This window comes from Streptomyces sp. NPDC002640 (assembly GCF_053592575.1).
The window spans coordinates 1-56298 of sequence record NZ_JBSFVZ010000009.1; the positions used below are offsets into that span (position 1 = coordinate 1).

A 56298-nucleotide genomic window follows, 5' to 3' on the forward strand; every position below is an offset into this window, starting at 1 on the left:
GTCACGCCGGTCTCCCCTCCGCCTCCGTCCAGGTGGCACACCACGTCGTACGCGGGTTCGCCCGACGCCAGGACGGCACGCAGGGCCCCGCCGCGCCCGCGGAGGCCGGTCCTACGCGTACCGCTCCCGGTACTCGCGCAGCACCGTCCGGGTGCGTTCCGTCGAGGCCGCGCGCGCCGTCATGTGGTCCAGCGCCTCCAGGTGGGCGGCGACCTCGTCGCGGGAGTCCAGGTAGAGCGCGCCGGTGAGGTACTCGGTGAAGACCATGTCGGGCAGTTCGGGCTCGGCGAAGCGGAAGAGGGAGAACGGGGCGTACGCCCCGGGGTGCGGACCGGCCGCGAACTCCGCGACCTGCAGCGTGATGTGGTCCCGCTCGGTCGCCGCGAGCAGCCGGTCGATCTGGTCCCGCATCACCCGCGGGTCGGGGCCGACGGGCCGCCGCAGCACCGTCTCCTCCACGATCACCCACAGCCGCGGCGGCGTCGGCCGTTCCAGCAGCCGCTGCCGGGTCATCCGCAGCGCCACGTGGCGTTCGAGCGTGGCCTCGGCCGCGGGTCCGGCGCCGGTGGCCCCGGCCCGCAGCACGGCCCGCGCGTAGTCCTCGGTCTGCAGCAGCCCCGGCACGAAGTGCGGCTCGTAGGACCGCAGCATCTTCGCCGCGCCCTCGAGGCTGACGTACAGCGAGAACCAGTCCGGCAGCACGTCGTGGAAGCGCTGCCACCAGCCGGGCCGGTTGGCGTCCTCGGCGAGGCCGACGAACTCGGCGGCCTCCTGCTCGGGCACCCCGTACGCCGAGAGCAGCATCTGCACGTACGGGATCTTGAGCGCGACCTCCGCGGTCTCCATCCGGCGGACGGTGGCCGGTGCGACGTGCAGGATGCGCGCGGCCTCCTCGCGTTTGAGTCCGGCCGTCTCACGGAGCTCCTGGAGCCGCCTGCCGAGCACCACCTGACCGACGGTGGGCGCGATGCGCCGCTCGCTCACGCCGTCCTCCCCCAGGGCTTCACACCTTCTTCGCGGGGGCAGTCTGCCATGCCGGCCTCCGCACGCCCATCATTCCGGTTATTTCGTGGCCAAGGCTTTCGGGGACTTTCGCCTCCCGGCCGTGTGTGCCCCCCGCGCTCCCCCGCGCCTGTGGCACGCTGGCCGGGAACGAGCACGCGCGGAGAGGAGCGGACCATGGCCGTCGAGCCGCTGACGGACCGGCAGATCGAGGACCGGCTGACCGGGCTGCCCGGCTGGCGGGTGGCGGAGGACCGGCTGACCCGCTCGTACCGCCTGGCCTCGCACGCGGTCGCCGCCGCGCTCGTCGCGGACGTCGCCCGGGTGCAGGACGAGCTGGACCACCACGCGGACCTGACGCTCGGCTACGACACCGTCTCGGTGTCGGTGAACACCCACAGCGTGGGCGGCCGGATCACCGAGCTGGACGTGGAACTCGCCCGCCGCGTCGAGGAACTGGCCGCCCGCCACCACGCGGGCTGACCACCCCCGGCGTACCACCGCCCCCCGCCTACGGGTTGACGAAGGTCCGGAGCAGTTGCCGGCCCTGCCGCTCCGCCGCCCGGGCGTCCTCCAGGGGCCGCACCTTGGCGTCCTTGAAGACGAGGTAGGTGACGCCCGACCGGGCCCCGCCGCCGACGGGGTGCGGGTCGAGCCCGAGTTCCTCGGCGGCGGCGTAGGAGGCCTCGCCGATGATGCCGGTGGGGCCGACGTCCCCCACCACCGCGTAGGCGATCCGGTCGCCGTGCAGCAGCACCACCGGGTCCCCCGGGCCCACCCCGGCGTCGATGTGGTCCCAGATCCTGCTGGGCCTGGGCACGACCACGTAGGGCAGCCGGTCGGCGCGCAGCGGCATGCCGTCGGACTGGTGGTAGGCGGTGTCGGGGCGGAAGAAGGGGTCGGTGCGCTCGTTGCAGAGCTTGGTGCGCAGGCCGTCGCAGTCGACGTCGAGGTCGGCCGTCCAGTGGACCACGTCGCCCCCGCCGCAGACCGGCACGGCGGGCCCGCGGCCGGCGTCGGTGCGGTACACGCCGCGGGAGATCTTCCGGCAGTCCTGCAGCCGCTGGCGGACGGTCCACGCGGTGACCGGGAGGTCGGCGACCCGTACCTTCCCGTCCGGCGCGGCGCGTCCGGGGCCGGGCCGGGGCCCGGCCTGCTCGGGCGGGGGGTCGGGGGCGGCGCCGGCGAGGCCCGCGGGGAGCAGCGCGGCGCACAGGAGGGTGGCGCCGAGGACCGCCGTTCGGGTGAGGCTGGTGATGCGCACTGCTGCGGAACCCTCTTTCTCCGGGCCGTGGTGGACGGCCGTGTGGGATCAGTGGGAAGGCAGTCGGGTGGCCGGCCCGGGGCCGGCGGGCGGCCCCGGGCGGCGTGCCGTCAGGTGAAGTCGGCGGTGGCGGGGTCGGCGCCGGTGCGGCGGCCCTCGTCGAGGGCGCGGATCGCGGCGAGGTCCTCGTCGTCCAGGGTGAAGCCGAAGACGTCGAAGTTCTCCTCGATCCGCGACGGCGTGGCCGACTTGGGGATCACGACGTTGCCGGTCTGGAGGTGCCAGCGCAGCACCACCTGGGCCGGGGTGCGGCCGTGCTTCTGGGCGACGGCGGCGATGGCCGGGACCTCGAGGAGGCCCTTGCCGGCGCCCAGCGGGGACCACGCCTCGGTGGCGATGCCGTGGTCGGCGTGGAAGGCGCGGGCCTCGCCCTGCTGCAGGTGGGGGTGGAGTTCGATCTGGTTCACCGCCGGGACCACCGAGGTGGCGTCCATCAGGGTCCGCAGGTGCTCCGGGAGGAAGTTGGAGACGCCGATGGCCCGGATCACGCCGTCGGCGTACAGCTTCTCGAACGCCTTGTAGGTCTCGACGAAGGTGCCCCGCATCGGCATCGGCCAGTGGATGAGGTAGAGGTCCACGTAGTCGAGGCCGAGCTTCTTCAGGGAGGTGTCGAAGGCGCGCAGGGTGGAGTCGTAGCCCTGGTCGCTGTTCCAGAGCTTGGTGGTGACGAAGACCTCCTCACGGGGGATTCCGGAGGCGGCGACGGCCTTCCCGGTTCCGCGCTCGTTGCCGTACGCGGCCGCCGTGTCGATGCTGCGGTAGCCCGCCTCCAGGGCGGTGGCCACCGCGCGTTCGGCCTCGTCGTCCGGGATCTGCCAGACACCGAAGCCCAGCTGGGGCATCTCCACGCCGTTGTTCAGGACGATCGGGGGGACCTTGCTGCTCACGCGCTATCGATCCTTCGTTGGACGGACATTGCCTCCCATCATCGACGATCGGCGGGCGTGCCGCATTCCGGGAGGGGCCGTTCCGGTCGGCGCGGGTTGCGGCCGTCGGTCCGTCAGCTCCGGTACAGGGCCTCGACCTCGGCCTCGTAGGCCTTCTCGATCGCCTTGCGCTTGAGCTTCAGCGAGGGGGTGAGCAGCCCCTGTTCCTCGGTGAACGGCTGGGCCAGGATGCGGAAGGTACGGATCGACTCGGCCTGCGAGACCATGCTGTTGGCGGCCTGCACGGCGCGCCGGACCTCCATCTCCAGCGCGGGGTCGCGCACCAGTTCGGAGGCGGTCAGGGGTGGCTTGCCGCGCATCTGGAGCCAGTGCTCGACGGCCTCCTGGTCGAGGGTGATCAGCGCCGCGATGTACGGGCGGTCGTCGCCCACCACCAGGCACTGGGCGACCAGGGGATGGTCGCGGACGCGGTCCTCCAGCATCACCGGGGAGACGCTCTTGCCGCCGGAGGTCACCAGGATCTCCTTCTTGCGGCCGGTGATGCTCAGGTAGCCGTCCTCGTCCAGCCGGCCGATGTCGCCGGTGGCGAACCAGCCGCCGCGCAGTACCTCCTCCGTGGCCCGGGGGTCGTTGAGGTAGCCGTGGAAGAGGCCGTCGCCGGCGAGCCAGATCTCGCCGTCGTCGGCGATGTGCACGGTGACGCCGGGGATCGGGGGCCCGACGGTGCCGTGGCGGACCCGGTCGGGCGGGTTGGCGGTGGCCGCCGCGGTGGTCTCGGTGAGGCCGTAGCCCTCGAAGACGCGCACGCCCGCCCCGGCGTAGAACAGCCCCAGCCGGCGGTCCATGCCCGAGCCGCCCGACATGGCGTGCCTGACCCGTCCGCCGAGGGCCTGACGGACCTTGTTGTAGACCAGCTTGTCGAAGAACTGGTGCTGCATCCGCAGCGCGGCCGACGGGCCGGGACCCTGGCCCCACTCCCGTTCCTCCGTCGCCTCCGCGTGACGCACGGCCACCTCGACCGCCTTGTCGAAGGCGGCGGCCTTGCCGAAGCGCTCCGCCTTGCGCCGGGACGCGTGGAAGATCTTCTCGAAGATGTACGGCACGGCCAGCACGAAGGAGGGCCGGAAGGCGGCGAAGTCGGCCATCAGGACGGTGGCGTTGAGTTCGGGCTGGTGGCCCAGCCGCACCCCGTGGCGGACGGCCGCCACCTCCACCATCCGGCCGAACACGTGGGCCAGCGGGAGGAAGAGGAGGGTGGAGGCCTCTTCGCCGGACCGTGAGTGGAACACCGGCTCCCAGCGGCCGACCATGGTGTCGGCCTCGAACATGAAGTTGCCGTGGGTGATGATGCAGCCCTTGGGGCGGCCCGTGGTGCCGGACGTGTAGATGACGGTGGCCACGGTCTCGGGGGTGACGGCGTTGCGGTGCCGGTGCACGACCTCGTCGTCCAGGTGGGCGCCGGCCGCGGAGATCTCCTCGACGGCGCCGGCGTCCATCTGCCACAGGTGGCGGAGGCGGGGAGCGCGGTCGATGACGGTGGCGACCGTCATGGCGTGGTCCTCGTGCTCGACGACGGCGGCGGTGACCTCCGCGTCGTGGAACATCCAGGCGACCTGCTCGGCCGAGGAGGTCGGGTAGACGGGCACCACCTGCGCGCCCACGGTCCACAGGGCGAAGTCGAAGAGGGTCCACTCGTAGCGGGTGCGGGCCATCACGGCGACCCGGTCGCCGAAGCGGACGCCCTCCGCGAGGAGCCCCTTGGCGAGCGCGAGCACCTGGTCGCGGAACTCGGCGGCGGTGACGTCCCGCCAGGCGCCGCCGTCCTTGCGGCAGAGCACCACGCGGCCTGGTTCCGTGCGGGCACGCTGGAAGACGCTGTCGGCCAGTCCGCCGACCGGCGGTGGTCCCGCCAGTGGCGGGTTGAAGAACTCACGCAAGGCCGATCCCCGCTTCCGTGCCCTGGTCCGGCGCTCTGGTCACGCGCTGTGAACCGTTCCCCCCGGCGCGTGAAACTACCTCACCGGGCGGTGCGCCGGGAGGGGGTCCGCAGGCCGAGGTCGGCCGAAAGCCGTCGGCGGGGCGGGGGCGAATGGGGTGAACGGGGGGATGGCGGCCACCTGGACCTACGGTGGCGTAACTTGTGTGACCGGTCCTCCACCGAACCCTCGCCCCCCGGTCACCGGGTCGCGCGTGTCGTGGGGATCACGCACTTCCGCGCACGGCTCAGGGATGACCCCGGCGCAGCCGCTCGCCCCCGGCGAGGAGCGCCGCCGCCAGGGCCTGCGCCGCGCTGCGGGCGGGGCCCGGGCGGTGGCCGTGGAGCAGGACGAAGTCGACGCGCCCGAGCTCCGGCAGCCCCGCCCGGTCCGGGACCCGGACCAGCCCCGGCGGGATCAGGCCCCGGGAGTGCGGCATCACGCCCAGCCCGGCGCGGGCGGCGGCGATCAGGCCGTTGAGGCTGCCGCTGGTGCAGGCGATCCGCCACGGCCGGCCCTGCTTCTCCAGCGCCTCCAGGGCCAGGGCCCGGGTGATGCCCGGCGGAGGATAGACGATCAACGGGACGGGGCGGTCGGGATCCAGCCGCAGCCGCTCGGCGCCGATCCAGACCAGGCGGTCCTGGCGCACCAGTTGCCCGCGCGGGTCGTGCGGTCCGCGCTTGGCCAGCATCAGGTCCAGCTTCCCGGCCGCCATCCGTTCGTGGAGCACGCCGGAGAGTTCGACGGTCAGCTCCAGGTCCACCTCGGGGTGGTCGTAGCGGAAGGCCTCCAGGATCTCCGGGAGGCGGGTCAGCACGAAGTCCTCGGAGGCGCCGAAGCGCAGCCGGCCGCGGGGGCGCTCGCCGGAGAAGAACGCCGTCGCCTGCTCGTGGACCTCCAGGATGCGGCGGGCGAACCCCAGCATGGCCTCGCCGTCGTCGGTGAGCTCGACCGAGTGGGTGTCCCGGGAGAACAGCGGGCGGCCGGTGGCGTCCTCCAGTCGGCGGACGTGCTGACTGACCGTCGACTGCCGGACCCCGAGGCGGTGCGCGGCCCGGGTGAAGCTCAGCGTCTGCGCCACGGCCAGGAAGGTGCGCAGATGGGAGGGGTCGTACATGCGGGGCACCCTAACCGGGCGACCGGCCGCCGGTCATCACGATCGGCGATCACAGTGAGAGTGGTATGCCGGATTCCCGATCACGGGGGAAGGGTGGACGATGGAGAGGGCACGTCCGCGTGCCGTGCTCGCCCCGTGCGACGCACCCTGCCCCCTGTGAGCGATGGAGTACTGGAGCACCGTGAAACGCCTGCAGTGGCCGCGCTGGATGCCGGTCGACCCGTACATCGTGCTGTTGCTGGCGACGATGGGGGTGGCGGCGCTGCTGCCGGCGCGGGGTGTGGCGGCCGAGGGGATCTCCGGGCTCGCCACGGCGGCGGTCGCGTTCCTCTTCTTCCTCTACGGCGCGCGGCTCTCCACCCGCGAGGCGCTGGACGGCCTGCGCCACTGGCGGCTCCACCTGACCATCCTGGGCTGCACCTTCGTCCTCTTCCCGCTGCTCGGGCTGGCCTCGCGGGCGCTGGTGCCGTACCTCCTCGACGAGGCGCTGTTCCAGGGTCTGCTCTTCCTCACCCTGGTGCCGTCGACCATCCAGTCCTCGATCGCCTTCACCTCGATCGCCCGCGGCAACGTGCCGGGGGCGATCTGCGCGGGCTCCTTCTCCTCGCTGGCGGGCATCGTCGTCACCCCCCTGCTCGCGGCGCTGCTGCTCGGCGGGCAGTTCGCCGGCGGGGACGGGTTCTCCGCCGACTCCCTGCTCAAGATCGTCCTGCAGCTGCTGGTGCCGTTCCTGGCGGGGCAGGTGCTGCGGCGGTGGGTCGGCGGGTTCGTCCTGCGGCACGGGAAGCTGCTGTCCCTGGTGGACCGGGGGGCGATCCTGCTGGTCGTCTACTCGGCGTTCAGCCAGGGCATGGTGCGCGGCGTGTGGGGCCAGGTCAGCGTGGTGCGGCTGCTGGAGCTGCTCGCGGTGGAGGCGGTACTGCTGGCGGTGGTGCTGGCGCTCACCTGGTACGGGGCGAAGGCGCTGCGGTTCGACCGGGGGGACCGGGTGGCGATCCAGTTCGCCGGGTCGACGAAGTCGCTGGCGGCGGGGCTGCCGATGGCGAGCGTGCTGTTCGGCGGGGACGCGGCGCTGGCGGTGCTTCCGCTGATGCTGTTCCACCAGATGCAGCTGATGGTCGCCGCCGTCATCGCCCGCCGCCGCGAACGCGACCCCCTGCCCGAGCGGACCCCCCGCTCCTACGCCGCCGCCCGGCACCGCTGACCGCCGGGGCGCCGTACGCGCGGCGGGCCGGGCGGGAGGGTGGCGGGCCGGGCGGGAGGGTGGCGGGGTCCCGGGGGCGCAGGGGGCGCTCCCCGCCCGGGCGGGACCCCGCCGGGTGCACGCGGTGGAGGATCAGGCCCTGGCGGCGGGCGCCGCCAGGGCGATCCGCCCCTCCCCCGCGTACACGTTCATGGAGGCCCCCCGCAGGAAGCCGACCAGCGTGAGCCCCGTCTCCGCGGCGAGGTCCACCGCCAGCGACGACGGCGCGGAGACGGCGGCCAGCACCGGTATCCCCGCCATCACCGCCTTCTGCGCGAGCTCGAACGACGCCCGCCCCGACACCATCAGCACGGTCCGCGAGAGCGGCAGCGCGTCGTTCTGCAGCGCCCGGCCCACCAGCTTGTCGACCGCGTTGTGCCGTCCCACGTCCTCCCGGACGTCGAGCATCTCGCCGTCCTCGGAGAACAGCGCCGCCGCGTGCAGCCCGCCCGTGCGGTCGAACACCTGCTGCGCCGCCCGCAGCCGGTCCGGCAGTTCGGCCAGGAGTGCGGGTTCCAGCGTCATCGGCGGCCCGTCGCCGTCGTCGATCGCCCAGCGGGTCGTGGTGCGCACCGCGTCCAGGCTGGCCTTGCCGCACAGCCCGCAGGAGGAGGTGGTGTAGACGTTGCGCTCCAGGGTGATGTCGGGCATCACGACCCCGGGCGCGGTCCGCACGTCGACCACGTTGTAGGTGTTCGACCCGTCGGCGGTCGCCCCCGCGCAGTAGACGATGTTCCGCAACTCCGCCCCGGAGCCGAGGACGCCCTCGCTCACCAGAAATCCGGCGGCGAGCGCGAAGTCGTCGCCGGGTGTGCGCATGGTGATGGCCAGCGGCTTGCCGTTGAGCCGGATCTCCAGAGGTTCCTCGGCGACGAGCGTGTCCGGCCGCGCGGAGACCACCCCGTCGCGGATCCGGATCACCTTGCGTCGTTCCGTGACTCGTCCCATAGCCCTGTCAGTCCCGGTTCTGTACGTGCTGGTAGCCGAAGCGGCCCTTGATGCAGAGGTTGCCGTGGGTCACCGGATTGTCGTGCGGCGAGGTGACCTTGACGATCTCATTGTCCTGAACGTGCAGGGTGAGGTTGCACCCTACTCCGCAGTAGGCGCAGACCGTGGTGGTCCGCGTCTGCCGGGACTCGTCCCATGTACCCGCCTGCCGCATGTCGAACTCGCTCCTGAACGACAGCGCCCCGGTGGGGCAGACCTCGACGCAGTTGCCGCAGTAGACGCAGGCGGACTCGGTGAGCGGCCCGTCGTGCTCCACGGCGATCCGCGCGTCGAAGCCGCGGCCCGTGACGGAGATGGCGAAGGTGTTCTGCCATTGGTCGCCGCAGGCGTCCACGCACTTGTAGCAGAGGATGCATTTGTCCAGGTCGCGGACGTAGAGGTCGTTGTCGACCCGGGGCTCCTCGCCGAGGCGGGCGGCGTCCGGGCCGAAGCGGCCGGGTTCGGCCTTGTACTCCTTGAGCCATCCGGCCACCTGGGGGGTGGTGGTCAGGTCCACCGAGGAGGCGAGCAGTTCCAGCACCACCTTCCGGCTGTGCCGGGTCCGCTCGGTGTCGGTGCGCACCTCCATGCCCGCCTCGGCCTTGCGGGAGCAGGCCGGGACCAGGGTGCGGGCGCCCTCGACCTCGACCACGCAGACCCGGCAGGCGTTCCGCGGCTCCAGGGTGTCGCCCTGGCAGAGCGTGGGGACGTCCTTGTTGGCGGCGCGGCAGGCGTCGAGGACGGTGGAGCCCTCGGGGACCCGGGCCGGCTCCCCGTCCAGGGTGAACTCCAGGAGCCGGCGCGGCACTCCGAGCGGTATCGCGGTCACGTGTACGCCCCCAGTCGGTCGATGGCGGATTCCACGGCGTTCCAGGCGGTCTGCCCGAGGCCGCAGATCGAGGCGTCCTTCATGGCGCGTCCCACCTCGCGCAGCAGGGTGATGTCGGCGGCGGCGTCCGCGCCGGTGCGTTCGGCGATGCGGTGCAGCGCCTCCTCCTGGCGGACGGTGCCGACCCGGCAGGGCACGCACTGGCCGCAGGACTCGTCGCGGAAGAACTCGGCGATCCGCAGCAGCAGCCGGGGCAGCGGCACGGTGTCGTCGAAGGCCATCACCACGCCGGAGCCGAGCGTGGTGCCGGCCTCGCGGGTGCCTTCGAAGGTGAGCGGGACGTCCAGCTCGTCGGCCCGGACGAAGCCGCCGGCCGCGCCGCCGAGCAGCACGGCCCGCAGCCCGTCCCGTACTCCGGCGAGCTCGAGCAGTTCGCCGAGCGTGGCTCCGAACGGCAGTTCGTAGACGCCGGGCCGCTCGACGCTGCCGGAGACGCAGAAGAGCTTGGGTCCGGTGGACCTGCCGGTGCCGATGGCGGCGTAGGCGGGCGCGCCCAGGGTCAGGATCGGCAGGACGTTGACCAGGGTCTCCACGTTGTTGGCGGCGGTGGGTTTGCCGAACAGGCCCTTCTCGACCGGGAACGGGGGCTTGGCGCGGGGCTCGCCCCGGCGGCCCTCGATGGAGTTGAAGAGCGCGGTCTCCTCGCCGCAGATGTAGGCGCCTGCGCCCCGCCGGATCTCGATGTCGAAGGCGTAGCCCTGGCCGAGCACGTCCTCGCCGAGGAAGCCGCGGGCCCGGGCCTGGTCGATGGCGTGCCGCAGGCGGCGCAGCGCCCGCGGGTACTCGCCGCGCAGGTAGAGGTAGCCCCGGTGGGCGCCGGTGGCGTACCCGGCGATGGTCATGGCCTCCACGAGGGCGTAGGGGTCGCCCTCCATGAGGACCCGGTCCTTGAAGGTGCCGGGCTCCGACTCGTCGGCGTTGCAGACCAGGTGGTGCGGGCGGTCGGGCTGGGAGGCGGTGGCCTGCCACTTGACGCCGGTGGGGAAGGCGGCGCCGCCCCGGCCCAGCAGCCCGGAGTCGGTGACCTCGCGGATCACCCCGGCCGGCCCGAGGTCGAAGGCGCGGCGCAGCGCGGTGTAGCCGCCGTGCGCCCGGTAGTCGTCCAGGGAGGCCGGGTCCACCACGCCGACGCGGCGCAGCAGGGTCAGGCCCGGCTGCCCGGCCTGCGGGACGGCCAGGGCGGCGGGCGGTTCCTCGGGTGCGGACTCGGGGGCGGTGGCGGCGAGGACGGCGGACTCCGCGGTGGCGGGCGCGGCGACGGCGGTGCGCACGGGGTCCCCGGCCCGGATCGCCAGGGTGGCGGGGGCCCGCTCGCACAGGCCGAGGCAGGGGCTCGCCTGGACCTGGACGCCGGAGCCGGGGCCGAGGCGGTCGCGGGCGGCGGCGAGCACCTGGTCGGCGCCGGCCGGGGCGCAGCCGATGTCGGTGCAGACGTGCAGCACCGTGCGCGGCCGCGGTTTCACGGAGAAGAGGGCGTAGAAGGTGGCGACGCCGTAGGCCTCGGCGGGCGGGACGGTCAGGCGGCGGCACAGGTAGTCCAGGGCGCCGTCGCTGATCCAGCCGACCCGGTCGTTGACGGCGTGCAGCCCCGGCAGCAGCAGGTCGCGGCGGTCCCGGGCGGCGCGGCCTCCGCGGGCCCACCGCAGGTCGCCGGCGCGTATCTCGTCGCGGTGGGCGCCCTCCCAGGAGGACGGCGGCGGGCCGAGCAGGGCGTCGACGGCGGCGCGTTCCTCGTCGGTGGGTTTGCTGTCGCCGAAGTGCAGGTCCACTTGCGTCACCTCACGTGGTCAGCGGCGGGGAGTTTCTCGATCCGGATCGCCGACGCCTTGAACTCGGCGGTGCCGGCGATCGGGCAGTTGGCCTCGATGGTCAGCGCGTTGGTGTCCACCTCGTCGGGGAAGTGGAAGGTCATGAAGGCCAGGCCCGGCCGCAGGGAGTCCTCGACCCACACCGGGGCGACGACGGTGCCCCGGCGGGAGAGCACGCGGACCCGCTCGCCGGTGGTGACGCCGAACCGCTCGGCGTCCTCGGGGCTGAGTTCGACGTACTCGCCGCGCCGCAGCGGGGAGGCGAAACCACCGCTCTGCACGCCGGTGTTGTAGGAGTCCAGGCGCCGGCCGGTGGTCAGCCGCACCGGGTAGTCCTCGTCGGTGACGTCGACCGGCGGGTCGTGCTGGACCAGGCCGAAGGGGGCGGGCCTGCCGCGCCGTCCGGGGTCCGGGTCCCACAGCCTGCCGTGCAGCCAGGTCGGTTCGAGGGCGTCGGTGGAGGGGCAGGGCCACTGGATGCCCTGGTGTTCGTCGAGCCGGTCGTAGGTCATGCCGTAGTGGTCCGGGGAGACGGAGCGCAGTTCGTTCCACACGGACTCGGCGTCGGCGTACTTCCAGTCGTGGCCGAGCCGGGCGGCGAGGTCGCAGAGGATGTCGATGTCCTCGCGGGCCTCGCCGGGCGGCTTCACGGCGGCGCGGACCCGCTGGACGCGGCGCTCGCTGTTGGTGAAGGTGCCGTCGGTCTCGGCCCAGCCGGCCGTGGACGGCAGCACGACGTCGGCGAGTTCGGCGGTCTTCGTCAGGAAGATGTCCTGCACGACCAGGAAATCGAGTTCCCTCAGCCGGCGCACCGCCTGCTCGCTGTCGGCCTCGGACTGCGCGGGGTTCTCGCCGATGCAGTAGACGGCGCGCAGCGTGCCCTCCTCCATGGCCTCGAACATCTCGGTGAGGTTGAGGCCGTAGCGGGGCTGGATGGCGGTGCCCCAGGCGTTCTCGAACCTGAGCCGGGCGGCCGGGTCGAGGATGTCCTGGAAGCCGGGCAGCCGGTTGGGGATGGCGCCCATGTCGCCGCCGCCCTGCACGTTGTTCTGGCCGCGCAGCGGCTGGAGTCCGGAGCCGTACCGGCCGACGTGGCCGGTGAGCAGCGACAGGTTGATCAGCGCGCGGACGTTGTCGGTGCCGTTGTGGTGCTCGGTGATGCCGAGGGTCCAGCACAGCTGGGCGCGTTCGGCGCGGGCGTAGGCGTGCGCGAGTTCCCGGATCGCCTCGGCGGGGACGCCGGTCACCCGCTCCGCCAGGGAGAGGGTCCACGGTTCGACGAGCTTGCGGTACTCCTCGAAGCCGCTGGTGGCGCGCTCCACGAACGGCTCGTTGACCAGTCCGGCGGCAATGATCTCCCGGCCGACGGCGTGCGCGAGGGGGATGTCGGTGCCGACGTCGAGGCCCAGCCAGCTCTCCGCCCACTCGGCGGTGGAGGTGCGGCGCGGGTCGACGGCGTACATCCGGGCGCCGTTGCGGATGCCCTTGAGCACGTGCTGGAAGAAGATGGGGTGGGCGAAGCGGGCGTTGGAGCCCCACATGACGATCACGTCGGTGTGCTCGACCTCCTGGTAGGAGGAGGTGCCGCCGCCGGAGCCGAAGGCCGCGGACAGGCCGGCCACGCTGGGCGCGTGGCAGGTGCGGTTGCAGGAGTCGACGTTGTTGGTGCCCATCACGACCCGGGCGAACTTCTGGGCCACGTAATTCATCTCGTTGGTGGCGCGGGCGCAGGAGAACATGCCGAAGGCGCCGCGGTGTTCCACCAGCGCCCGGGCGACCCGGTCGAGCGCCTCGCCCCAGGTGGCGCGCCGGAACGGCTCGTCGCGCGAGTCCCGCACCAGGGGGTGGGTGAGCCGGGTGTAGGTCTTGGGCGTCCTGTCGCGCCTGCGGGCGCGGGACGACGGGGAGTTGCTCGTGCGGCTCATGCGGCTCATGCGGCGCTCCTCGGCGCGAGCAGGTCCGACAGCGCGTGGACCGTGCGTAGGGTGGGCGTCTCGACGCCGGTGATCTCCGCGAGTTCGATCAACGCGGTGAGCAGCACGTCGAGTTCGAGCGGTTTGCCGCGCTCCAGGTCCTGGAGCGTGGAGGTGCGGTGGTCGCCGACGCGCTCGGCGCCCGCGAGCCGGCGTTCGACGGAGACGCCGACCGTGCAGCCGAGGGCCTCGGCGATCGCCAGGGTCTCGGTCATCATGGTTCCGACGACCCGGCGGGTGCCGGGGTGGACGCACATCTCGCGCATGGTGGCGCGGGTCAGGACGCTGATCGGGTTGAAGGTGGCGTTGCCCAGCAGCTTGACCCAGATGTCGTCGCGCAGGTCGCGCTCGACGGGGCACTTGAGGCCGCCGGCGGTCATGGCCTCGCTGAACGCGGTGCAGCGCGCGGAGACGCTGCGGTCGGGCTCGCCGACGGAGAACCGGGTGCCTTCCAGGTGCCGCACCACCCCGGGCGCCGCGAGTTCGGTGGCCGCGTAGACCACGCAGCCGAGGGCCCGTTCGGGGGCGATCACCGCACTGACCGCGCCGTCGGGGTCCACGCTGCGCAGGCGCCGCCCGTCGTGCGGGCCGCCGTGGCGGTGGAAGTACCACCAGGGGATGCCGTTCTGGGCGGCGACGACGGCCGTCCCCGGCTCCAGCAGCGGCTCGAGCAGCGGCCCGCACGCCGCGTAGGCGTTCGCCTTGAGTCCGAGGAACACGTAGTCCACCGGTCCGACCTCGGTGGGGTCGTCGGTGACCGGTGGCCGCGCCGAGAAGTCGCCACGGGGGCTCAGGACGCGCACGCCGTCCCGTCTCATGGCCTCCAGGTGGGGTCCGCGGGCGATCAGGCGCACGTCCACGCCCGCCCGGTGCAGAGCGGCGCCCACATAGGCGCCGATGGCGCCGGCGCCGAGAACTGCGACTTTCACAGGAGAGCTCCGTCCGGTCGAGGGCTACCGAGGAACCGCCGAGACGTCTACTGAATATTGTCTACAGTATGGGAGTTGGGGCAGCAAGGGTCGCGGCAGGCCCGGACATGGGACCGCCGGGCACGGGACCGCCGGGCCGGGGAAGCCGAGCCGGGGAGCGTCCGGAGTCTTCCCAAGCCGCGAAGCGGTTCCTAGGGTTCCGGATCATGAGTCCACCCGTTGCACCGCCGGGATGGAGCCGCTGGCTCGTGCCCCCGGCCGCCCTCTCCGTCCATCTGTCCATAGGCCAGGCCTACGCGTGGAGCGTCTTCAAGGCGCCGCTGGAGTCCTCGCTCGACATCAGCGGCACGCTCAGCGCGCTCCCCTTCCAGCTGGGCATCGTGATGCTCGGGCTCTCCGCGGCCTTCGGCGGGACCCTGGTCGAACGCAACGGTCCACGCTGGGCGATGACGGTCGCCCTGGTCTGCTTCTCCTCCGGCTTCCTGCTGTCCGCGCTGGGCGCCCGCACCGGGCAGTACTGGCTGATCGTGTTCGGCTACGGCTTCGTCGGCGGCATCGGGCTGGGCATCGGCTACATCTCACCGGTCTCCACCCTGATCAAGTGGTTCCCCGACCGTCCGGGCATGGCCACCGGCATCGCCATCATGGGCTTCGGCGGCGGCGCGCTGATCGCCTCGCCCTGGTCCACCCGGATGCTGGAGGCGTTCGGCTCCGACTCCTCCGGGATCGCCACCGCCTTCCTGGTCCACGGCCTGGTGTACGCGGTGTTCATGTCGCTGGGCGTGCTGCTCATCCGGGTGCCGCGGCCGGCCGCCGACCGGGCCGCCGAGGACGCCACGGCCGGTGCCGGCGGGGTGCAGGTGTCGGCGCGGAACGCCGTGCGGACACCGCAGTTCTGGCTGCTGTGGCTGGTGCTCGTCATGAACGTCACCGCGGGCATCGGCATCCTGGAGAAGGCCGCGCCGATGATCACCGACTTCTTCGCCGGCGCCTCCGCACCGGTGTCGGCGTCGGCGGCCGCCGGGTTCGTGGCGCTGCTGTCGGCGGCCAACATGGCGGGCCGGATCGGCTGGTCCTCCACCTCCGACCTGATCGGCCGCAAGAACGTCTACCGCCTCTACCTGGGCGTCGGCGCGCTGATGTACCTGGCGATCGCCCTGTTCGGGGACGTCTCCAAGCCGCTGTTCGTGGTCTGCGCGCTGGTCGTCCTCTCCTTCTACGGCGGCGGCTTCGCCACCATCCCCGCCTATCTGAAGGACCTCTTCGGCACCTACCAGGTGGGCGCCATCCACGGCCGGCTGCTGACCGCCTGGTCGACCGCGGGCGTCCTCGGTCCGCTGATCGTCAACTGGATCGCGGACCGGCAGGAGGAGGCCGGCAAGCAGGGACCGGAACTCTACGGGACCTCGCTGTTCATCATGATCGGGCTGCTGGTGATCGGCTTCGTCGCCAACGAGCTGGTGCGCCCCGTGCACCCCAGGCACCACGTGAAGGAGGCGGCGCATGTCGCAGAACCCGCCTGAGGGATCCGGACGCCGGGGACTGATCGCCTTCGCCTGGCTGTGGGTCGGTGCCCCGCTCGCCTACGGCCTGTACGAACTGGTCCGCAAGGCCACCCAGTTGTTCACGGGCTGAGCCCGACGCCGCCCCGCTCACCCGCCGGAAGGGGTGCGGGGCGGCGCCGTGTCCGATGTCACCCGCGACTCAACTCCCCGTTCCCCGTAGACTGTAGACGATAGACAATCGGGTGCTGCTCAGGAGGGGAACCGATGTTGTCGACCGGTCTGCCGCAGGGCGCGGTGCCCAAGCTGGAACGTCCTGGTCCCCTCCGGGACCGTGTCTACGAGGCGCTGCTGGAGCTCATCACGACCCGCGCGCTGCGGCCCGGGCAGCATCTGGTGGAGAGCGAGCTCGCCGGGCACCTCGGGGTGTCCCGGCAGCCGGTGCGTGAGGCACTGCAGCGGCTCAACACCGAGGGCTGGGTGGACCTGCGGCCCGCCCAGGGCGCCTTCGTGCACGAGCCGACCGAGGAGGAGGCCGACCAGCTCCTCACCGTGCGCACGCTGCTGGAGGCGGAGGCGGCCCGTCTCGCGGCGGCCAACGCGGGCAAGCCGGGCATCGCGCGGCTGGAGGAGCTGTGCGCGGAGGGCGAGGCGCGGGTCGCCGCGGACGACGTCGACGGGGCCGTGGAGGCGAACGCGCGGTTCCACGCCGAGGTGATGGAGCTGGCGGGCAACGCGGTGCTGGCCGAGCTGGCGGCCCAGGTGGACCGGCGGGTGCGCTGGTACTACACGCCGATCGCCCGGCAGCGCGGCCGGCAGTCGTGGACGGAGCACCGGGCGCTGATCGCGGCCATCGCCGACCGCGACGAGGCGCGGGCCACCCGGCTGATGCGCGAGCACACCGAGCACACCCGCCACTCCTACCACGCCCGCACACAGCCCTGACGCCCCGGCCCGGCCCGGTCCTGTCACCCCACCCCGGGCTCCCCGCCCCACGATCCCGAACCCGGGCGCCCCGGGCCCGCAGGCCCGGACCGGGCGGCCCCATCCCGCGGGCCCGAATCGGGCGGCCCCGGCGCAGCACGGTGCGGCCCGGCCCGGTCGCCCCGTCCCAGGCTCCCCGCCCCGCCAGCCCGAACCGGGCGGCCCGCCCCGCCAGCCCGGACCCGGGCGTGCCGGCCCACGGGCCGGCAAACTGGGTGGCGCCGACTGCGGGCGCCGGATCGGGCTTCCCGGACCAGGTGGCCGACGTTTCGGCCCCTCAACCGGGCGGCCCGGGCCAGGCCTCCCGGACCGCGGGCCCGCACCGGTCGTCCTGGACCGGGCGTCCCACCCCGCGGGCCCGGACCGGGCGGCTCAGCCCGGGGGCCCCGGGCCTCGGTGGGCCGACGGGGGCGGGTGTCGGGCCCGGGGCGGGTGTCAGGCCTCGTCGTAGCCGGACTCCTGCCGGTAGCGCCGCAGCAGCCGGTGCACGGCCTCCGCGCCCACCAGCTCGCCCTCCGGCGCCGGCAGCGACACCGGCGTCATCAGGAAGGCCCGGCTCTGCTCGCCGCCGAGGCCGCCGTGCGAGCCGATCTGCTCCTCGAAGGCGTGGATCTCGCCGGTGGCCGGGTCGTACCAGGAGTTGATCATGATGTCGGCGGCCTGCGGGAAGCCGTGGGTGCGCCGGACGGCGGCGACGGCCCCCGGCCCGTAGGGCTTGAGCGGCCCCGGGTTCTCGTCGCTGAGCTCGTCCAGCGGCGCCTCCACGCCGTGCGCCGCCATCACCAGCCCGCCGTGCTCCTCGCTGCGCACCAGCAGGAACCCGATGCCGGGGTGGTTGGCCAGGGTAGGCAGCAGCGCCGGGTGGCGCGCGTCGATCTCCTCGCGGCTCATCCGGTGCCCCACGTCCGGGAAGGACACCAGCCCGAGGTTGCCGGAGGCCAGCACGATCGGCTCGGCCCGGCGGGCGGCGGGCAGATGCTCCTCGCGGTCCTCCTCCACCGGCCGGTGCAGGGCGGCCAGCACCGCGGCCCTGGCCTCGGCGCCGCTGCGGGTGCGGCGGGCCCGGCGGGGCACCGGCAGCCCGCACCCGGCCCGCACCAGGTCGCCGAGCGAGAGGCCGTAGCGGGAGCGGAAGGTCTCCCCGGGGCTCTGCCCGTGGTCGGAGAGGACGACGAACCGGTACGGCCTGGGCGAGTGTTCGGCGACCTTCTCCAGCAGCGCCAGCATCCGGTCCAGCCGCCGCAGCACCTGCGCGGCGTCCCGGCCGCGCGGGCCGGAGTGGTGGGCCACCTCGTCGTAGGCGACCAGGTCGGCGTAGACCGCGGTCCGTCCGGCGAGCATGTCGCCCGCGACGGCGTAGACCACCACGTCCCGCTGGACGACCGTGGCGAAGGCGCGCAGGAACGGGTAGAGCCCGCCGCGGCCGACCCTCGGGCGCCGCTTCTCCAGCCGGGCGCGCAGCGACTGGGTCAGCTCGCGGAACACCTCGGCGGTGAAGGACAGGGCGGTGCGCACGGCGTTGGCCGGGTCGGAGAAGTAGGCGAAGTAGCCGGACCGGGAGCGGAAGCCCTTGCCGCGGCGGCGGGCGGCGATGGACAGCACCAGGGCCTGCTCGCCCGCCCCGCCGCTGAACAGGTTGCCGCGGCTGGCGCCGTCGACGGCGAGCAGGCCGGGGCGGCCGGTGTGCTTGACGGCCCGTCTCTCCAGGACAACGGCGCTCGAGGGCCGGTTGCTGACCATCACCTCGCGGCGCTGCTTGTCGTACCAGCGGAAGGCGGGGAGGTCGTAGTTGGAGCCGTGCAGGATGCCCAGCTGGCTGGCGCCGGTCTGGCTGGACCAGTCGGTGCGCCAGAGGCTGAGCCGGTGGGTGGGCGGGTGGCCGGTGCCGTCCAGGCCGAGGTTCCGGGCGACGGTGGGCATCAGCCCCTTCTCGGCGGCGTCCCGCAGCACGTCGTGCCCGACGCCGTCGAGCTGCACGAAGACGATGCCGGGGGTGACCGGGCCGCCGGGCTGCCGCAGGTGGCGGCGGCGCCGGTCGGAGAGCCGGTACAGGCGCCGGCGGTAGGCGTCGTCGTCGCGGACGGCGAGGGCACCGCCGGTCGCGGAGGCCACCGCGGACATCACCGCGGCGACCACCACCGCCGTCTCGGGAGTGACGTCGCCCCGCTCGACCGGGTTCACCCAGAGCGCCACCAGCAGCAGGCCGCCGTTGAGGAAGAAGACCAGCAGCCCCAGCACCAGCGCCGGGACCAGGAGCAGCAGCCGCACGAGCAGCGGCCAGACGAGGGCGGAGAGCAGGCCGAAGACGCCGGCGCCGAGCGCGGCGGTGACGCCGAGCCGGGTGGCGCTGTTGCCGTCGGGCGACTCCAGCCGGAAGTCGGGGAGGAGTCCGGCGAGGATGAGCATGGTGAGGGTGGACACCGCCCACACCGCGACGCTTCGCCCCAGTTGTGCCACGCCCCGCCGCCAGCGGCCTTCCACACGCACCTCTCGTTCCCTCGCCCCGGCCCGCCGGCCGGCAGGTGGACCGTTCAACCCTGCCATACCGGGCAGACGGCAGGCGGGACGGCCTGTCGTCCGTCCCCTCCGAGCCTGCCGGTACCCCGTAGGCTCGGAGCAGGTCGTACGAAGGAGGACGCCGAGGTGCCGGCGGAGATCACCTGGTGGGGACACGCCACCTGCACGCTGCGGGACTCCGGCGTGCGCGTCCTGACGGACCCTCTGTTCACCCGCCGGCTCGCGCATCTGCGCCGCCGCCGGGGGGCGCCGCCCCCGCCGGACGCCTGGCACGCCGAGGTGGCGCTCGTCTCCCACCTGCACGCCGACCACCTGCATCTGCCCTCGCTGGCCCGGCTGGACCCGGGCACCGTCCTGCTGGTGCCGCGCGGCACGGGCCGGGCGGTGCCGGCGCTGGTGCGGCTGGCCCGCGACCGGTCCCTGGACGTGCGGGAGGTGGAGCCCGGCGACCGGGTGCGGGTCGCGGACCTGACGGTCCGCGCGGTGACCGCCCGCCACGACGGGCGCCGGCTGCCGGTGGGACCGCACCGCTCCCCCGCCCTGGGGTTCGTGGTGGAGGGTGAGCGGCGTGCCTACTTCGCCGGGGACACCGGGATGTTCGACACCATGGCCGAGGAGGTGGGCGAGGTCGACCTGGCGCTGCTGCCGGTGGGCGGCTGGGGCCCGTTCCTCGGCGAGGGCCACCTCGACGCCTCCCGGGCGGCCGAGGTGCTGCGGACGCTGGGCCCGCGCTGCGCGGTGCCGGTGCACTACGGGACGTTCTGGCCGGTGGGGATGGACGCCGTGCGCCCGCACGAGTTCCACTCCCCCGGTGACGAGTTCGCGCGGCTGGCGGCGCGTTCCGCGCCGGGTGTCGAGGTGCGGCTGCTCGGGCACGGCGAGTCGGCGGCGTTCGGAGGGGACCGGTGACGCCGGACGGCATCGCCGTCGGCTATCCGATGCTGTTCCTGCTGGTGCTGCTGGGCTCGCTCGTCCCGGTGGTGCCGACCGGCGCGCTGGTCAGCTCGGCGGCGGTGGTGGCGTTCCACCACGCCGCGCCGGCCGTGTCGCTGGGGGTGGTGCTGCTCATCGCGTCGACGGCCGCGTTCGCCGGGGACGTGGCGCTGTACTGGCTGGGCCGCCGGGGCATGGAATCGCGCGGCGCGACCCGCTGGCTGGAGGGGATCCGGGACCGGGCCCCCCAGGAGCGGCTGGAGCAGGCGCAGGACCGGCTGCACCGGCACGCCGTGTCGGTGCTGGTGCTGTCCCGGCTGATCCCGGCCGGGCGGCTGCCGGTGATACTGGCCTGCCTGGTGGCCCACTGGCCGCTGCGCCGCTTCGTGCGGGGCAACGCCCCGGCCTGCGTGGCCTGGGCGGCGACCTACCAGGTGATCGGCGTGCTGGGCGGCTCGTTGTTCGACGAGCCGTGGAAGGGCGTGGTCGCGGCGGTGGCGCTGACCCTGGCGATCAGCGCCGCCCCGGCCGTGTGGAGCCGCCTCCGGGACCGCTGAGCGGCGACGCGCGGGTGGGGGCGGCCCCGGCGGTTCAGCGGTGACGCGCGGAGGGGCCGCCCCGGCCGTACCAACCCCCTCCGCGCGGCGGCCGTGCGGCCGGCCTCCGCGCGGGGTGTCGGCCGTGTCAGCCCCCGAGCACCCGGGAGCCGCCGATCGGGAGGTCCCAGAGGTCCTCGCGGGGCAGCCCGGCCTCGGCCCAGGCGGCGCGGACCCGGTGCAGGGGCTCCAGCACCGGTTCCGAGGAGAGCAGGAACGTGCCCCAGTGCATGGGGGCCATCCGCCGGGCGCCCAGGTCGCGGGTGGCCCGGACCGCCTCCTCCGGGTCGCAGTGCACGTCGCTCAGCCACCACCGGGGGTCGTAGGCGCCGATCGGCATCAGCGCCAGGTCGATGTCCGGGTAGCGCTCGCCGATCCGCTCGAACCAGTGCCCGTAGCCCGTGTCCCCGGCGAAGTAGACGCGCCGGCGCTCCTGCCCGTGGCCCTCGCCCTCGGCGGTGAGCATCCAACCGCCCCAGAGGCTGCGGCAGGTGTCGGTGAGGGTCCGCTTGGACCAGTGGTGCGAGGGCACGAAGTCCAGCCGCACGCCGCCCAGGCGGGCCGACTCCCACCAGTCCAGCTCGACCACCCGCCGGAAGCCGCGCCGCCGGCACCAGCGGCCCAGGCCGCCGGGCACGAACACGGGGGTGTCCGCGGGGAGCCGCCGCAGGGTGGGCAGGTCGAGGTGGTCGTAATGGTTGTGGCTGATCACCACGGCGTCCACGGGCGGCAGCGCGTCCCAGTCCACGCCCACCGGGGTGATCCGGGCGGGCGTGCCGAGGATGCGGCGGGACCACACCGGGTCGGTGAGCACGGTCATGCCGCCGATCCGGACGATCCAGCTGGCGTGACCCGCCCAGGTGACGGCCACCTGACCGGCGTCGGCCTCGGGCAGCGGGCCGGGCCGGCAGGGGATTCGCGGGATGTCCTTCAGCCCTTCGCGCCGGGGCCGCACCGCGCCCTCGCGGGCGAACCGGGCGAAGGAGCGCAGGCCGGGGAGCGGGGCGGTCAGCCGGTCCTCGAACGACTTCGGCCAGCGGCGCCCCTGTTCGGGCGCCGACGGCTCGGCGCGCGCGGGGGTACGGGCCCGGGGCGGCGCGGTGGTGCGCAGCCGTCCCGGGCTCCCCTCCTGACCGCGGCCGGGCCCGGCGTCGGGCCGCGGACCGCGGCCTGGTTCGGGCAACTGCTCGGCGCGGGACTGCGGTCGCGTCATCGCGGAGTCTCCCCTCGCTCGGCCGCCGTCCCGGCGTCGGACGGGGTGCCGAGCCGGTCGAAGGCCGTTCTCCATCGGGTCAGCGCACCCCGCACGCGGTGCAGTTCGAGCGGGTCGGGGGCGGTCAGGGCGGCGGCCCGTTCGGCGGCGTCGCCGCCGAGGAGGTCGCCGGTGGACAGGCGGACCCGGAGGGCGTCCAGGTCGTCGCCGAACCGGTGGCCGCCGCTCGCGGGCACGCCGTGGAGCGTGTCCAGGCTCTCCTCCAGCTCCTGCGCGTCGCCCACGCCGTGGGTGGCCAGGGCGTCGGCGAGCGGCGACAGGTCGGCGTAGACGCAGCGTCCGGCGCGCGGCGGGAGCGTCAGCCCGCCCACCGACACGACGAGTTCGTGGACGGCGGCGGCCAGGCGGGCGTGCAGGCGGACCGAGGCGTCGCGCCGCGCGGTGACCTCCTCGGGCTCGCTCAGCGCGTAGGCGGCGGCGACGGCGAGGGGCCGGGCGATCTGCGCGCCGAGCGCGGTGAGCACGTCCAGCACCCGTGCGCGCAGCGCGCCGCCGTCACCGGGACCGGTGGGGAAGCGGGCGATCGCTGCGGGCCAGCCGGCCGGCAGCAGCCCGCCGCGCAGGTCGGCGACGACGGCGACCCGGCCGGGGAGCATCTCGGCGGGGCTGAGCAGGACGGTGCCGGGCGGGTCGTGGACCGTGTCCCGCCAGGTCTCGTCGCTGATCACGAAGAGCCCTTCGGCCTCGGCGACCTCCATGGTCTCGTGCAGGTCGTCGGGCGCGGCGACGGCGCCGGTGGTCTCCTCGGCGGGCGAGAGCACGAGCTGGCGCGGGTCGCCGCCCTCCTCGCGGACCCGGCGGACCGTCTCGAGCAGGGCGTAGGCGTCGGGAACGCCGCCCGATCCGGGCGGCGTGGGCACGTGGAAGACGGGGCGGCCGAGCAGCCGGGCGTAGGGCGCCCACCAGGCGGCGCAGGGGCGCGGCACCAGGACGTCGCCGCCGAGGGCCGCGGTCAGGGCGAGCAGCAGGGCGGGGGCGCCGGGGGCGGCCGCGATCCGGTCGGGTCCGGCCGTGAGGCCGCGCCGGGTCCAGTAGCCGGCCGCGGCCTCCAGGAGCGTGCTCCCTCCGCCGGGGGGTTCGTCCTCGGCGCGCCGGGCGGCGGCGGTGAGCACCGCGGCGAGTTCGGGGAGCACCGGCAGTCCGTCGTCGGGCAGGCGCGGCCCGTACCGCACCGGGCCGTGTCCGCCGGCCCCGGGCGCCCGCTCCGGTTCCGTCCGCGCCATCCGCACCTCCGCCGCGGTCGCCGGCATCCGCCGTGGCGGTCCTTCCGCACCGGATGCCGTGTCCGATGGCCCCGAGTACCCCGTGACGGGCCGGACATGACCCGTCGGCCGGGGTCAGCGCAGGCGGCCTCCGCGCTCCGGGGCGAGCCGCTGCCGGATCCGGTGACCGGCGGCCACCGCGGCGCCGGCGATGAGGAGGCCGCCGGCGACCTGGAGCGGGACGGAGTCGGTGAAGGCGCCGCCCGCGCCGGCCTCGACGCCGCGGTGGACCGGCGGCGCGGTCCGGCCGTGCCCGTCCTTGCCGCCGTGGTGGCCGGGGTCGGGGCGGTGGCCGGGCTCCTTGCCGCCGGGTGCGCCCGGGCCGGGACGGTGACCGGGGTCCTTCTCGCCGGGTGCGCCCGGACCGGGGCGGTGGCCGGGTTCCGCGCCGCCTCCGGGAGCGCCGCCCGGCGCCGCCTCGTGGAGCGGTTCGGGCTCCACCGGTTCGACCTCGATGCCGGTCGCGGAGCCGGTCGCCGGGTCGGACAGGTCCTCCTCGACCGCCGGGTCGCCGAACTGCTCCGCCACCGCTGCGCCGCCGGTGTCCTCCCCGGCCGCGGGGGCGCCGAACTCATCGGCGGCGCCTGTGGTGTCCTCCGGGAAGCCTCCCGCGTCGGCCGGTTCCCCGGCCGGCGCCTCCTCAAGTGTCCCGCTCTCCACGGCGGTGTCCTCGGGGGCGGCGCAGGCGGCGGGGTCGGCGCCCTGCTCGCACGGGGCCGCGGCGGCCGCCCCACGCAGCCCCGGCCCGTCCGGGCAGGCGTCGGCCCCCGGTCCGGGTTCGGGTGCGCGGTCCAGCGACGTGGCGATGCCCGCGACCGTCGGCGTCGGCGTCCGCGTCTGCGTCTGCGTCTGCGTCTGCTGCGAGGAGATCCCGGTGGCGCCGGGGTCGCAGGAGACCGGTTCCGCCGAGGCGACGGGCGCGGCGACCGTCACCGCCGCGCCGGCGAGGGCTGCGGCGGACAGGACACGGAGAGTGCGGCGCATGGGGCTGGGCTCCTTCGGGCGGACGACGACTGCCGTCCCCATCCCAGCCCGGCCCGCCCGGCCGCGCCCGTCACGCGGCACCATCCGCGTGACCCCGGCCGCCGAACGGGGGAGCCGGGCCCGTGTTCCGGCCCCGTCTCCCCCACCGGTGTGTTCGGATCGTCCCTCAGGACGTCCGTCCGGGCGGAGCGCCCGCTCCCGGGGTCCCGCCCGGCAGGGCCGGGCGTACCGTCGGCGGCGCGGGCAGCGCCAGGGGTGCCGGCACCGGCGTCACGGCCGGCAGGGCGGCATCCCCCTCCGCGGAGACCGTGTCCTCCTCCGGCGGGGGGAAGACAAGATCCTCGTACCAGTCCATCGCCAGCATCATGCAGAGCATCAGGACCGGGACGATCACTACGAGCACCACCATGGGTCCGTCCTCCCAGGGGTGAACGGGGGTGCCGAAGCACCCCGGGTCGTCTTCAGACTGCCGGACATTCCGGACTCCCGCGCGGCGACGGAACCCCGCCCGGAGCACCCCGGCCCCCGGTGTGTCGCCCGCGCCTCCTCGGGTACGCGGGGGCCACCCGAAGATGTGGAGGGAGCCATGCAGCGTGGCAGCGACCGGTTGAGCGTTCACCGGGACGACGAGATGAAGCACGAGCTGAGGGGGCTGCTGCAGTCCGGACATCCCACCCGGACGGAGGAGTGGCACGACCCCGAGCCGGTCGCCGACGACGACCCGGCGGTGGCGGGCGGCACGGTGAGCGTGCGGGAGGCCCCGCTGGAGACGGTCCGGCTGGAGCTCGCGCGCATCCTGGGCCGCACGTCCTTCCCGGCGAGCCCGCGGGAACTGGCGCGCACCCTGCGCGAGAACCACGCCCCGGACGCCCTGGTGGAGCCACTGGAGCACCTGCCGCACAAGGCCCGCTACGCGAACGTCCAGCAACTCGCCGAGGCGATCACCCGTCCGGAGTAGCGCGCGCACGACCGCGACGACCGGACGGAGACGAAAGGATGGAAGACCGACCATGCGCATCGCATTCCTGACCGCGCCCGAGGGCGTCGAGCAGGTGGAGCTCACCAAGCCCTGGGAGGCGGTGACCGGCGCCGGGCACGAGGCCGTGCTGGTGTCGACCGAGTCGGGCGAGGTCCAGGGCTTCAACCACCTGGACAAGGCCGACACCTTCCCGGTCGACCGGACGGTGGACGAGGTGTCCGCCGGAGACTTCGACGGACTGGTGCTGCCCGGCGGCGTCGCCAACCCGGACGCCCTGCGGATGGACGAGAAGGCCGTCCGGCTGGTGAAGGACTTCTTCGGCCAGGGCCTTCCGGTGGCGGCGATCTGCCACGCGCCGTGGACGCTGGTGGAGGCCGGCGTGGTCTCCGGCCGGGAGCTGACCTCCTGGCCGAGCCTGCGCACCGACATCGCCAACGCCGGCGGCACCTGGGTCGACGAGCAGGTCAAGGTCGACACCAACGGCCCCAACGTGCTGGTGACCAGCCGCAAGCCGGACGACCTCGACGCCTTCGACGAGGCGCTGCTGCGCGAGTTCGCGAAGGCCTCCGGCGGGCACGACTGAACCCCGGTCCGGACAGACGCCGGTCCGGACGGAACGTGAGGAGGGCGGGCCCGGCCGGGCCCGCCCTCCTCACGTTCGGGTGTTGGTGTCCGTCAGTCCCCGGGGCGGCCGGGGTCCCGTTCCCGCGCCCCCTCGCGGGTGCGTCCGGCGGACACCGGCCGCCGCGGATGCCGCCGCAGGTACTCGCCCTCGAGCTGCGCCATCCGCTCGTTGTGGGTGCGCAGCGCGTCGCTGGATCCGTGCAGCAGCGTGTCGTGTCGCGTGCGGTGAATGGTCTCGAGTTCCTTCATCAGCTGCTGGTCGTCCAGCCGGTCGGGTTCGACTCCTGCCATGGCGGCACCCCGTTCGTCGCGGTTCCTCGTGTTCCCTTGTCGGGGCACGGGTACCCGCCTGTGACACGGATCCGACGCAGGAAGACAGACAACCACCCGACCGACATCGGACGCGGAACCATGGATCTCGCATTTCTCCAGCCCCTGTACGAGCGCCGAGGCCCGTGGGCCTCGGTCTACGTGGACACCTCCCGCCACACCCAGGACACGGTGAAGGAACGGCGCCTCATGGCCCAGGCGGCCGCCCGCGAGCTGGCCTCGCAGGGCGCGGACGAGGCCACCTGTGAGGCGGTGCGGACGGCGGTCGACGAACTCAGGCACTCCACCGAGCCGCACGGCCGCGCCTTCTTCGCGCACGACGGCGGGGTCGTCCTCGACCCGTCGCTGACCCGCCCCCCGCAGCGGGAGCTCACCGCGGTGTGGGCGCCGCTCCCGCACGTCTCGCCCCTGCTGAACCTGCTGGGCGAGGACCCGACGTGCCTGGTGGTGTACGTGACCCGGGGCGGGGCCGACCTGGAGCTGCGTACGGCGCTGGGCAGCTCGGAGGCCGGCGAGGTGGTGGGCCGGCAGTGGCCGCTGCACCGCACCGCGTCGTCGGACTGGTCGGAGCGCCACTTCCAGCTCGCGGTGGAGAACACCTGGGCCCAGAACGCGGCCGAGATCGCCCGTGAGGTGACCGCGTGCTGGGAGGAGACCCGGGCCGAGCTGGTGATCCTGGTGGGCGAGCAGCGGGACCGCCGCACCGTGCTGGAGCAGCTCGCGCCGCAGGTGCGCGAGTGCACGGTGGAGGCGTCGCACGGCACCGGGAGCCGGCTGCTGGACGCGGAGGTGGAGGATCTCCGCGCGACCCACCGGCGGCAGCGGGCGGAGACCGACCTGGGCCGGTTCCTCGCGGCGCGCGGGCGGGACCGGCAGGGCGGCGCGGGCGCCGTCGAGGGGGTTCCGGCGCTGGTGGAGGCGGCGCAGGAGCACCGGATCGACGAGCTGCTGATCAACCTGGACGGCCCGGACGCGCACCGGCAGATCTGGATCGGCGAGGAGCCGGACCAGATCGCCGTGCGCCGCTCGGACCTGCGGATCCTCGGCGAGCAGCACTCCTGGGCGGCGCGGGCCGACGACGCGCTGCTGCGGTCGGCGGTGGCGTCCGGAACCCCGGCGATCTCCGTGGAGCCGGCCCTGGAGGACGACTCCCCGGTGGTCCCGGTGGGCGGCCTCGGCGCCCTGCTCCGCTGGGCCTGATCCCGGTGCGGGTCCCGCGGGCGTGACGCGGGACCCGCACGGGGGTCAGCGCGCCCGCTCGACGCGGCGTTCGTCCCAGACCGGTTCCGCGGTCTCCCGCACGCGGCCGTCGCTGCCGAAGACGAGGAAGCGGTCGAAGGCGCGGGCGAACCACCGGTCGTGGGTGACGGCGAGGACGGTGCCCTCGAACGCCTCGAGCCCTTCCTGCAGGGCCTCCGCCGACTCCAGGTCCAGGTTGTCGGTGGGCTCGTCGAGCAGGAGCGCCGTGACGCCCTGCAGTTCGAGCAGCAGGATCTGGAAGCGGGCCTGCTGGCCGCCGGAGAGGCGGTCGAAGGTCTGCTCGGCCTGCTTGGTCAGCTCGTAGCGCCGCAGCCGGGACATCGCGGCGCCCCGGTCCTGGGAGTGCTCGGTCCACAGGATGTCCAGCAGCGTCCGCCCCATCAGCTCGGGGTGCGCGTGGGTCTGCGCGAAGTGCCCGGGCACCACCCGCGCGCCCAGCTTCCAGGCGCCGGTGTGGGCGACGTCCTCCCCGGCGAGCAGCCGCAGGAAGTGGGACTTCCCGGATCCGTTGGAACCGAGGACGGCGACCCGTTCGCCGTAGAAGACCTCCAGGTCGAAGGGCTTCATCAGGCCGCTGAGTTCCAGGCCCTGGCAGGTCAGGGCGCGCACGCCGGTGCGGCCGCCCTTGAGCCGCATGGTGATCTCCTGCTCGCGCGGCGGCTCGGGCGGCGGGCCGGCCTCCTCGAACTTCCGCAGCCGGGTCTGAGCTGCGGCGTACCGGGAGGCCATGTCGGGGCTGACCGAGGCGGCCTGGCGCAGGTTGATCACCAGTTTCTTGAGCTGGGCGTGCTTCTCGTCCCAGCGCCGGCGCAGTTCCTCGAAGCGGGCGAACCGCTCGCGCCGCGCCTCGTGGTAGGTGGCGAAGCCGCCGCCGTGCACCCAGGCGTCGGCCCCGGCCGGTCCCGGCTCCACGCTGACGATCTTCTGCGCGGCGCGGGAGAGCAGTTCGCGGTCGTGGGAGACGAAGAGCACGGTCTTGCGGGTCTCCGCGAGCCGTTCCTCGAGCCACCGCTTGCCCGGCACGTCCAGGTAGTTGTCCGGCTCGTCGAGCAGCAGCACCTCGTCGGTGCCGCGCAGCAGGGCCTCCAGGACGAGCCGCTTCTGCTCGCCGCCGGAGAGGGTGCGCACCTGCCGCCACTGCGCCTTGTCGTAGGGCACGCCGAGGGCGGCGGTGGTGCAGATGTCCCAGAGCGTCTCGGCCTCGTAGCCACCGGCCTCGCCCCAGTCGGCGAGCGCCTGCGCGTACCGCATCTGCGCGGCCTCGTCGTCGTTCGTCATCATCGCCAGCTCGGCCTCGTCGACGGCGCGTGCGGCGGCCTTGACGCGGGGCGTGGAGACGGACGCCAGCAGGTCGCGCACGGTGGTCTCGTCGCGCACGGAGCCGACGAACTGGCGCATCACGCCCAGGCCGCCCTGCACGGTGACCGTGCCGCCGTGCGGCTTGAGCTCGCCGGAGATCAGCCGCAGCAGCGTGGTCTTGCCCGCGCCGTTGGGCCCGACGAGCGCGACGACCGCGCCCTCGCCCACCCGGAAGGAGACGTCACCGAGCAGCGCTCGGCCGTCCGGCAGGTAGTACTCGAGGTGCGCGGCTTCCAGGTATCCCATGGCCAGGCATTGTCCGGGTGCCCCACCGGCCGGGGCAAACCGTTATCGGACACGCGAGCCGTCGTCGGCCCTCACTCCACGGGGTGGCCGGCGGGGCCGCTCTGCGAGCCGGGGCCGGGCGAGGACACCACCGCGCCCGCCCAGGACAGGGCCTTCCAGCCGTCGGCGAGGGAGCCCTCCAGGACGACCACGCCGGTGTTCTCCAGCGGGTGGTCGGCGGCGAAGTCCACGTCGACGTTGTCCGCGCGGGCGGCGGTCCAGGTGCGGATGGCGGCGCCGTGGCTGAAGAAGGCGACGGTGCCGGCGCCGGTGGCCTCGGCCTCCCGGACGACGGCGTCGTACCGACCGAGCATCTCGACGCCGCTCTCGCCGCCGGGCATCCGCCGCCGCGCCCGTCCGGCGGCCCAGGACAGCGCCGTCTCCATGTAGCGCAGGCCGCGCTCGGTGTAGCCGGGCTCCCCTTCGAGCTCGCCCGCGGTGATCTCCCGCAGGCCGTCGCGCACCGGTACCTCCAGGCCCAGTTTGCGGGCCAGCGGCCGGGCGGTGAGCTGGGTCCGCACCATGGTGGAGGCGAACAGGGCGTCGATGTCCTCGCCGTGCAGCGCGTCCGGGAGGGCCTCGGCCTGCCGCTCCCCCAGCTCGGTCAGCGCGGGTCCGGGGACACGGGTGTCCAGCACGTCGCGCGCGTTGGACGGGGTCTGCCCGTGGCGGATGAGCAGCAGACGCATCCGGGTTCCTTCCGCTCGGGGCGCTCCGGGAGCCGTGTACCGCCGGGTTCCCTTCCCGGGGCTCCCGTGCACCTCTTTCCCGGTTTCGCGGTTTCGCGGTTTCGCGGTCTCGCGGTTTCGCGGTCTCGCGGTCTCGCGGTCTCGCGGTCTCGCGGTCTCGCGGTCTCGCGGTCTCGCGGTCTCGCGGTCTCGCGGTCTCGCGGTCTCGCGGTATCCCAGTGTTTCCCGGCGTTTCCCCGGCGCGTGCGGCGTGGCTGCCGCGGGAAGCCTCCGTGGGCGGGTACTCGTCGGGAATGACGCGTGACGTGAACACGGGCGGGGGCGCGGGCGCGCCCGGGAGCTGCGGGACGGCCAGGGGGGTGCTGCAACGCATGCTGGACGCTGACACGGAGGTCTTCGAGGCGGTGGCCAGGAGGCACTGGCCGGGTGTGGGGAAGGTGCTGCCGAGACTGAGCAGGGCCGCGAACCACGGGGTGCTGTGGTTCGCGGTGGCCGGGGCGATAGCCGCCTCGCGCACCCCCCGGGCCCGCCGGGCCGCCCTGCGCGGGGTCGGTTCGCTGGCCCTGGCCTCGGCCACCATCAACACCGTCGGCAAGCGGTCGGTGCGCCGGGCCCGGCCGGTGCTGGACGTGGTGCCGCTGATGCGGCGGCTGGAGAAGCAGCCGCACACCACCTCGTTCCCCTCCGGGCACTCGGCCTCCGCCGCGGCGTTCGCGACCGGCGTGGCCCTGGAGTCCCCCGGCTGGGGCGCCGTGGTGGCCCCGCTGGCGGGCGCGGTGGCCCTCTCCCGGGTCTACACCGGGGTGCACTACCCCAGTGACGTGCTGGTCGGCGCGGCGCTCGGGGTGGGCGCGGCCTGCACGGCGCGGGCCCTGGTGCCCACCCGCGACCAGGGGAAGCCGCCCGCCCGGCCGCGCGCCGAGGCTCCGGCGCTCACCCACGGCGCGGGCCTGATCATGGTGGTGAACAACGCCTCCGGCAGCTCCGACCGGGCGCTCGCCATCCGGGACGCGCTGCCGCTGGCGAAGGTCGTCCAGTGCGAGCCGGAGGCCGTGGAGGAGGAGCTGGAACGGGCCGCCTCGCTGGCCGAGGTGCTGGGCGTCTGCGGCGGCGACGGCACGGTCAACACGGCGGCCCGGATCGCCCTGCGCCACGACCTGCCGCTGGCCGTGCTGCCGGGCGGGACGCTCAACCACTTCGCCTACGACCTCGGGGTGGAGGACGTCCGCGCCCTCGCCCGGGCGCTGGAGCGCGGGGACGCGGTCAAGGTCGACGTGGGCATGTTCAGCACCGAGGGGCAGAGCGGCATCTTCCTGAACACCTGCAGCCTGGGCATCTACCCCGAACTGGTGCGGGAACGGGAGCTGTGGGCGGGCCGGATCGGCGGCTGGCCCGCCGGGCTGGTCGCCGCGGTGCGGGTGCTGCGCGCCGACCGGCACCCGCTGGAGGCGCACTTCCAGGGCCGCACCCACCCGCTGTGGCTGCTGTTCGCGGGCAACGGCACCTACCACCGGCTGGGCGTGATGTCCGGCCGCCGGATGGACCTGGCCGACGGGCAGCTCGACGTCCGGGTGGTGCACGGCGGCCGGCGGCCCGCGCTGCGGCTGCTCTCGGCCGCGCTGGCGGGCCCGCTGACCCGCTCCCCCGCGCACGCCGCCGTCCAGGTGCCGCACCTGCGCATCGACCACGTCTCCCCCGGCACGCTGTTGGCCTACGACGGCGAGGTCACCCCCGTCGAGGGGGCGGTGACGCTGCGCAAGCTGCCGCTCGCCCTGACGGTCTACCGCCCGCTCACCTGACGCGACCCGACCCGGTCCGGCCGACCGGCCGCACGGCCGCACGGCCACATGACCGCACGGCCACATGACCGCACGCCCGCATCATGAGACGGGGGTCTCAGGATGCGGGCGTGCGGGATAGCGTGGCGCCCGTCGGCAGTCGGACGGCTCGAGGGGGCGCCACATGGGCAGGGTTCAGGAGACCGCGGTCTACACGCACGGGCACGGCGAGGCGGTGCTCCGCTCGCACCGCTGGCGCACGGCCGCCAACTCGGCGTCGTACCTGGTGGGTTCGCTCACCCCGGGGATGCGGGTGCTGGACGTCGGGTGCGGTCCCGGCACCATCACGGCGGACCTGGCGGAGCTGGTGCCGCAGGGCGGGGTGGTCGGGCTGGAGCGTGCCGCGGGGGTGCTGGAGGACGCCCGCGCGGAGGCCGCGCGGCGGGGTCTGGAGAACGTCACCTTCGCCGTCGGCGACGTGCACGCGCTGCCCTACCCGGACGGCGTCTTCGACGTGGTCCACGCCCATCAGGTGCTCCAGCACGTGGGCGACCCGGTGGCCGCGCTGCGGGAGATGCGGCGGGTGACCCGGCCCGGCGGCCTGGTGGCGGCCCGGGACTCGGACTACGGCGCGATGAGCTGGACGCCGGCCTCCGCGGAGCTCGACACCTGGCGGACGGTCTACCGGCGGACGGCCCGTGCCAACGGCGGCGAACCCGACGCGGGGCGCCGTCTGGCGGGCTGGGCGGCCGAGGCGGGGTTCGAGGAGGTCACCGCCTCGTCCTCCGCGTGGGTGTACACGAGCCCGGAGGAGCGTGCCTGGTGGGGCTCCCTGTGGGCGGACCGCACCCTGGCGCCGGCCTACGCGGACCGGGTGCGGGAGCTGGGCCTGGCCGACGCGGACGGGCTGTCCGCGGTCTCCGCGGCGTGGCGGGCGTGGGGCGCGGGCCCGGCGGGGCGGTTCACGGTCCCGCACGGGGAGATCCTGTGCCGCCGCACGGCCTGAGCCGCCGCCTGAGCCGCCGCCTGCGCGGCAGCCCGAGCGGCGGGCGTCACCGGCCTCCGCCCCCGTCGATGGAGGCGAAGGAGTACGGCGCCCAGGGGCCGGTGAGGTGCACCCGTACGCCCTCGGGCGGGGTCTCGCGGGCCCGGTCGACCGTCTCGACGAACTCCCCGGACTGCCGTCGCGGGACCAGGTAGGCGGCGTCGAGGAGGTTGCGCCCCCAGGCGTTCTCCTCCTTCTCGGTGACCCGCAGGGTCCGGGGCGGGTGCAGCCGGGACTCCTCGGCGCCGGCCCGCAGTTCGTCGTGCAGGCGGGCGGCGAACCGTCCCGCCGCCTCGGCGGCGCGCCCGTCGCGCCCACCCTGTCCGCCCCGCTCGGCCCGTTCCTCGAGGTAGACCCGGACGCTCCATTCGACGCGGCCGGCCAGCCGGTCCAGGACGGCGCGGATCTCCGCGGCGTGGGTCTCCAGCAGGACGCGCACGGCGCTGTCGTCGGGCAGCACGGTGGCGAACCGCAGCGGCAGCGGGGTGGTGACGGTGGTGAGGGCGTCGATCACCTGCTCGTGGGCCCGCGCCGTGGCGGTGAGCCACGCGGGGTCCTCCATCCGGACCCGCAGCCCGGCCTCGTCGAACGCGTCGGCGGGCACGGTGCTCACCACGGCGACCAGGCCCTGGTGGTGCACGGCCGTCGGCGGGGAGCCGGCCACACCGGCCAGCTGGGCCTGCAGCGCCGCCTCGAACGGGCGGCAGACCGCGTAGACGTACCGCAGTCCGCTCATCTTCTCTCCTGCTCGGCGGGGGTCGGCGGGGCCGGCCGGGAGGCCGGCGAGGGTCCGTACCCCCAGCCTGCCCGAGCCCGGGCCGCCGCTCCAGTTCCCCCGCCCGGGAGGTCACTCCCGGGCGGCGCGTCCGGCGGCGGCCCGCGGGCTCAGGCGGGCTCGATCTCCTGACGGTCCCGGCCGGTGCCGAGGTCCTCGTCGTGGTCCGTCCCGCGGTCCTCGTCGTGGTCCTCGTCCCCGGAGCCGTCGCGGGTGAACATCCTGCGGACCGTCGAGTCCTCCCACCAGGCGGTGGCGGCGCCGGCGGTCCGGACGCCCTCGATCAGCAGCCGCCGTCCCTGGCCGGCGAGGTAGGCGCGGGGCTCGTCCCGGCCGGCCAGCACGATGGCGACGGCGATCACCAGGGGCAGGGTCCGGGTGCGTCCGACGACGTACCCGGCGGTGGCGGCGAGGCCGAGTTCCCAGCGGTTGGCGTTCATGCCGTGCCACCTCCGCCCTGCTGCACGCCGGCCGCGGCCTCCAGCCGGTCGAGCAGTTCGTCCTCGCGCCGGTCGAACTCCTCCTCGTCGATCTCGCCTGCTTCCAACTGCTCCTCCAGACTCGCCAGTTCGGCGCGGATGGTGGCGGGGTCGTAGTAGATGCGCTCGGCCTCGCGCATCACCTGGCGGATCACCCAGGCGCTGCCGCGGACCGGTGCGAGCGGCAGCAGCAGCACCTGGGAGAGGAGTCCCACGGCGTCACTCCACGGCCGTGCCGGCGATCTGACCCGCGCCGTCCGGCGCGTGGTCGGCCGGGCCGGGCTCCACGAAGCTGTAGGGCGGCAGCGGCCCGTTGACGCGGAGCTGCACGTGCGGGTTCTGCTCGCGGAACCGCTCCACCGCGCCGAGGAACTCGTCGGCGGTGGCGGTGTCCACCAGGAGCGACAGGTTGGTGATCCAGCCGGTGGACTCGGCGCCGGTGGCCACCGAGGCGGCCGTCGGCTCCAGGGCCTGCTGGAGAGCCGCGGCGTCCACGCTCTCGCGGGCCTGCACGGCGGCCACCACCCGCTCGCCCAGCCGCAGCTTGTCGTCGTGACTGCCGCCGCCGGCCTGGCGGTTGGCCTCGGCCAGGGCCCGCAGGTCGGCGTCCTCGCCCATCACCACGTGGAGCACGGCCTGCTCGTCGTGGTTGGCCTTGACGTTGTACTCCGCCTTGCCGTCCAGGGCGCGCAGCCGCTCCGCGTAGTGCCCGGCGCGCTCCGCGAGGACGGAGAGGACCGTGTCGTCGTCGGGGGCGACGTTGCCGAAGCGCATCGGCAGGACGCAGCCGCCGGCGCCGGCCTCGGCGAGGATCGTCTGGTGGGCGAGCAGGTCACGGCGCTTGGGGCGCAGGTCCTCGGGCGCGTCGCCGGCGATGGCGACGAGGTCGCCCTCCTTGAGCAGCCGCACCGGGTTCGGCGGGTCGCCGACGCCGCCCATGCCCTCCGGGAGCGACGGGTGGGACGCCGAGGCGATCCCGTAGACGTAGGTGCTCACTCCTTCTCCTCCTTACGGCGGGCGGACGCCGGTTCCTTGCGCTCGTCGCGTCCCTGGCGGAAGGCGTCGGAGATCGACTCGGCGGCGCCGGAGAGCGCGCCCTTGGTCTTGCCACGGGCGCCGGACTCGGTCATGTCGCCGACCAGGTCGGGCAGCCCCGGGTTCTTGCGCGGGCCGGATTCCAGGTCGAGGCGGTTGCACGCCTCGGCGAAACGCAGGTACGTGTCCACGCTCGCGACGACGACACGTACGTCGATCTTCAGGATCTCGATGCCGACCAGGGAGACGCGGACGAACGCGTCGATCACGAGGCCCCGGTCGAGGACGAGTTCGAGAACGTCGTAGAGGCCGCTGCTGCCGCCTCCACCACCACTCTGCTGTGCCGGTACAACCGTCACGGGTGCTCCTCACTGTGTTCGGGCATGCCTGACCCGCTCATGGCGGGCTGCTGCCCTGTCACGGGAAGTCGGGCGGAACGTCCACAGCCGTGGACCGCCGGGTCAGCGGCGGCTGCTGTCCGAACGTCCGCGTTCGTAGCGCCGGATGCGCTTGTAGCCGGTGAGCATGCCCTCCGGGTCGAGTTCGATCCGGTAGGTCGCCAGGAGGCTCATCGTGTCGGGGACGCGCTCGAGTTCGAGCACCTCCACCTCCACCGTCCAGCCGTCCTCCGTTTTTTCGAAGGACGACACCGACTCGGCGGCCATCCCCGTCAGCTCCTCGAGCTGGGCCCGTGCCTCACGCAGTACCTCGGTGGGGCGCGGACGGCGCTGATCCGGTTCCTTCTTCTCGGTGTTGTCGGTTTCCGTCTCTTGCTTCGGTGTGTTCGTCATGGCCACCTCTGTGAGTGCGGATGACCGGTGACCCTGACGGCAAACCTCCCGATGCACACCGGCCGGCCGGGTCTGCGTGACTCCCGTGACGACGCGGGGGACGGCTCTTCACAAGCCGTCCCCCGCGGGCGGGTCGAGGACCCCGGTGGCGAGGACCGGGGGCGGTCTCAGCCGGGGATGCCCTGCTCGGTCAGCAGGCGGGCCGAGGCGACGATCGAGCGCGCGTCGATGCCGGCCTCGCGCAGCTGCTCGTCGGGGCTCGCGGAACCGGGCATGGAGCGCACGCCGAGGCGCACCAGCCGGGGCAGCGGGGAGCCGTCCCCGAAGGCCGAGGCGACCGCGTCGCCGATGCCGCCCTCCTCGTGGTGGTCCTCCACGGTCAGCAGGCACCCCGTCTCGGCGGCGGCCCGGCGCAGGGTCTCCTCGTCCACGGGCTTCACCGAGTACAGGTCGATCACCCGCACGGCGATCCCGGCGGCCGCCAGCTCGTCCGCGGCCCGCAGCGCCTCGTGCACGGTGATGCCGGCCGCGACGACGGTGAGCCGGTCGTCCGGCGAGGACCGCAGCACCTTGCTGCCGCCGACCGGGAACTCCTCGTCGGGCCCGTAGAGCACGGCGCCCTTGCCGCGCGAGGTGCGCAGGTAGCGGATGCCCGTCAGGTCGGCCATGGCGGCGACCAGCCGGGCGGTCTGGTTGGCGTCGCACGGGTACAGCACGGTCGAGTCGTGCACCGCCCGGAACATCGCCAGGTCCTCCACCCCCATCTGGGAGGGTCCGTCCTGGCCGATGGCGACGCCCGCGTGCGAGCCGACCAGGTTGATGCCGGAGCCGCTGACCGCGGCCATCCGCACGAAGTCGTACGCCCGGCTCAGGAAGGCCGCGAACGACGAGGCGTACGGCACCCAGCCGCGCGCGGCGAGGCCGACCGCGGAGGCCACCATCTGCTGCTCGGCGATGTAGCTCTCGAAGAACCGCTCCGGGTGCTCCTTGGCGAACGCCTCGGCCCGGGTGGAGTCGCTGACCTCGCCGTCCAGGGCGACCACGTCGCCCCGGGCGGTGCCGAGGGCGGCGAGGGCCGCTCCGTAGGCGTCCCGGGTGGCCACCTCCTCGCCCTTGTCCCAGCGCGGCAGCTCGGGCGCCGCGGTGTGCGCGGCGGGGCGGGCGGGGGCGTCCCACGGCGCGCCGACGCGGACGGTGAGGTCGCGTTCGCCGCCCAGTTCGGCGACGGCCGCCTCGGCGTCCTTGAGCGGTTTGCCGTGCAGGCCCTCCTTGTCCTCGGCCGCCTGGACGCCGCGGCCCTTGAGGGTGCGGGCCAGCACCACCGCGGGCTGGCCGACGGTGGAGCTCGCCTCGCCCAGCGCCCGCTCGATCGCCTCCACGTCGTGCCCGTCCACCTCGACGGTGTGCCAGCCGAAGGCCTTGAAGCGGCGGGCGTAGGCGTCCAGGTCGTGGCCGTGGCGGGTCTCGCCGCGCTGGCCCAGCCGGTTGACGTCGACGATGGCGGTGAGGTTGTCCAGGTGCTCGAAGGACGCCTGCTCGGCGGCCTCCCAGACGGAGCCCTCGGCGAGCTCGCTGTCCCCGCAGAGCACCCACACCCGGTAGGGGGCCTTCTCCAGCCGCTTGCCGGACAGCGCGATGCCCACGCCGACCGGCAGGCCCTGTCCGAGGGAGCCGGTGGCGGTCTCCACCCAGGGCAGGCGGCGGGGCGTGGGGTGGCCCTCCAGACGGCTGCCCTGCTTGCGGAAGGTCAGCAGTTCCTGGTCGTCGATGGCGCCGGCCGCCTTGTACGCCGCGTAGAGCAGCGGCGAGGCGTGCCCCTTGGATAGCACGAACCGGTCGTTGCCGGGGTGGCCGGGGTTGGCGAAGTCGTAGCGCAGGTGGCGGGCGAGCAGGACGGCCATCAGGTCGGCCGCGGACATCGAGGAGGTCGGGTGGCCCGACCCGGCGGCCGCGGCGGCGCGCACACTGTCCACGCGCAGCTGTTGTCCCAGCTCGGCGAGGCGGGCGAGTTCTGCGGGATCGGGAGCTCGGTCGTCGGTGTGCATGAATCCCCTCGGGTCGGGCGTTCCGCGTGACCCAATCCGCGTCCCCCCGCCCCCGTGACCGAAACGACCGGGCTGCCGACGCCCGGGGTCCCCACGGCCGGGGTTGCCCACGCCCCGGCTGCCGACGCCTGCGGTGCCGGCGGCCGGGGCGTATCCAACGCATGGGGTGCCGAGGCCCGGGGGTGCCACCGACCCGGCTGACCACGACCGGGGTGCCAACGCACGGGCTCCCACGACCTGACTGCCCACGCACAGGGTCCCCACCGCCGGGCTGCCCACGCCCCGGTTGTCCACGGCCGCGGCTGCCCACGGCCCGGTTGCCCACGGCCGGGCTGCGAACGACCCCGGCTGCCCACGACCGGGCGCCCGCGACCTCGGCTGACGACGCCCGGTGTACCCGCGGCTGGGTCTCCACGGCCCGTGCTGACCACGGCCCGGCTGCCGACCGCCCGGGTGTCCACGGCCCGGCTGCCGATGGCCGGGGTGACCGCGGCCGGGGTGACCGCGGTCGGGGCTACTCCGGCGGGCGCATGCGGAAGTCGTAGTGGGCCGGCAGCGGGTCGTCCGTGCAGGCGGACCACAGGAGACTGAGCGTCTCCGAGCCCTCCCGCAGGTCGGCGACCTCGAAGCGCTCCTCGAAGACGGCGCGGGCGGCCTGCCTGCGGCCCTCGGCGAGGAGCAGCTCCACCTCCAGCAGCCGGAACCGTCCGCGCTGCCGCGCCGCGGCGGGGAGCCGCTCCCAGACCGTGCGGGCGGCGTCCGCCCGGCCCACTCCGAGCAGCGCCTCGGCCGCCTCCCGGCCGAGAGCGGCGAGGGTGGTCTCCCACCGGCCCGGCGCCTCGCTCTCCCCGGCCGTGCGGCAGAGCGCGTCGAACGCCTCGGCGTACCGGTCCGCGGCCCGCTCGGGGTGGTCCTCCTCCTGGTCCGCCACCGCCGTGCAGCGCAGGAGCGCCCAGTGCCCCGGCTCCAGCTTCAGGCCCCGCTCCCAGCTGCGGACGGCCTGGGCGCGGTCGCCGGCGTGCCACTGGGCGAGGCCCAGGTGGTACTCGGCGGTGGCGGTGGCGGCCGCGGTCTCCAGCATGTCCCGCCAGTGCGGCGCGACCAGCGTGGTGTGCGGGGGTCCCGCCTGCGGGTCCTCCTCGGGCAGCGCGCCGTGCCGCAGCAGCTCCAGCCAGGGCCGTTGCTCCTCCCCCAGCGTCTCGGACCCGAACGGGGTGCCGGGCAGCGAGAAGCCTCCGCGCGTCACCTCCAGCGCGCCCCACCCGGAGCCGGTGGCCAGCCGCTCGCCCGGCTCGGTGTCGGCGCTCGGCGCCCACGCGGCGTAGGCGGCCTCGACCCGGGCGCGGGGCAGCGCGGTCTCCAGCCGTTCCTCCGCGGCGCCGAGGGCCGCCGCCCAGTCGTCGCCGTGCGCCGCGGCCGGATCGACCTCCAGCGGGCCGTAGGCCTCCAGCCAGGAGACCTCGCTCTCCGCGTCCAGCTTGACGTGCTCCAGCTGGGTGCGGGCGAGCCCGGCCTGGATCTCGCAGTAGCCGCCGGTGCCGGGCTCGGTCAGCCACTCCTGCCAGCGCCGCCCGCCGGGGCCGCTGCCCCAGACGAACAGCTTGCGGCCGCGGAGGCCGTCGGTGGACGTCTGCACCAGGCCCGCTCCCGCCTCGTCGAGGGCGGCGATCCACCGGCGGCGCCCGTCCGGGACGTCGTAGAAGTAGTCGGCGGGGTAGAGGCCGTCCAGCGGCCGGGTCAGGTCGACGCCCTCGTGGGACGGCACGCCCACCCGCCGCAGCCTCCGGTGGTAGCCGAAGTGCCAGGCCGACTCGGCGGGCGCGAGCACCCGGCGCTCCTCGGGGACCGCGATGTTCGACCACCAGTAGGCGGGCACGGGGCGCTCGTGCGGGTTGCGGATCCGCACGCCCACGTACAGGAAGTCGGAGCCGTCCGGCAGCCACAGGTCGACCTGGAACGGCAGGTCCCGCAGCCGTTCCCACTCCCACAGCCGCAGCATGACCCCGCCGTCCGGGGCGGTCACCCGGGCGGCGTGCACCGGTGAGCAGGAGAGCGCGGTGTGCCCCGTCGCGCCGATGTTCCACTCGACGCCGCCGGAGTACCAGGCGCCGTTCAGCGCGAAGCAGGCGGGCTGGAACACGGGGTTCACGTACAGCAGTTCACGCCCGCTCGGCTTGTGCGTCAGCGAGGCGATCCGTCCGCCGAGGCCGGGCAGCACGGTCGCCCGCAGCCGGTCGTTCTCCACCACGATCGCGTCCACCGGCCGGGGCGCGCGGCGCCGGCCGTAGCCGTCGCGGACGCGCTCGGGGAGCAGACCGGTGAGCGGGGCGTACCCCATCTGCCGGGCCATGTCGCGCGGCAGGCCCTCGCGGTCCCGCTCGTCGACCTGGTGGACCTCGTCCAGCGGCTTCAGCGGCGGCAGGGGGTTGTCGGGGCCCAACTCGGCGGCGGGCAGCGTCAGCACCTCACGGCGGATGGTCGTCACCCGACCATGGAAGCGGCCGGACGGCGATCGCGCCAGGGGTCCGTAGGGTCAGGTCCGTCGGGTCAGGTCCGTCGGGTCAGCGCGGGATCATCTCCGCGGTGACCGCCCAGCGTTCGTGGTCGCGCCAGGCGCCGTCGACGAACAGCATGCGCGGGGAGAAGCCCTCCAGGGCGAACCCGGCGCGGCGGGCGAGCGCGACGGAACGGGCGTTGCCGGGCTGGACATTGATCTCCAGCCGGTGCAGGTTCAGCGGCGGCGCGAAGGCGTACCGGACGAGGGCACCCAGCGCCTCGGTCATCAGGCCGCGGCCGGCGGCGTGCGCGAAGGCCCCGTACCCGAGGGCGCCGCTGCGGAAGGCGCCGTGCACGATGTTGTTGATGTTCACGTAGCCGGCGACGGCGCCGCCGTCGGTCAGGTCGCAGATCAGGAACCCCTCCTTGTCGGGGCTCTCGATGAGGCGCTTCGCGTACGCCCGGTACGTGGAGGGGGTGTCCGGCGGGAACAGCCACGGGTGGTGCAGCTCCCGGCTCTCACGCGCCCGGGCGGTGAACTCCGCCTCGTCGGCGAGCGTGAAGTGCCGCAACCCGATCCTGTCCGTCCGGGCCAGGTAGGAGCTCTCATCCATGAAGATCACCCTACCGGCGCGCCCCACCGGAACGGTCCGCCCCGCCGGGCCGGGGCGGCGCGGTCCGGGGCGGGCGGACGCGCCTCCCGGCGGGCCGGGCTACAGGAGGGCGGGGGTGTCGAGGGTGAGGGTGCGGGCGGCGGTGTCGAGTTCCGCGGCGACGCCGAAGGGGATGGTGAGGGCGCCCGCGTCGTGGCCGAAGCCGAACTCCTCGGCGATCGGGACCCCCAGTCCTCCCAGCCGGTCGGTGAAGAGCTCCCGCAGCTCCTCGTAGGGCCCGCACTTGTGCCAGGAGCCGAGCACGACGCCGGCGACCCCGTCGAGCCACCCTGCCCGCAGGAGCTGGGTGAGGATCCGGTCGAGCCGGTACCGCTCCTCGTCGACGTCCTCCAGCATCAGCAGTCCGCCGCGCGCCCCGGGCCGCGCGTGCGGGGTGCCCAGGTCGGCGGCGAGCAGGCTGACGCAGCCGCCGAGGGTGACGCCCCGGGCCCGCCCCGGGACGAGGGCGCCGCCCGAGCCCTGGATCACCCGCGTCGACTCCGGGTCGAACAGCGTGGCGCGCAGGTGTTCCCTGGCCTGATCGTTCTTCAGGAAGTCGATCGCCCCGGCCATCGGTCCGTGCAGGGTGACCAGGCCCATGCGGGTCGCGAACGCCTCGTGGAGCGCGGTGATGTCGCTGAACCCGACGAACACCTTGGGTCCGGCCGCGCGCAGGGCGGACCAGTCGAGGAGGTCGACCATCCGCTGGACGCCGTACCCGCCGCGGGCGCAGATCACCGCGTCCACCGCGGGATCGCACCAGGCGGCCTGCAGATCGGCGGCGCGGTCGGCGTCGGTGGCGGCCAGGTACTCGAACCGCGGGTCGCGGCCGAGCACATGGGGCATCACCACCGGATCGAGGCCCCAGCCGCGCAGCAACGACAGCCCGGCCTCGACCCGTTCCTCCGGCACCGGTCCGCTGGGCGCGACGACGGCCACCCGGGCGCCGGGCGCCAGCCGCTTCGGCCTGGTCAGCTCCCGCACGAACCTCTCCCCTGCTTCCTGAGTCACTTCCTGAGTTCCAGCACCGGGACACCCGGCGCCTCGAAGCCGAACACCTGCGCGTACAGGGAGAGTTCGGCCTCCAGGGCCCTGATCATGGTGTCCGCGCGCCGGAAACCGTGGCCCTCGCCCTCGAAGGCGAGGTAGGCGTGCGGCACACCCCGCCCGGCGGACCGGACGCCCTCGAGGAACCGCTCGCTCGCCGCGGGCGGGCAGATCGGGTCCTCCAGCCCCTGGAGCAGCACGAACGGCACCTCGATCCGCTCCGGGCTCTCGCTCGGCGAGCGTTCCCGGTACCGCTCGGGCACCTCGGCCAGCGGCCCGACCAGCGACTCCAGGTAGCGGGACTCGAAGTCGTGGGTCTCCCCGGAGGCGAAGGCGGTCAGGTCCAGCACCGGGTAGATGATGGTGCCGCAGGCGTAGACGTCGGTGAAGGCCAGCGAGGCCGCGGTCGTCCAGCCGCCCGCGCTGCCGCCGCGCACCGCCAGCCGGCCGCGGTCGGCGATGCCCTCGTCGGCCAGGGCGAGGGCGACGGCCGCGCAGTCCTCGACGTCGACCACGCCCCACTGCTCGCGCAGCCGGTTGCGGTAGGCGCGGCCGTAGCCGGTGGAGCCGCCGTAGTTGACCTCGACGACGCCGATGCCGCGCGAGGTGAAGTAGGCGATCTCCAGGTCGAGGACCATCGGCACCCGGCTGGTGGGCCCGCCGTGCGCCCAGACCACGTAGGGCGGCAGCTCGCCGTCCGGTGCGGTCACCTCGGGGTGGTGCGGCGGGTACACGTGGGCGTGCACCTCCCGGCCGTCGGCGGCGGTGAAGACCCGCGCCTCGGGTTCCGGCAGGTAGGCCGGGTCGACGGTGTCCCGGTGGGCGGAGCCGATCACCCGGGCGCTGCCCAGGCGGGTGTCCAGCTCGACCACCTCCACGGAGCGCCTCGGGCCGGCGCCCACCGAGACGACCCGGTCGCCGTGGACGGCCAGCGCGCCGGCGAACTCGGTCCAGGGCCCGGCGGCGTCCACCACCTCGCAGCTCTCCAGGTCGAGGACGCCGAGCTTCTGGGCGCCGAGCCCGTGCAGGACCGCGACCAGGCCGCAGTCGAGCGGCGCGAACCAGCGGCTGCCGGGCGTCCACAGCGGGCCGCCGAACTCCTCCTCGCGGGGGCAGAGGGGCTCGCCGTCCCGGTAGAGGTTCCACCAGCCGTCGCGGTCGCTGCTCCACATCAGGCGGCCGTCGCCGGTCCACTCGACCTGGGCGACGGACTCCTCCGGGCCGCCGGCCACCGTGCGCGGCGTGCCGAGGACGCCGTCGTCGGTGATGTCGGCGACCAGCAGTTCGGTGCCGTCCCACGGCATCCGCGGGTGGTCCCAGGCCAGCCAGGCGGCCCGGGAGCCGTCCGGGGAGACCCGGGCTCCGGTGACGAAGTCGTGGTCGGGGCGGGAGAGTTCCCGCAGGGCGGCGCGGTCCTCGGCGGCGCTGCCGTCCAGCGGCACGGCCACGTGCAGCCGGCGCAGGTCGGAGGGGCCGTCACCGGTGAACTCCTCCAGCACGCACCAGACCTCGGCCCGGCCGTCCCGGCCCTCGCGGACCTCGGGCTCGGCCCAGCGCAGGCCGCCGCCGACCGCGGAGACCGGCGTGAGCGGCTGCGGCTCGCCGCCGGCCTGCGGCTCGTAGCGGTAGAGCCGCTGGTCGGCGAAGTTCACGAAGACGATCACCGGCCCGCCGTCGCGGACCGTGCCGGTCCAGGGGCGGCCGCCGTACTCCATGACGCGGCTGCGCACGTTCCACGGCGGGGGCAGCACCGATTCCTCGGCGCCGTCGGCGCGGCGGCGCACCAGGGCGCGGCGGCCCTGTTCGGCGGGCCGCGGCTCGGTCCACCAGACCTCGTCACCGACGAAGCCCGGGTACTGCGGGGCGCCGTCGTGGTCGGCGGCGAGCGCCGCCCCGATCGGCGAGGGCCACGTCCCGTAGGCCAGTTTCCGCACCTTGTCCCCCATCTCTGTCAGGCCGTCCGCAGGAAACGGTCCAGCACACGGACGCCGAAGTGAAGCCCCTCGACGGGAACCCGCTCGTCCACTCCGTGGAAGAGCGCCTGGTAGGCGAAGCCCTCGGGCAGCCAGACGGGGGCGAACCCGTAGCCGGTGACGCCGAGCTTGGCGAACTGCTTGGCGTCGGTGCCGCCGGACATGCAGTACGGCACGGTCCGCGCCCCGGGGTCGAACTCCTCGACGGCGGTGCGCAGCTTGGCGAAGGTCGGGGAGTCCACCGGGGCCTGGAGGGCCTGCTCGCGGTGGTAGTACTCCCAGTCGACGTCGGGGCCGGTGAGTTCGTCGAGGGTGCGCTCGAAGTCGTCCTCGCCGCCCGGCAGGAAACGTCCGTCGACGTGGGCGCCGGCCTCGCCGGGGATCACGTTGACCTTGTAGCCGGCGTCCAGCATGGTCGGGTTGGTGCTGTTGCGCAGGGTCGGCTCGACCAGGGCGGCGGCGGGGCCGATCTTCACCAGCAGTTCGTCGACCTGGTCGGAGTCGTCGAGGTCGTACCGGGAGGCGTCGATGCCGTAGAGCCCGGCCAGTTCGGTGACGGCCGCGCGCACGGTCGGGGTGAGGTGCAGCGGCCAGGCGTGCTCGCCGAGCCGGGTGACGGCGGCGGTGAGGCGGGTGACGGCGTTGGAGCGGTTGACCTTGGAGCCGTGGCCGGCGCGCCCGTGGGCGGTCAGCTTCAGCCAGCCGGTGCCGCGTTCGCCGGCGCCGATGGGGTAGATCCGGCCGCCGGAGCCGTCGTGGAAGGTGTAGGCGCCGGACTCGCTGACGCCCTCGGTGCAGCCCTCGAACAGCGCGGCGTGCTGGTCGACGAGGAAGCCGGAGCCGTCGATCGCGCTGTCCTCCTCGTCGGCGGTGAAGGCGATGACGATGTCGCGGCGGGGCCGGACGCCCTCGCGGGCCCAGGAGCGGATCACCGAGAGGATCATCGCGTCCATGTTCTTCATGTCCACGGCGCCGCGGCCCCAGAGCACGCCGTCGTGGATCTCCCCGGAGAAGGGGTGCACGGTCCAGTCGTCGGCCTCGGCGGGCACGACGTCGAGGTGGCCGTGGACCAGGAGCGCGTCGGCCGAGGGGTTGGTGCCCTCGAGGCGCGCGACCACGTTGGTGCGTCCCTCGGTGCGCTCCAGGAGGGTGGGTTCCAGGCCCGCCTCGGCGAGCCGGGCCGCCGCGTACTCGGCGGCGGGGCGCTCGCGGCAGTCGCCGCCGCCCCGGTTGGTGGTGTCGATGCGGATCAGGTCGGACGCGAAGGTCACGACCTCCTCGAGGGCCTGCTGGTCAGCCATACGTTTCCTCCACCGCGGCCGAGACGATCGTGGTGACCGCCTTGAAGGTGCGGATTGCGTCGTACATCGTTGCTTCCGTGTAGGCGACCTTGCGCTCTCCGACACGGCCCACGCCCGGGACGACGGTCGCCGCGTCGGCCAGGTGTTCCGCGTCGAACTCCACCGCGACGGTGTGCGGTCCCGCCTGCACCGGCTCGTGACGGACCGCCAGGGACACCGCGTCCTCGGCGGCGGCCCGGATGTCCGCGTGGGTGCGGCCGGGTGTGCGGCACACCGCCGCGTAGCGCGAGACGTGGTCCTTCACCGCGACCTTCCGCGCCTCGGGCGCGTACCCGAGGGCGTCGTCACAGGCCACGTCGTCGCCGGTCACCAGAATGACCGGTACCCCGTACTCGGCCACCACATGGGCGTTGAGCAGGCCTTCGCTCGCCCGGACGTCGTTCAGCCAGACGCCGGTGAGCTGGTTGGCGAGGTAGGTGTGGGCGAGGACGCCCTCCATGCCGGCCCCGCCGTGGTACCCGATGAAGGCAATGCCGTCGACGTCCCCGTGCTGGACGCCCTCGACCATGGAGAGCGCCTTGTGCCGGCCGGTGAGCATCTCGACGCGGTCGTCGAGCTGCTCGAGCAGCAGGTTGCGCATGCTCCAGTGGGCCTCGTTCACCAGGACCTGGTCGGCGCCGCCGTCGAAGAAGCCGAGCGCCGCGGCCTGCACGTCGGAGGTGAACATGGGCCGGCAGCGTTCCCACTGGGGCGTGCCCGGTAGTACGTCGGCCGGCCAGGTGACACCGGTCGCGCCCTCCATGTCGGCGCTGATGAGGATCTTCACCCGTCGCTCCGTTTCTGCCGGTCACACGCACGCATGGGACGTGAGTGTAGACGCAGGGTCCGGCGGCGCGATCTTCCCCCGGTGCCGGGAGCGGGGCCGGGGGCCGGGGCGGGGTGCGGCGGGGCCGGGGCCGGAGCCGAGCGCGCCCGGGCCGGGGCGGGTCGGCGGCCCCGGTCCCGGCCCGGTCCCGGCCCCGTCCGGGTCAGCCCTGCTCCGGTCCGGGTTCGGTCCGGGTTCGGTCCGGTCCGGTCCGGGTTCAGTCCTGGTGGCCGAGCTGCAGGTCCCGCTCGGTTCGGCCGCCGCCGGCCACCTGGAGCACGGTGGCGACCGGCGGGTAGCCGGCGGCGATCACCGTGTACTCGCCCGAGGACAGGTCGACGAAGCGGAAGGTGCCGTCGGACCCGGTGGTGAGGGTGTCCACGACGTTGCCGGCGGCGTCGAGCAGGGTCACCCGGGCGTCCTCGACGGGCCGCCCGCCGCCGCCCCGGACCACGCCGCGCAGCACCGCGCCGCCCGCGAGCTCGATGTCCTGCCGGGTCTCCCGGGAGGCCTGGACGGTGACCGGCAGGGCGGTGGGCCGGTAGGCGTGGGCGCTGGCGGCCAGCGTGTACTCGCCGGCCACCAGGTCACTGATCACGTAGCCGCCGTCGTAGCCGCTGCGGGAGGCGGAGACCACCTCGCCGTGGACGTTGGTGAGGGTGACGGTGGCGTCCCGCACCGGCGTCCCGTCGGCGGTGGTGACGGTCCCGGCGAGGCGACCGGCGCCGCCGAGGACCACGTCCATCTCGACCGGCCGCTCCCCCACGGTGACCTGCACGGCCTGCGGCTGGTGCCCGCCCGCGGCGGCGATCAGCACGTAGGAGCCGGGGCCCGGGGTGGCCAGGGCGTACCGGCCGTCCTCGCCGCTGGCTCCGCGCCCGACCTGCTGCCCGACGCCGTCGATCAGGGTGAGCGCGGCCCGCGGCACCACCGTCCCGTCGGCGTGCCGGACCGCGCCGCAGACGGCGATGCCGCCGCCGTAGGGGGCCCGGGCGCCGGGCACCGAGGCGGTCACCTCGACGGTGAACGGCGCGGAGGCCGCGTACGGGGCGGCGCCGGCCGGGGCGGTCACCGGCTGAGCTCCGGCGTCCTGGGGGTCTGCGGCGGGGACGTTCTGGGACACCAGGGGTTTCTCCTTGAGGAAGAAGGCGATGATCAGGCCGAGCACGAGGACCGGCACCAGGTAGAGGAAGATCCGCGGCATGGCCTCCGCGTAGGCGGCGATGTACGCGTCGCGCTGCGGCGCGGGCAGCGAGTGCACCAGTTCCGGGCTGACGGACTCGGTGTGCGTGGCGGTGGCGGTGCCGCCGGGGAGGCCGGGCAGCCGGTCGGCGAGGGCGTCGGTGAGGCGGTCGGCGAACAGGGTGCCGAAGACGGCGGCGCCGACGCTGCCGCCGATCTGCCGGAAGTAGTTGTTGGCGCTGGTGGCGGTGCCCAGGTCGGCGGGGCGCACCGAGTTCTGCACGGCGAGCACGAGGACCGGCATCACCAGGCCGATGCCCGTGCCCAGGACGAACATCCAGACGCTGTAGGTGACCCGCCCGGTCCCCGTCTCCAGCAGGGACAGCAGCCACATGCCGACGGCGGAGAGCGCGCCGCCGAGGATGGGGTAGATCCGGTAGCGGCCGGTGCGGCTGATGAGGTGTCCGGAGACGATGGACGCGCCGACCACCCCGCCCATCATGGGCAGCATCAGCAGGCCGGACTCGGTGGCGGTGGCCCCGTCGACCATCTGGAGGTAGCTGGGCAGGTAGCTGGCCGCGCCGAACAGCGCGATGCCGACCACCAGCCCGACCAGCGCGGTGACGTTGAAGACGGAGTCCCGGAAGAGCCGCAGCGGGATGAGCGGTTCGGGCGCGAACCGCTCGGCGACCACGAAGAGGGCGGAGCAGACCGCGGCCCCGGCGGCCAGTCCGAGGATGGTGCGGGAGCCCCAGGCGTACTCGGTGCCGCCCCAGCTCGTCAGCAGCACCAGGCAGGTGGAGGCGGCGGCGAGCAGCAGCGTGCCGAGGACGTCGAGCCGGGGGCGGACGGCGGGCTTGGGCAGCTTGAGCACGGCGGCGACCACGACCAGCGTGACCAGGCCGAACGGGACGTTGAAGTAGAAGCACCAGCGCCACGAATGGTGATCGCTGAAGTATCCGCCGAGCAGCGGTCCGGCCACCGAGGCGAGGCCGAAGGAGGCGCCGATGAGGCCCATGTAGCGGCCGCGCTCGCGGGACGGGACGATGTCCGCGATGATCGCCTGCACACCGATCATCAGGCCGCCCGCGCCGATCCCCTGCACCGCGCGGAAGGCGATCAGCTGGTCCATGGTCTCCGCCCGCCCGCAGGCGGCGGAGCCGATGACGAAGACAACGATCGAGAAGAGGAAGACGCCCTTGCGGCCGAAGAGGTCGCCCAGCTTGCCGTAGACCGGGAGCACCACGGTGGAGGTCAGCAGGTAGGCGGTGATGGCCCAGGACATCTTGTCCATGCCCTGCAGGTCGCCGACGATCTTCGGCAGGGCGGTGGCGACGATCATCTGTTCCAGCGCGGCTAGCAGCAGCGCCAGCATCAGGCCGCCGAAGACCAGCCGGACGCCCCGCGGGGTGAGCCGCGGGGCGTCCTCGGCGGTCGGCCGGGCCGCGGGGAGCGGGACGGTGTCCTCGCCGTCCGGCGCCGTCCCCCCGGCCCCGTCGCGCGGCCCGGCCTCGTCCCGCAGCAGTGCGGTCCCGCCCGTCACGCCCACTTGCCCTCCCGTTCGTCGCACGTCACCAGGCGAACGGCAGTAAAGGATTCCGGTTACGCAAGTCACTCGAACCGGTGAGGCCAACGGGGCTTCGGCAGGCGGCTGTTGACCTTTCGGGGCGCTCGGGTCACTCCACCTCGGAGGCGAGCCGCGCGAGCACGGCGTCGTGGATCCGCGCCAGGCCCTTGGGGGCGAAGGTCTTCTCGAAGAAGCCGCCGATGCCGCCGGCGCCGTTCCAGACGCTGGAGACGACGACCCGCGCGCGGTCCTCGCCGGCCGGGGTGACCCGCCAGGTGGTGACCATGGAGGAGTTGCGGTCCTTCTCGGTCAGCTCGCCGGCGGTCGGCTCGGTCACCTCCAGCAGGCAGTCCCGCACCCGCTTCTTGGTGGCCTGGAGCTTCCAGTGCACCAGGGTGCCCGCGCCCTTGCCGCCCTCCCGCACCTCGTACTCGCTGTACTGCTCGGGCAGCAGCCGCGCCCGGGTGCCCTCGTAGTCCGCGAGAGCGGCGTACACCCGCTGCGCGTTCGCCGCGACGACCCGTTCGGTCGTGGCCTCCACCTGCGCCATGTGCTTCCTCCAGCTCGTGATCCGGCCGATCCGGCGCCAGCAAACCACCCCCGCCCACGGCGGCCAAATCGGCGGACCGGGCGGCCCCGATGTGCGGTCCGCACGATCAAGGGAACACGTGTTCTATTATCGCTGTTCGCAACGACCGACAAGCGAGGCCTGCATGCGCTGGGACAACCTCACGCCGGAGTCCGGGCGGACGGACCCCGCCCTGTTCGGGGCGGACTCGGTGACCACCCGCACCTTCGACACCCCCGAGTTCCGTGGCATCACCTTCCACGAGATCCGGGCGCGCTCCATCGTCAACCGGGTGCCGGGCGCCTCCCGGATGCCGTTCGAATGGACGGTGAACCCCTACCGCGGCTGCACCCACGCCTGCGTCTACTGCTTCGCCCGCAAGACGCACGGCTACCTCGACCTCGACACCGGCATCGGCTTCGACTCGCAGATCGTGGTCAAGCTGAACGCGCCCGAGCTGCTGCGCGCCCGGCTGGCCTCCCGGAGCTGGCACGGTGAGCACATCGCCATGGGCACCAACGTGGACTGCTACCAGCGCGCGGAGGGCCGTTACCGCCTGATGCCGGGGATCATCGCCGCCCTGCGCGACCGCGCGAACCCGTTCTCGATCCTGACCAAGGGCACGCTCGTCCTGCGCGACCTGGAGCTGCTGGAGCAGGCGGCCGAGGTCACCGACGTGGGTGTCAACGTCTCCGTGGGCTTCGTCGACCGCGAGCTGTGGCGCACGGTGGAGCCGGGCACGCCCGCACCGGAACGCCGCCTGGACGTGGTCCGCACCCTCACCGAGCACGGCATCGGCTGCGGGGTGCTGATGGCACCGGTGATCCCCTTCCTCGGCGACCGGCCGGAGCAGCTGCGCGCCACCGTGCGGGCGATCGCGGAGGCGGGCGCCACCTCGGTCACCCCGCTGGTCCTGCACCTGCGTCCGGGGGCCCGCGAGTGGTACATGGCCTGGCTGGCCGAGCACCACCCGGAGCTGGTGGGCCGGTACGAGCGGATGTACGCGGGCGGGGCCTACGCGCCGACCTGGTACCAGCGCCGGATCACCCGGCAGGTGCACGAACTGGCCCGCGAGTACGGCATCGGACCGGAGGGCGGGGCGGCCCGCCGCCGGATCCGGAGCCCGCGTCCCGGCGCGGACTCGGCCCCGGCCTCCGCCTCGGACTCCGTCTCGGACTCCGCCCCGGCCTCCGAAGGCCCGGTGCAGCTGTCGCTGCTCTGACCGCGGACGCCGGGCGCCCGGACGCCGGGGCGCAGGGGCGCCGGGGCGCCGGGGCGCCGCGCGAACTGCCCCGCCCGGCGGCACCGGCGCTACCCGAACGGGTCAACTCCGCCCGAAACATCTCCTTCCTCCCCGTCCCGGACGGCACGATGCGCCCTGGGCCGTGGCACGCACGGCCGCCGACCCCGGGGAGACTGATGAAGAAACGCGCCGCCGCCCTCTGCGGCTCCGCCGTCGCGCTGGCCTCGGCCCTGACCGCCGTACCTCCCGTCCAGGCAGTCCCGGGGCCCGCCCCGCAGGGCGCGGCCGGGCCGGCCTGGAAGAAGTGCGGCACCGAGGAGGCCCCCACGCTGCAGTGCGCCGACGTCCAGGTGCCGCTGAACCACGCCGATCCCGGCGGCCGGAAGATCACCGTGGCCCTCGCGCGCGTTCCGCACACCGCGGGGAAGTCGCTCGGTCCGCTGCTGGTCAACCCCGGCGGTCCCGGCGGCAGCGGGGTGGACCTCGCCGGCTTCGTCGCCTCCGGGCTCCCGAAGTCCGTCGCGTCCCGCTACGACGTCATCGGTTTCGACCCACGGGGCGTCGGGAGGTCCCGGCCCGCCCTGGACTGCCTTCCCGGCTACTTCGACCCGGTCCGCCCGGACCCGGTCCCGTCCACCCCGGCCCTGGAGCGGACCAACCTGGAGCGGGCCCGCGCCTTCGCCGACGCCTGCCGGACGAAGCACGGCGACCTCCTGCCGTACATCGACACGGTCAGCGCCGCGAAGGACCTGGAGTGGATCCGGCGCGCGGTCGGCGCCCGGAAGATCAACTACCTGGGCTACTCGTACGGCACCTACCTGGGCGCGGTCTACGCCAAGCTCCACCCGGACCGGGTGCGGCGGATGGTGCTGGACTCGGTGGTCGACCCCGCCGGCGTCTGGTACGAGAACAACCTCCAGCAGGACATCGCCTTCGAGGAACGGCACCGGGCGTTCACCGCCTGGGTCGCCCGGCACGACAAGGTCTACGGGCTGGGCTCCGACGCCGCCGGGGTCGAGGCCGCCTGGTACCGGATGCGGGCCGCGGTCGCCGCGAAGCCGGCCCGGGGCGTGGTCGGCCCGGCCGAGCTGGAGGACCTGTTCCTCCCCGGCGGCTACCACAACGGCTACTGGCCGCTGCTGGCCCGGGTGTTCTCCGCCTACGCGGTGAAGGGCGAGGAGGCGCCCCTGGCCGAGGCCTACCGGTCGGTGGGCGCGGTGGACGCCGCCGGGCACAACGGCTACAGCGTCTACACGTCCGTGATGTGCCGGGACGCTCCCTGGCCGCGCGACTGGGCGCGGTGGCGTTCGGACAACGACGCGGTGCACAAGAAGGCGCGCTTCATGACCTGGAGCAACGCCTGGTACAACGCGCCGTGCGCCTTCTGGCCGGTGAAGGGCCGGAAGCCGGTGGACGTCGGCAACGACAAGCTGCCGCCGGTGCTCATCCTGCAGTCGACGGGGGACGCCGCGACGCCGTACGCGGGCGCGGTCCGCACCCACCGGCTGCTGCGGAGGTCCTCCCTCGTCGTGGAGGAGGGCGGCGGCAACCACGGCGTCTCGCTGGCGGGCAACGCGTGCCTCGACCGCCACCTCGCCGCGTACCTCGCCGACGGCACGGTCCCCCGGCGCACCGCCGGTGAGGCCGACGCCACCTGCCCGGCCCTGGCCGACCCGAAGCCCGCCGCGGACTCCACCCGCCGGTTCACCCCGCCCCACCCCTGGCCGCTCCCGCGCCGCTGAGCGCCGTCGGCCTCCCGCACGGGCGTCGCGCACACCGCGACGCCCGTGCCGTCGTCCGCCCGTGCCGTCCTCAGCCCCGTCGGCGCCGTGCCCGCCATGGCCCCGCCGCGTCGCCGCCGCGCCGCCGCCGCTCGCCGCCCTGCCGCGCGGAGGGTGCTTGACCCTCACGTGACGTGATGCCGCATCGTCGGGGGCGTGGAGGAGCACATGACCGTGGGACGGGTCGCCGAACTGGCCGGCGTGACCGTCCGCACGCTGCATCACTACGACGAGATCGGCCTCGTACGCCCGTCCGCGCGCACCACGGCCGGGTACCGGGCGTACGCGGCGGCCGACGTGGAGCGGCTGCGGGAGGTGCTCGCCTACCGACGGCTGGGGTTCGGGCTGCGGGAGATCGCGGACCTGGTCGACGACCCGGCCACCGACACGGTCGCGCGCCTGCGCCGGCTGCGCGGCCTGCTGCTGGAGCAGCGGGACCGCGCGGCCGCCATGGTGACGGCCATCGACAGGGAACTGGAGGCACGGGCCATGGGCATCAGGACCACGCCGCAGGAGCAGCTGCAGGTGTTCGGCGCGCAGCTCTACGAGGCCATCGGGTCCGCCTACCCGGCGACCCGGCACACCGAGCCGCGCATCGCCGCGCGGGTCCGGGAGGCCCTGGGGGACGCGCGGACGGTGCTGAACGTCGGCGCGGGCACCGGCTCCTACGAGCCCCTGGACCGCGAGGTGGTCGCGGTGGAGCCGTCGGCGGTGATGCGGGCGCAGCGCCCCGCGGACGCGGCGCCGTGCGTGGCGGCCACCGCCGAGAGGCTGCCGTTCGCGGACGGTTCCTTCGACGCGGCGATGGCCTTCAGCACGGTCCACCACTGGCACGATCCGGTGGCGGGCCTGCGGGAGATGCGGCGGGTGGCCCGCCGGGTGGTGGTGTTCACGCACGACACCAGTGACGCCGGCTGGCTGCACCGGTTCTGGCTGACCCGCGACTACCTGCCCGAGGTGGCCCGTCTCGTCGCCGGCCGACCGGCGGTGGACGAGCTGGCGGACGCCGTCTGGGCCCGGATCGAGCCGGTGCTGGTCCCGTGGGACTGCGCCGACGGCTTCTTCGAGGCGTACTGGCGGCGGCCGGAGGCCTACCTGGAGGAGCACGTCCGCCGCGCGGTGTCGGTGTGGACGCGGGTCGGGCCGGAGGCCGAGCGGCGGGCGGTGGAGCGCCTGGGCGAGGACCTGGCCTCGGGCCGGTGGGCCGAGCGCAACCGCGACCTCGTCGGCCTCGACGCGGCGGAGCTCGGTCTCCGTCTGCTGGTGGCCTGAGCCGCCCCGAAATCCCTGGTGGCCGTGCGCGCCGGAGCGTGCATGATGGCCCGGTGATCAGAGAGATGACGGTCGAGGACTGCCCGGGCGTCGCCGAGGTGCGCACGGCCGGATGGCGGCACGCCTACCGCGGGCTGATGCCGCAGGCCTACCTGGACCGGATGGACCCCGTCGCGGCGGCGGAGCACCACCGCGAGCTCCTGGAGGGCGCCGGCCCCGGTGTCGTCAACCTCGTCGCCGAGCGGGAGGGCCGGGTCGTCGGCTGGGCCTGCCGCGGTCCGCACCGCGGGGACGAGGCCGGCTGGGAGCTGTACACCCTGTACGTGGACCCCGCCCACCACCGTGCGGGGCTCGGCAGCGCCCTGCTCCACGGCTGCCTGCCCGCCGAGGGCGACACCTACCTGTGGGTGGTGCGGGACAACACGGCGGCCCGGCTCTTCTACGAGCGCCACGGCTTCGCCCCCGACGGCGCCGAGGAGCCCTTCACCGTGGACGGCGTGGACGTCCCCGAGGTCCGCTACGTGCGCCCGGCCCCCTCGGCCGCGTCGCCCGCACCGGCTCCGGCCGGGTCGACGGCCACCTCGACGGGCACCTCGGCGGCCGGGTCGACGGCCACCTCGACGGGCACCTCCTCGCCGCCCTCCGCCTGAAGCGCCCCGAGCGCGGCCCGCGCGGCGGCGGCCAGCTCCGCGCGGCCGGAGTCCCGGGCGCGCTCGAGCACGTCGCGCGCCCGCCCGTCCCCCAGCGCGCCGAGCCCTTCGACGCAGGCGAGGGCGACCTCCCGGTGCGGATCGCGGTCCGCCGCCAGCCGCCGCTCCAGCACGGTCACCAGCGCGGGGACCGCCTCGGGCGCCCGCAGCGCCACCAGCAGCCGCACCGGGTGCAGCGCGTACCCGACCCGCAGTTCGTTGGTGGCGAGTGCCGCGGCCGCCCGCCCGGTGCGCGGGTCGCCCAGCCGGGCCAGCGCGTAGGCGGCCGACGCGCACCGCGGGGCGTCGCGGTGGTTGAGCAGCAGCACCAGTGGCTCGAACGCCCGCCCGTCACCGGCCAGTCCGAGCCGGAAGGCGGCCAACTCGCGTGCCCACAGCGGATGCCCGGGTTCGCCGAGCAACTCCGCGAGCTCCGCCGCCGACGCGTCCGACACCAGCCTCCGGTGGGCGAACCCTCCCCCGGACTCGGCCCGCAACCGGGCCTCCAGCACCGCCAGTTGACCCTCGTCGTCCATCACTCGCCCAACCCTACGCAAATCACCCGCCCCCGTGGGAGCGGGATCACACATCGCGGCGCCCCGGACGGTCTGGCGCGCTCACTACTCACGGGTTAAGCTCATTCGAGCGAGCACCCCTCGCATTCCTCGCAGCGGCCTGGTGACGCAGCCGCCGCGAGCAGTCGGTTCGGTACGGTTCCGCGGTACCGCAGCAACGCCGCACGACCCGGTCCCGGGACAGGACCGGGCGGCACGGGCAGAGGCCGCTCATGGCCGGCCGCCTGCCAACTCCTCATCTCCGCACGCCCCTCGGCCCTCGCCGCCGGTGTGCGTTCCAGCCGTCACCTCACGCCTTCCTGGAGTCCGTCATGGCCGCTCCCTCTTCCCTGTCCCGTTCCGACAGCGCCTCCTCCCTCCGGACCGTCGCCGTGGTGGGCCTCGGCACCATGGGCTCGGGCATCGCCGAGATCCTGGTCCGGGCCGGCCGCGAGGTCGTCGGCATCGACGTCGACCCCGAGGCGGCGGCCCGCGCCACCGCCGCGCTGGAGAGTTCGACCGCCCGTTCCGTCGCCAGGGGCAGGCTGACCGAGGAGGAGCGCGAGCGGATCCTCGCCCGGCTGCGCACCTCCGCCGACCTCGCCGACGCCGCCCCGGCCGACCTGGTCGTCGAGGTGGCCCCGGAGTCGTACGAGGTCAAGCAGCGGATCTTCCGCGCCCTGGACGACGTGGTCCGCCCCGAGACGATCCTGGCGACCGGCACCAACGCCCTCTCGGTGACCCGGCTGGCGGCCGACTCGGCCCGCCCGGAGCGCGTGCTGGGCCTGCACTTCTTCAACCCGGCCCCGGCGATGAAGCTGGTCGAGGTGGTCTCCTCGGTGCTCACCGCCCCGGCCGCGGTCGCCGCCGTGACCGACCTGGCGGCCGAGCTGGGCAAGGAGCCGGTGAAGGTCGGCGACCGCCCGGGCTTCGTCGCCGACGGCCTGCTGTTCGGCTACCTCAACCAGGCCGCCGCGATGTACGAGTCCCGGTACGCCTCCCGTGAGGACATCGACGCGGCGATGCGCTTCGGCTGCGGCCTGCCGATGGGCCCGCTTGCCCTGCTGGACCTGATCGGCATCGACACCGCGCGCACCGTGCTCGAGGCCATGTACCAGGAGTCCCGCGACCGGCTGCACGCCCCGGCGCCGATCCTGCGCCAGCTCAGCGACGCCGGCCTCGACGGCCGCAAGTCGGGCCGCGGTTTCTACACCTACGAGGCCCCCGGCTCGGCCACCGTCGTCCCGGACGCGCTCACCCCGCGCCAGGACGCCGAGACCGGCGCGGGCCGGCCGGTGCGCTCGGTGGGCGTCGCGGGCTCCGGCACCATGGCGTCCGGCATCGCCGAGGTGTTCGCCAAGGCCGGCTACGACGTGGTCCTCGCGGCCCGCAGCGAGGAGAAGGCGGTCGCCGCCAAGACGCGCATCGGGAAGTCGCTGGCGCGCTC

The 56298-nt window shown here is 74.5% G+C and carries 50 protein-coding genes and 1 pseudogene (1 of these 51 only partly in view); 17 read left to right on the forward strand and 34 right to left on the reverse strand.

The features are described from left to right. Positions 1-111 precede the first annotated feature (111 nt). Entirely contained in the window at positions 112-984 is an 873-nt protein-coding gene (locus ACWD3O_RS14015; protein ID WP_451411276.1) for a helix-turn-helix domain-containing protein, read from the reverse strand. A gap of 195 nt (positions 985-1179) precedes the next feature. On the opposite strand from ACWD3O_RS14015, the gene ACWD3O_RS14020 reads away from it, so the two are divergent. Further along, a complete protein-coding gene (locus ACWD3O_RS14020; RefSeq protein WP_451416018.1) occupies positions 1180-1485 on the forward strand; it encodes a 4a-hydroxytetrahydrobiopterin dehydratase in 306 nt (101 codons plus the stop codon). A 28-nt stretch (positions 1486-1513) separates the two neighbouring features. On the opposite strand, the gene ACWD3O_RS14025 is transcribed toward ACWD3O_RS14020, so the two are convergent. The 4 genes from ACWD3O_RS14025 to ACWD3O_RS14040 form a co-directional block, all read right to left on the reverse strand. Next, complete coding sequence (locus ACWD3O_RS14025) at positions 1514-2266, reverse strand: glycoside hydrolase family 75 protein (protein WP_451416019.1); 753 nt, start codon at positions 2264-2266, stop codon at positions 1514-1516. 110 nt (positions 2267-2376) lie between these two features. Then, positions 2377-3213, reverse strand: a complete 837-nt coding sequence (locus ACWD3O_RS14030) for an aldo/keto reductase (RefSeq protein WP_451416020.1) — start codon at positions 3211-3213, stop codon at positions 2377-2379. A gap of 113 nt (positions 3214-3326) precedes the next feature. Next, positions 3327-5150, reverse strand: a complete 1824-nt coding sequence (locus tag ACWD3O_RS14035; protein ID WP_451411280.1) for an AMP-dependent synthetase/ligase — start codon at positions 5148-5150, stop codon at positions 3327-3329. 286 nt (positions 5151-5436) lie between these two features. After that, positions 5437-6306, reverse strand: coding sequence for a LysR substrate-binding domain-containing protein (locus ACWD3O_RS14040; protein ID WP_451416021.1), 870 nt, complete (start codon positions 6304-6306; stop codon positions 5437-5439). A 181-nt stretch (positions 6307-6487) separates the two neighbouring features. Between ACWD3O_RS14040 and ACWD3O_RS14045 the strand changes: the two genes are divergently transcribed. After that, positions 6488-7510, forward strand: a complete 1023-nt coding sequence (locus ACWD3O_RS14045; RefSeq protein WP_451416022.1) for a bile acid:sodium symporter family protein — start codon at positions 6488-6490, stop codon at positions 7508-7510. Between the two features lie 132 nt (positions 7511-7642). Here ACWD3O_RS14045 and fdhD read toward each other — a convergent pair whose 3' ends face one another. Genes fdhD through ACWD3O_RS14070 form a run of 5 tightly spaced genes read right to left on the reverse strand, consistent with a single transcriptional unit; the run spans position 7643 to position 14135 of the window. After that, a complete protein-coding gene (fdhD, locus tag ACWD3O_RS14050) occupies positions 7643-8497 on the reverse strand; it encodes a formate dehydrogenase accessory sulfurtransferase FdhD (protein ID WP_451416023.1) in 855 nt (284 codons plus the stop codon). A 7-nt stretch (positions 8498-8504) separates the two neighbouring features. Further along, entirely contained in the window at positions 8505-9365 is an 861-nt protein-coding gene (locus ACWD3O_RS14055) for a 2Fe-2S iron-sulfur cluster-binding protein (protein WP_451416024.1), read from the reverse strand. Continuing rightward, a complete protein-coding gene (locus tag ACWD3O_RS14060; protein ID WP_451416025.1) occupies positions 9362-11194 on the reverse strand; it encodes an NADH-ubiquinone oxidoreductase-F iron-sulfur binding region domain-containing protein in 1833 nt (610 codons plus the stop codon). Before ACWD3O_RS14060 ends, ACWD3O_RS14055 begins: the two co-directional genes overlap by 4 nt. A gap of 5 nt (positions 11195-11199) precedes the next feature. Next, a complete protein-coding gene (locus ACWD3O_RS14065) occupies positions 11200-13167 on the reverse strand; it encodes a molybdopterin oxidoreductase family protein (RefSeq protein WP_451416026.1) in 1968 nt (655 codons plus the stop codon). After that, complete coding sequence (locus tag ACWD3O_RS14070; protein ID WP_451411285.1) at positions 13164-14135, reverse strand: 2-dehydropantoate 2-reductase; 972 nt, start codon at positions 14133-14135, stop codon at positions 13164-13166. The genes ACWD3O_RS14065 and ACWD3O_RS14070 overlap by 4 nt, the downstream gene beginning before the upstream one ends. A gap of 206 nt (positions 14136-14341) precedes the next feature. Between ACWD3O_RS14070 and ACWD3O_RS14075 the strand changes: the two genes are divergently transcribed. The 3 genes from ACWD3O_RS14075 (at position 14342) to ACWD3O_RS14085 (ending at position 16582) form a co-directional block, all read left to right on the forward strand. Continuing rightward, positions 14342-15658, forward strand: a complete 1317-nt coding sequence (locus tag ACWD3O_RS14075) for an OFA family MFS transporter (protein ID WP_451411286.1) — start codon at positions 14342-14344, stop codon at positions 15656-15658. Further along, positions 15639-15770 carry an MFS transporter small subunit gene (locus ACWD3O_RS14080; protein ID WP_451411287.1) on the forward strand — a complete coding sequence of 44 codons (132 nt, stop codon included), beginning with the start codon at positions 15639-15641 and terminating at the stop codon, positions 15768-15770. The genes ACWD3O_RS14075 and ACWD3O_RS14080 overlap by 20 nt, the downstream gene beginning before the upstream one ends. A 134-nt stretch (positions 15771-15904) precedes the next feature. After that, entirely contained in the window at positions 15905-16582 is a 678-nt protein-coding gene (locus tag ACWD3O_RS14085; protein WP_451411288.1) for a GntR family transcriptional regulator, read from the forward strand. A 474-nt stretch (positions 16583-17056) separates the two neighbouring features. Here ACWD3O_RS14085 and ACWD3O_RS14090 read toward each other — a convergent pair whose 3' ends face one another. Beyond that, on the reverse strand, positions 17057-19165 hold the full coding sequence (locus ACWD3O_RS14090; protein ID WP_451416027.1) for a phage holin family protein: 2109 nt from the start codon (positions 19163-19165) through the stop codon (positions 17057-17059). A 99-nt stretch (positions 19166-19264) separates the two neighbouring features. Between ACWD3O_RS14090 and ACWD3O_RS14095 the strand changes: the two genes are divergently transcribed. After that, positions 19265-20047 (forward strand): MBL fold metallo-hydrolase, encoded by a 783-nt coding sequence (locus ACWD3O_RS14095; protein ID WP_451411289.1) that lies wholly within the window; start codon positions 19265-19267, stop codon positions 20045-20047. A gap of 29 nt (positions 20048-20076) precedes the next feature. Beyond that, on the forward strand, positions 20077-20628 hold the full coding sequence (locus ACWD3O_RS14100) for a DedA family protein (RefSeq protein WP_451411426.1): 552 nt from the start codon (positions 20077-20079) through the stop codon (positions 20626-20628). Positions 20629-20755: 127 nt separating this feature from the next. Here the strand turns inward: ACWD3O_RS14100 and ACWD3O_RS14105 are convergent, their stop codons facing one another. The 4 genes from ACWD3O_RS14105 to ACWD3O_RS14120 all read right to left on the reverse strand — a co-directional run bounded on the left by ACWD3O_RS14105 (position 20756) and on the right by ACWD3O_RS14120 (position 24595). Continuing rightward, a complete protein-coding gene (locus tag ACWD3O_RS14105) occupies positions 20756-21880 on the reverse strand; it encodes an MBL fold metallo-hydrolase (protein ID WP_451416028.1) in 1125 nt (374 codons plus the stop codon). Continuing rightward, positions 21877-23163 (reverse strand): aminotransferase class I/II-fold pyridoxal phosphate-dependent enzyme, encoded by a 1287-nt coding sequence (locus ACWD3O_RS14110; RefSeq protein ID WP_451416154.1) that lies wholly within the window; start codon positions 23161-23163, stop codon positions 21877-21879. Before ACWD3O_RS14110 ends, ACWD3O_RS14105 begins: the two co-directional genes overlap by 4 nt. 114 nt (positions 23164-23277) lie before the next feature. After that, entirely contained in the window at positions 23278-24186 is a 909-nt protein-coding gene (locus ACWD3O_RS14115; RefSeq protein WP_451416029.1) for a hypothetical protein, read from the reverse strand. 166 nt (positions 24187-24352) lie between these two features. Then, a complete protein-coding gene (locus tag ACWD3O_RS14120; protein WP_451411292.1) occupies positions 24353-24595 on the reverse strand; it encodes a hypothetical protein in 243 nt (80 codons plus the stop codon). A gap of 177 nt (positions 24596-24772) precedes the next feature. Between ACWD3O_RS14120 and ACWD3O_RS14125 the strand changes: the two genes are divergently transcribed. Beyond that, complete coding sequence (locus tag ACWD3O_RS14125; protein ID WP_451411293.1) at positions 24773-25144, forward strand: DUF2795 domain-containing protein; 372 nt, start codon at positions 24773-24775, stop codon at positions 25142-25144. Between the two features lie 52 nt (positions 25145-25196). Next, on the forward strand, positions 25197-25748 hold the full coding sequence (locus ACWD3O_RS14130) for a type 1 glutamine amidotransferase domain-containing protein (protein WP_451411294.1): 552 nt from the start codon (positions 25197-25199) through the stop codon (positions 25746-25748). A gap of 92 nt (positions 25749-25840) precedes the next feature. On the opposite strand, the gene ACWD3O_RS14135 is transcribed toward ACWD3O_RS14130, so the two are convergent. After that, a complete protein-coding gene (locus ACWD3O_RS14135) occupies positions 25841-26080 on the reverse strand; it encodes a DUF6158 family protein (protein ID WP_451411295.1) in 240 nt (79 codons plus the stop codon). Between the two features lie 120 nt (positions 26081-26200). Between ACWD3O_RS14135 and ACWD3O_RS14140 the strand changes: the two genes are divergently transcribed. Next, entirely contained in the window at positions 26201-27319 is a 1119-nt protein-coding gene (locus ACWD3O_RS14140) for a baeRF2 domain-containing protein (RefSeq protein ID WP_451416030.1), read from the forward strand. Positions 27320-27364: 45 nt separating this feature from the next. Here ACWD3O_RS14140 and ACWD3O_RS14145 read toward each other — a convergent pair whose 3' ends face one another. Together ACWD3O_RS14145 and ACWD3O_RS14150 are read right to left on the reverse strand one after the other, a co-directional pair. Beyond that, positions 27365-28984 carry an ABC-F family ATP-binding cassette domain-containing protein gene (locus ACWD3O_RS14145; protein ID WP_451416031.1) on the reverse strand — a complete coding sequence of 540 codons (1620 nt, stop codon included), beginning with the start codon at positions 28982-28984 and terminating at the stop codon, positions 27365-27367. Between the two features lie 71 nt (positions 28985-29055). Then, the gene (locus ACWD3O_RS14150; protein ID WP_451416032.1) at positions 29056-29712 is read right to left on the reverse strand and encodes a histidine phosphatase family protein; all 657 of its coding nucleotides are present in this window, start codon (positions 29710-29712) and stop codon (positions 29056-29058) included. A 371-nt stretch (positions 29713-30083) separates the two neighbouring features. On the opposite strand from ACWD3O_RS14150, the gene ACWD3O_RS14155 reads away from it, so the two are divergent. Further along, positions 30084-31511, forward strand: coding sequence for a phosphatase PAP2 family protein (locus ACWD3O_RS14155; RefSeq protein WP_451411299.1), 1428 nt, complete (start codon positions 30084-30086; stop codon positions 31509-31511). A 163-nt stretch (positions 31512-31674) separates the two neighbouring features. Then, positions 31675-32496 carry a class I SAM-dependent methyltransferase gene (locus tag ACWD3O_RS14160; protein WP_451416033.1) on the forward strand — a complete coding sequence of 274 codons (822 nt, stop codon included), beginning with the start codon at positions 31675-31677 and terminating at the stop codon, positions 32494-32496. Between the two features lie 46 nt (positions 32497-32542). Here the strand turns inward: ACWD3O_RS14160 and ACWD3O_RS14165 are convergent, their stop codons facing one another. The 15 genes from ACWD3O_RS14165 to ACWD3O_RS14235 form a co-directional block, all read right to left on the reverse strand. After that, entirely contained in the window at positions 32543-33271 is a 729-nt protein-coding gene (locus tag ACWD3O_RS14165) for a GvpL/GvpF family gas vesicle protein (RefSeq protein WP_451416034.1), read from the reverse strand. Between the two features lie 149 nt (positions 33272-33420). After that, positions 33421-33750 (reverse strand): hypothetical protein, encoded by a 330-nt coding sequence (locus tag ACWD3O_RS14170; RefSeq protein ID WP_451416035.1) that lies wholly within the window; start codon positions 33748-33750, stop codon positions 33421-33423. Beyond that, complete coding sequence (locus tag ACWD3O_RS14175) at positions 33747-34004, reverse strand: gas vesicle protein GvpG (protein WP_451411303.1); 258 nt, start codon at positions 34002-34004, stop codon at positions 33747-33749. Before ACWD3O_RS14175 ends, ACWD3O_RS14170 begins: the two co-directional genes overlap by 4 nt. 4 nt (positions 34005-34008) lie before the next feature. Beyond that, complete coding sequence (locus ACWD3O_RS14180) at positions 34009-34785, reverse strand: GvpL/GvpF family gas vesicle protein (RefSeq protein ID WP_451411304.1); 777 nt, start codon at positions 34783-34785, stop codon at positions 34009-34011. After that, complete coding sequence (locus ACWD3O_RS14185; RefSeq protein WP_451411305.1) at positions 34782-35183, reverse strand: gas vesicle structural protein GvpA; 402 nt, start codon at positions 35181-35183, stop codon at positions 34782-34784. The genes ACWD3O_RS14180 and ACWD3O_RS14185 overlap by 4 nt, the downstream gene beginning before the upstream one ends. A gap of 102 nt (positions 35184-35285) precedes the next feature. Next, positions 35286-35615 (reverse strand): gas vesicle protein GvpO, encoded by a 330-nt coding sequence (locus tag ACWD3O_RS14190; protein ID WP_451411306.1) that lies wholly within the window; start codon positions 35613-35615, stop codon positions 35286-35288. A 167-nt stretch (positions 35616-35782) separates the two neighbouring features. After that, entirely contained in the window at positions 35783-37660 is a 1878-nt protein-coding gene (locus tag ACWD3O_RS14195; RefSeq protein WP_451411307.1) for a transketolase, read from the reverse strand. A gap of 514 nt (positions 37661-38174) precedes the next feature. Then, positions 38175-40145: a DUF5107 domain-containing protein gene (locus tag ACWD3O_RS14200; RefSeq protein ID WP_451416036.1), complete on the reverse strand. Its 1971-nt coding sequence runs from the start codon at positions 40143-40145 to the stop codon at positions 38175-38177. Positions 40146-40221: 76 nt separating this feature from the next. Continuing rightward, on the reverse strand, positions 40222-40770 hold the full coding sequence (locus ACWD3O_RS14205) for a GNAT family N-acetyltransferase (RefSeq protein WP_451411309.1): 549 nt from the start codon (positions 40768-40770) through the stop codon (positions 40222-40224). Between the two features lie 99 nt (positions 40771-40869). Then, entirely contained in the window at positions 40870-41820 is a 951-nt protein-coding gene (locus ACWD3O_RS14210; protein ID WP_451411310.1) for a S66 peptidase family protein, read from the reverse strand. Further along, positions 41817-43802 (reverse strand): dipeptidyl-peptidase 5, encoded by a 1986-nt coding sequence (locus tag ACWD3O_RS14215; RefSeq protein WP_451411311.1) that lies wholly within the window; start codon positions 43800-43802, stop codon positions 41817-41819. The genes ACWD3O_RS14210 and ACWD3O_RS14215 overlap by 4 nt, the downstream gene beginning before the upstream one ends. Positions 43803-43807: 5 nt before the next feature. Then, positions 43808-45130 (reverse strand): M20/M25/M40 family metallo-hydrolase, encoded by a 1323-nt coding sequence (locus tag ACWD3O_RS14220; RefSeq protein WP_451416037.1) that lies wholly within the window; start codon positions 45128-45130, stop codon positions 43808-43810. Next, positions 45123-45956, reverse strand: a complete 834-nt coding sequence (locus ACWD3O_RS14225) for a M55 family metallopeptidase (protein ID WP_451411313.1) — start codon at positions 45954-45956, stop codon at positions 45123-45125. Before ACWD3O_RS14225 ends, ACWD3O_RS14220 begins: the two co-directional genes overlap by 8 nt. Positions 45957-46212: 256 nt before the next feature. Then, a complete protein-coding gene (locus tag ACWD3O_RS14230; RefSeq protein ID WP_451416038.1) occupies positions 46213-48726 on the reverse strand; it encodes an MFS transporter in 2514 nt (837 codons plus the stop codon). A gap of 127 nt (positions 48727-48853) precedes the next feature. Then, a complete protein-coding gene (locus tag ACWD3O_RS14235) occupies positions 48854-49294 on the reverse strand; it encodes an SRPBCC family protein (protein ID WP_451416039.1) in 441 nt (146 codons plus the stop codon). A 163-nt stretch (positions 49295-49457) separates the two neighbouring features. Between ACWD3O_RS14235 and ACWD3O_RS14240 the strand changes: the two genes are divergently transcribed. The 4 genes from ACWD3O_RS14240 to ACWD3O_RS14255 all read left to right on the forward strand — a co-directional run bounded on the left by ACWD3O_RS14240 (position 49458) and on the right by ACWD3O_RS14255 (position 54258). Then, positions 49458-50534 (forward strand): Rv2578c family radical SAM protein, encoded by a 1077-nt coding sequence (locus tag ACWD3O_RS14240; RefSeq protein WP_451416040.1) that lies wholly within the window; start codon positions 49458-49460, stop codon positions 50532-50534. 197 nt (positions 50535-50731) lie between these two features. Next, entirely contained in the window at positions 50732-52297 is a 1566-nt protein-coding gene (locus tag ACWD3O_RS14245) for an alpha/beta hydrolase (protein WP_451416041.1), read from the forward strand. 207 nt (positions 52298-52504) lie between these two features. Next, complete coding sequence (locus ACWD3O_RS14250; RefSeq protein WP_451416155.1) at positions 52505-53608, forward strand: MerR family transcriptional regulator; 1104 nt, start codon at positions 52505-52507, stop codon at positions 53606-53608. Positions 53609-53769: 161 nt separating this feature from the next. Next, positions 53770-54258 carry an N-acetyltransferase family protein gene (locus ACWD3O_RS14255; RefSeq protein ID WP_451416156.1) on the forward strand — a complete coding sequence of 163 codons (489 nt, stop codon included), beginning with the start codon at positions 53770-53772 and terminating at the stop codon, positions 54256-54258. Here ACWD3O_RS14255 and ACWD3O_RS14260 read toward each other — a convergent pair. Then, positions 54246-54833, reverse strand: a pseudogene (locus ACWD3O_RS14260) (HEAT repeat domain-containing protein); the annotation flags it as partial. The gene ACWD3O_RS14255 and the pseudogene ACWD3O_RS14260 overlap by 13 nt on opposite strands. Before the next feature lie 350 nt (positions 54834-55183). On the opposite strand from ACWD3O_RS14260, the gene ACWD3O_RS14265 reads away from it, so the two are divergent. After that, positions 55184-56298: the 5' portion of a 3-hydroxyacyl-CoA dehydrogenase family protein gene (locus ACWD3O_RS14265; protein ID WP_451416042.1), read on the forward strand. 700 nt of this gene lie beyond the right edge of the window; the window shows 1115 of its 1815 coding nt (coding positions 1-1115); its start codon is at positions 55184-55186; its stop codon lies off the right edge, out of view.

Coding starts and splice junctions, on each gene's coding strand:
- ACWD3O_RS14020 (WP_451416018.1), top strand. CDS start 1,180: ATGGCCGTCGAGCCGCTGACGGACCGGCAGATCGAGGACCGGCTGACC.
- ACWD3O_RS14040 (WP_451416021.1), bottom strand. CDS start 6,306: ATGTACGACCCCTCCCATCTGCGCACCTTCCTGGCCGTGGCGCAGACG.
- fdhD (WP_451416023.1), bottom strand. CDS start 8,497: ATGGGACGAGTCACGGAACGACGCAAGGTGATCCGGATCCGCGACGGG.
- ACWD3O_RS14065 (WP_451416026.1), bottom strand. CDS start 13,167: ATGAGCCGCATGAGCCGCACGAGCAACTCCCCGTCGTCCCGCGCCCGC.
- ACWD3O_RS14075 (WP_451411286.1), top strand. CDS start 14,342: ATGAGTCCACCCGTTGCACCGCCGGGATGGAGCCGCTGGCTCGTGCCC.
- ACWD3O_RS14080 (WP_451411287.1), top strand. CDS start 15,639: ATGTCGCAGAACCCGCCTGAGGGATCCGGACGCCGGGGACTGATCGCC.
- ACWD3O_RS14085 (WP_451411288.1), top strand. CDS start 15,905: ATGTTGTCGACCGGTCTGCCGCAGGGCGCGGTGCCCAAGCTGGAACGT.
- ACWD3O_RS14090 (WP_451416027.1), bottom strand. CDS start 19,165: ATGGCAGGGTTGAACGGTCCACCTGCCGGCCGGCGGGCCGGGGCGAGG.
- ACWD3O_RS14100 (WP_451411426.1), top strand. CDS start 20,077: ATGCTGTTCCTGCTGGTGCTGCTGGGCTCGCTCGTCCCGGTGGTGCCG.
- ACWD3O_RS14105 (WP_451416028.1), bottom strand. CDS start 21,880: ATGACGCGACCGCAGTCCCGCGCCGAGCAGTTGCCCGAACCAGGCCGC.
- ACWD3O_RS14110 (WP_451416154.1), bottom strand. CDS start 23,163: ATGGCGCGGACGGAACCGGAGCGGGCGCCCGGGGCCGGCGGACACGGC.
- ACWD3O_RS14115 (WP_451416029.1), bottom strand. CDS start 24,186: ATGCGCCGCACTCTCCGTGTCCTGTCCGCCGCAGCCCTCGCCGGCGCG.
- ACWD3O_RS14120 (WP_451411292.1), bottom strand. CDS start 24,595: ATGGTGGTGCTCGTAGTGATCGTCCCGGTCCTGATGCTCTGCATGATG.
- ACWD3O_RS14125 (WP_451411293.1), top strand. CDS start 24,773: ATGCAGCGTGGCAGCGACCGGTTGAGCGTTCACCGGGACGACGAGATG.
- ACWD3O_RS14130 (WP_451411294.1), top strand. CDS start 25,197: ATGCGCATCGCATTCCTGACCGCGCCCGAGGGCGTCGAGCAGGTGGAG.
- ACWD3O_RS14135 (WP_451411295.1), bottom strand. CDS start 26,080: ATGGCAGGAGTCGAACCCGACCGGCTGGACGACCAGCAGCTGATGAAG.
- ACWD3O_RS14140 (WP_451416030.1), top strand. CDS start 26,201: ATGGATCTCGCATTTCTCCAGCCCCTGTACGAGCGCCGAGGCCCGTGG.
- ACWD3O_RS14145 (WP_451416031.1), bottom strand. CDS start 28,984: ATGGGATACCTGGAAGCCGCGCACCTCGAGTACTACCTGCCGGACGGC.
- ACWD3O_RS14150 (WP_451416032.1), bottom strand. CDS start 29,712: ATGCGTCTGCTGCTCATCCGCCACGGGCAGACCCCGTCCAACGCGCGC.
- ACWD3O_RS14155 (WP_451411299.1), top strand. CDS start 30,084: ATGCTGGACGCTGACACGGAGGTCTTCGAGGCGGTGGCCAGGAGGCAC.
- ACWD3O_RS14160 (WP_451416033.1), top strand. CDS start 31,675: ATGGGCAGGGTTCAGGAGACCGCGGTCTACACGCACGGGCACGGCGAG.
- ACWD3O_RS14165 (WP_451416034.1), bottom strand. CDS start 33,271: ATGAGCGGACTGCGGTACGTCTACGCGGTCTGCCGCCCGTTCGAGGCG.
- ACWD3O_RS14170 (WP_451416035.1), bottom strand. CDS start 33,750: ATGAACGCCAACCGCTGGGAACTCGGCCTCGCCGCCACCGCCGGGTAC.
- ACWD3O_RS14190 (WP_451411306.1), bottom strand. CDS start 35,615: ATGACGAACACACCGAAGCAAGAGACGGAAACCGACAACACCGAGAAG.
- ACWD3O_RS14195 (WP_451411307.1), bottom strand. CDS start 37,660: ATGCACACCGACGACCGAGCTCCCGATCCCGCAGAACTCGCCCGCCTC.
- ACWD3O_RS14205 (WP_451411309.1), bottom strand. CDS start 40,770: ATGGATGAGAGCTCCTACCTGGCCCGGACGGACAGGATCGGGTTGCGG.
- ACWD3O_RS14215 (WP_451411311.1), bottom strand. CDS start 43,802: ATGGGGGACAAGGTGCGGAAACTGGCCTACGGGACGTGGCCCTCGCCG.
- ACWD3O_RS14220 (WP_451416037.1), bottom strand. CDS start 45,130: ATGGCTGACCAGCAGGCCCTCGAGGAGGTCGTGACCTTCGCGTCCGAC.
- ACWD3O_RS14235 (WP_451416039.1), bottom strand. CDS start 49,294: ATGGCGCAGGTGGAGGCCACGACCGAACGGGTCGTCGCGGCGAACGCG.
- ACWD3O_RS14240 (WP_451416040.1), top strand. CDS start 49,458: ATGCGCTGGGACAACCTCACGCCGGAGTCCGGGCGGACGGACCCCGCC.
- ACWD3O_RS14245 (WP_451416041.1), top strand. CDS start 50,732: ATGAAGAAACGCGCCGCCGCCCTCTGCGGCTCCGCCGTCGCGCTGGCC.
- ACWD3O_RS14250 (WP_451416155.1), top strand. CDS start 52,505: ATGACCGTGGGACGGGTCGCCGAACTGGCCGGCGTGACCGTCCGCACG.
- ACWD3O_RS14255 (WP_451416156.1), top strand. CDS start 53,770: ATGGACCCCGTCGCGGCGGCGGAGCACCACCGCGAGCTCCTGGAGGGC.